46 protein-coding genes and 1 tRNA gene are annotated in these 51,618 nt (G+C 40.2%); 4 read left to right on the top strand and 43 right to left on the bottom strand.

The genetic code is table 11. From position 1 onward, the window contains the following. Positions 1-104: 104 nt before the first annotated feature. Both R8925_RS10860 and R8925_RS10855 read right to left on the bottom strand, forming a co-directional pair. Positions 105-434 carry a nucleotide pyrophosphohydrolase gene (locus R8925_RS10860; RefSeq protein WP_430535886.1) on the bottom strand — a complete coding sequence of 110 codons (330 nt, stop codon included), beginning with the start codon at positions 432-434 and terminating at the stop codon, positions 105-107. 20 nt (positions 435-454) lie between these two features. After that, on the bottom strand, positions 455-2,101 hold the full coding sequence (locus R8925_RS10855) for a DUF2075 domain-containing protein (protein ID WP_430535885.1): 1,647 nt from the start codon (positions 2,099-2,101) through the stop codon (positions 455-457). A 166-nt stretch (positions 2,102-2,267) separates the two neighbouring features. Between R8925_RS10855 and R8925_RS10850 the strand changes: the two genes are divergently transcribed. Next, a complete protein-coding gene (locus R8925_RS10850; protein ID WP_430535884.1) occupies positions 2,268-3,797 on the top strand; it encodes an AMP-binding protein in 1,530 nt (509 codons plus the stop codon). A 50-nt stretch (positions 3,798-3,847) separates the two neighbouring features. Here R8925_RS10850 and R8925_RS10845 read toward each other — a convergent pair whose 3' ends face one another. The 18 genes from R8925_RS10845 to R8925_RS10760 form a co-directional block, all read right to left on the bottom strand. Continuing rightward, a complete protein-coding gene (locus tag R8925_RS10845) occupies positions 3,848-4,603 on the bottom strand; it encodes an ABC transporter permease (RefSeq protein WP_430535883.1) in 756 nt (251 codons plus the stop codon). After that, the gene (locus R8925_RS10840) at positions 4,603-5,538 is read right to left on the bottom strand and encodes an ABC transporter ATP-binding protein (RefSeq protein ID WP_430535887.1); all 936 of its coding nucleotides are present in this window, start codon (positions 5,536-5,538) and stop codon (positions 4,603-4,605) included. The genes R8925_RS10845 and R8925_RS10840 overlap by 1 nt, the downstream gene beginning before the upstream one ends. Positions 5,539-5,552: 14 nt before the next feature. Next, positions 5,553-6,545 (bottom strand): pentapeptide repeat-containing protein, encoded by a 993-nt coding sequence (locus R8925_RS10835; RefSeq protein WP_430535882.1) that lies wholly within the window; start codon positions 6,543-6,545, stop codon positions 5,553-5,555. Between the two features lie 18 nt (positions 6,546-6,563). Further along, the gene (locus R8925_RS10830) at positions 6,564-6,896 is read right to left on the bottom strand and encodes a PadR family transcriptional regulator (protein WP_036073405.1); all 333 of its coding nucleotides are present in this window, start codon (positions 6,894-6,896) and stop codon (positions 6,564-6,566) included. 128 nt (positions 6,897-7,024) lie between these two features. Further along, positions 7,025-7,531 carry a hypothetical protein gene (locus R8925_RS10825; RefSeq protein WP_430535881.1) on the bottom strand — a complete coding sequence of 169 codons (507 nt, stop codon included), beginning with the start codon at positions 7,529-7,531 and terminating at the stop codon, positions 7,025-7,027. Positions 7,532-7,629: 98 nt separating this feature from the next. Beyond that, on the bottom strand, positions 7,630-8,706 hold the full coding sequence (locus R8925_RS10820; RefSeq protein ID WP_430535880.1) for a threonine aldolase family protein: 1,077 nt from the start codon (positions 8,704-8,706) through the stop codon (positions 7,630-7,632). Further along, complete coding sequence (locus R8925_RS10815) at positions 8,703-9,359, bottom strand: DUF998 domain-containing protein (RefSeq protein ID WP_430535879.1); 657 nt, start codon at positions 9,357-9,359, stop codon at positions 8,703-8,705. The genes R8925_RS10820 and R8925_RS10815 overlap by 4 nt, the downstream gene beginning before the upstream one ends. A 195-nt stretch (positions 9,360-9,554) precedes the next feature. Beyond that, complete coding sequence (locus R8925_RS10810; protein ID WP_430535878.1) at positions 9,555-9,758, bottom strand: hypothetical protein; 204 nt, start codon at positions 9,756-9,758, stop codon at positions 9,555-9,557. Between the two features lie 190 nt (positions 9,759-9,948). Next, complete coding sequence (locus tag R8925_RS10805) at positions 9,949-10,401, bottom strand: SMI1/KNR4 family protein (protein WP_430535877.1); 453 nt, start codon at positions 10,399-10,401, stop codon at positions 9,949-9,951. A gap of 28 nt (positions 10,402-10,429) precedes the next feature. Then, positions 10,430-10,969: a T6SS immunity protein Tdi1 domain-containing protein gene (locus tag R8925_RS10800; RefSeq protein WP_430535876.1), complete on the bottom strand. Its 540-nt coding sequence runs from the start codon at positions 10,967-10,969 to the stop codon at positions 10,430-10,432. Between the two features lie 10 nt (positions 10,970-10,979). Further along, complete coding sequence (locus tag R8925_RS10795) at positions 10,980-12,557, bottom strand: polymorphic toxin type 15 domain-containing protein (protein WP_430535875.1); 1,578 nt, start codon at positions 12,555-12,557, stop codon at positions 10,980-10,982. Further along, positions 12,554-12,916 (bottom strand): DUF3958 family protein, encoded by a 363-nt coding sequence (locus R8925_RS10790; RefSeq protein ID WP_430535874.1) that lies wholly within the window; start codon positions 12,914-12,916, stop codon positions 12,554-12,556. Before R8925_RS10790 ends, R8925_RS10795 begins: the two co-directional genes overlap by 4 nt. Before the next feature lie 10 nt (positions 12,917-12,926). After that, positions 12,927-13,232, bottom strand: coding sequence for a TIGR04197 family type VII secretion effector (locus R8925_RS10785; RefSeq protein ID WP_430535873.1), 306 nt, complete (start codon positions 13,230-13,232; stop codon positions 12,927-12,929). 183 nt (positions 13,233-13,415) lie between these two features. After that, on the bottom strand, positions 13,416-13,895 hold the full coding sequence (gene rlmH / locus R8925_RS10780) for a 23S rRNA (pseudouridine(1915)-N(3))-methyltransferase RlmH (protein WP_430535872.1): 480 nt from the start codon (positions 13,893-13,895) through the stop codon (positions 13,416-13,418). Between the two features lie 68 nt (positions 13,896-13,963). Then, complete coding sequence (locus R8925_RS10775) at positions 13,964-14,146, bottom strand: CxxH/CxxC protein (RefSeq protein ID WP_430535871.1); 183 nt, start codon at positions 14,144-14,146, stop codon at positions 13,964-13,966. Positions 14,147-14,809: 663 nt separating this feature from the next. Next, a complete protein-coding gene (locus R8925_RS10770) occupies positions 14,810-20,200 on the bottom strand; it encodes a VaFE repeat-containing surface-anchored protein (RefSeq protein ID WP_430535870.1) in 5,391 nt (1,796 codons plus the stop codon). A 552-nt stretch (positions 20,201-20,752) separates the two neighbouring features. Next, positions 20,753-22,096, bottom strand: a complete 1,344-nt coding sequence (locus R8925_RS10765; protein ID WP_430535869.1) for a hypothetical protein — start codon at positions 22,094-22,096, stop codon at positions 20,753-20,755. 149 nt (positions 22,097-22,245) lie between these two features. Continuing rightward, a complete protein-coding gene (locus R8925_RS10760) occupies positions 22,246-22,875 on the bottom strand; it encodes a 50S ribosomal protein L25/general stress protein Ctc (protein WP_430535868.1) in 630 nt (209 codons plus the stop codon). Positions 22,876-23,137: 262 nt separating this feature from the next. Here R8925_RS10760 and R8925_RS10755 point away from each other — a divergent pair, with 262 nt between their 5' ends. Continuing rightward, positions 23,138-24,076: an L-lactate dehydrogenase gene (locus R8925_RS10755; RefSeq protein WP_430535867.1), complete on the top strand. Its 939-nt coding sequence runs from the start codon at positions 23,138-23,140 to the stop codon at positions 24,074-24,076. Between the two features lie 107 nt (positions 24,077-24,183). Here the strand turns inward: R8925_RS10755 and R8925_RS10750 are convergent, their stop codons facing one another. From R8925_RS10750 to R8925_RS10740, 3 genes are all read right to left on the bottom strand, one after another. Continuing rightward, a complete protein-coding gene (locus tag R8925_RS10750) occupies positions 24,184-26,724 on the bottom strand; it encodes a toxin Cry1Ac domain D-VI-related protein (RefSeq protein ID WP_430535866.1) in 2,541 nt (846 codons plus the stop codon). A gap of 151 nt (positions 26,725-26,875) precedes the next feature. Continuing rightward, the gene (locus tag R8925_RS10745) at positions 26,876-27,592 is read right to left on the bottom strand and encodes a Crp/Fnr family transcriptional regulator (RefSeq protein WP_430535865.1); all 717 of its coding nucleotides are present in this window, start codon (positions 27,590-27,592) and stop codon (positions 26,876-26,878) included. A gap of 144 nt (positions 27,593-27,736) precedes the next feature. Continuing rightward, a complete protein-coding gene (locus R8925_RS10740) occupies positions 27,737-28,450 on the bottom strand; it encodes a Crp/Fnr family transcriptional regulator (RefSeq protein WP_430535864.1) in 714 nt (237 codons plus the stop codon). 208 nt (positions 28,451-28,658) lie between these two features. On the opposite strand from R8925_RS10740, the gene R8925_RS10735 reads away from it, so the two are divergent. Further along, positions 28,659-30,116, top strand: a complete 1,458-nt coding sequence (locus R8925_RS10735; protein ID WP_430535863.1) for an AcpB/EbpR/MafR family transcriptional regulator — start codon at positions 28,659-28,661, stop codon at positions 30,114-30,116. Positions 30,117-30,177: 61 nt separating this feature from the next. Further along, on the top strand, positions 30,178-30,498 hold the full coding sequence (locus R8925_RS10730) for a putative heavy metal-binding protein (RefSeq protein ID WP_430535862.1): 321 nt from the start codon (positions 30,178-30,180) through the stop codon (positions 30,496-30,498). Positions 30,499-30,572: 74 nt separating this feature from the next. Here the strand turns inward: R8925_RS10730 and R8925_RS10725 are convergent. The 20 genes from R8925_RS10725 to R8925_RS10630 all read right to left on the bottom strand — a co-directional run bounded on the left by R8925_RS10725 (position 30,573) and on the right by R8925_RS10630 (position 51,196). After that, a tRNA-Asp gene (locus R8925_RS10725) sits at positions 30,573-30,645 on the bottom strand. Positions 30,646-30,771: 126 nt separating this feature from the next. Further along, a complete protein-coding gene (locus R8925_RS10720; RefSeq protein WP_430535861.1) occupies positions 30,772-31,935 on the bottom strand; it encodes a hypothetical protein in 1,164 nt (387 codons plus the stop codon). Positions 31,936-31,959: 24 nt separating this feature from the next. Continuing rightward, positions 31,960-32,799, bottom strand: coding sequence for a YitT family protein (locus R8925_RS10715; protein ID WP_430535860.1), 840 nt, complete (start codon positions 32,797-32,799; stop codon positions 31,960-31,962). Positions 32,800-32,889: 90 nt separating this feature from the next. Continuing rightward, complete coding sequence (locus R8925_RS10710; protein ID WP_430535859.1) at positions 32,890-34,008, bottom strand: M20/M25/M40 family metallo-hydrolase; 1,119 nt, start codon at positions 34,006-34,008, stop codon at positions 32,890-32,892. 181 nt (positions 34,009-34,189) lie between these two features. After that, on the bottom strand, positions 34,190-36,601 hold the full coding sequence (locus R8925_RS10705) for a metallophosphoesterase (protein WP_430535858.1): 2,412 nt from the start codon (positions 36,599-36,601) through the stop codon (positions 34,190-34,192). Positions 36,602-36,989: 388 nt separating this feature from the next. Beyond that, a complete protein-coding gene (gene nrdG, locus R8925_RS10700; RefSeq protein WP_430535857.1) occupies positions 36,990-37,535 on the bottom strand; it encodes an anaerobic ribonucleoside-triphosphate reductase activating protein in 546 nt (181 codons plus the stop codon). Continuing rightward, entirely contained in the window at positions 37,528-39,678 is a 2,151-nt protein-coding gene (gene nrdD / locus R8925_RS10695; RefSeq protein WP_430535856.1) for an anaerobic ribonucleoside-triphosphate reductase, read from the bottom strand. Before nrdD ends, nrdG begins: the two co-directional genes overlap by 8 nt. 266 nt (positions 39,679-39,944) lie before the next feature. Further along, positions 39,945-40,172, bottom strand: coding sequence for a helix-turn-helix domain-containing protein (locus R8925_RS10690; RefSeq protein WP_036071051.1), 228 nt, complete (start codon positions 40,170-40,172; stop codon positions 39,945-39,947). Between the two features lie 9 nt (positions 40,173-40,181). Then, positions 40,182-41,141 (bottom strand): SDR family NAD(P)-dependent oxidoreductase, encoded by a 960-nt coding sequence (locus R8925_RS10685; protein ID WP_430535855.1) that lies wholly within the window; start codon positions 41,139-41,141, stop codon positions 40,182-40,184. Next, on the bottom strand, positions 41,138-42,379 hold the full coding sequence (locus tag R8925_RS10680; RefSeq protein ID WP_430535854.1) for a hypothetical protein: 1,242 nt from the start codon (positions 42,377-42,379) through the stop codon (positions 41,138-41,140). The genes R8925_RS10685 and R8925_RS10680 overlap by 4 nt, the downstream gene beginning before the upstream one ends. Positions 42,380-42,403: 24 nt before the next feature. Continuing rightward, positions 42,404-43,444 carry a glycosyltransferase family 4 protein gene (locus tag R8925_RS10675; protein WP_430535853.1) on the bottom strand — a complete coding sequence of 347 codons (1,041 nt, stop codon included), beginning with the start codon at positions 43,442-43,444 and terminating at the stop codon, positions 42,404-42,406. 22 nt (positions 43,445-43,466) lie between these two features. Further along, the gene (locus R8925_RS10670) at positions 43,467-45,014 is read right to left on the bottom strand and encodes a lipopolysaccharide biosynthesis protein (RefSeq protein WP_430535852.1); all 1,548 of its coding nucleotides are present in this window, start codon (positions 45,012-45,014) and stop codon (positions 43,467-43,469) included. A 108-nt stretch (positions 45,015-45,122) separates the two neighbouring features. Continuing rightward, complete coding sequence (locus R8925_RS10665; protein WP_430535851.1) at positions 45,123-45,560, bottom strand: FAD synthase family protein; 438 nt, start codon at positions 45,558-45,560, stop codon at positions 45,123-45,125. Beyond that, positions 45,557-46,414 (bottom strand): LicD family protein, encoded by an 858-nt coding sequence (locus tag R8925_RS10660; protein ID WP_430535850.1) that lies wholly within the window; start codon positions 46,412-46,414, stop codon positions 45,557-45,559. The genes R8925_RS10665 and R8925_RS10660 overlap by 4 nt, the downstream gene beginning before the upstream one ends. Beyond that, positions 46,404-47,132: a CpsD/CapB family tyrosine-protein kinase gene (locus R8925_RS10655; RefSeq protein WP_430535849.1), complete on the bottom strand. Its 729-nt coding sequence runs from the start codon at positions 47,130-47,132 to the stop codon at positions 46,404-46,406. Before R8925_RS10655 ends, R8925_RS10660 begins: the two co-directional genes overlap by 11 nt. Continuing rightward, positions 47,133-47,837, bottom strand: a complete 705-nt coding sequence (locus R8925_RS10650; protein WP_185342793.1) for a YveK family protein — start codon at positions 47,835-47,837, stop codon at positions 47,133-47,135. It lies immediately after the preceding gene. Continuing rightward, positions 47,821-48,600 (bottom strand): WecB/TagA/CpsF family glycosyltransferase, encoded by a 780-nt coding sequence (locus tag R8925_RS10645; protein WP_430535848.1) that lies wholly within the window; start codon positions 48,598-48,600, stop codon positions 47,821-47,823. The genes R8925_RS10650 and R8925_RS10645 overlap by 17 nt, the downstream gene beginning before the upstream one ends. Before the next feature lie 123 nt (positions 48,601-48,723). After that, complete coding sequence (locus tag R8925_RS10640; protein WP_430535847.1) at positions 48,724-49,410, bottom strand: sugar transferase; 687 nt, start codon at positions 49,408-49,410, stop codon at positions 48,724-48,726. Between the two features lie 14 nt (positions 49,411-49,424). Beyond that, positions 49,425-50,687 carry a nucleotide sugar dehydrogenase gene (locus R8925_RS10635; protein WP_430535846.1) on the bottom strand — a complete coding sequence of 421 codons (1,263 nt, stop codon included), beginning with the start codon at positions 50,685-50,687 and terminating at the stop codon, positions 49,425-49,427. A 44-nt stretch (positions 50,688-50,731) separates the two neighbouring features. Continuing rightward, a complete protein-coding gene (locus R8925_RS10630) occupies positions 50,732-51,196 on the bottom strand; it encodes a DUF4352 domain-containing protein (protein ID WP_430535845.1) in 465 nt (154 codons plus the stop codon). Positions 51,197-51,618: the final 422 nt, after the last annotated feature.

Below are 51,618 nucleotides of genomic sequence, written 5' to 3'. Positions count from 1 at the left end.
ACAATACAGAAACCATCTTTTAGCGAGTGCTTAATTCTTTCTTTTTACAAGTGTCCTTGACATGGGTACCACTTTAATTCGCACGATTGAATGGGCCACTTTTTTTATAAATCTGTGTATTTTTTATTGCTTCCTTTACTTCTTGACACAGGGTACTTTACACTGTTTTTGCGCAACTTCTCCTCAATGATTTCCCTAACGTCCAAATCCAAATCCGATGCTAACATCAACGAATATATAAGAACATCAGCAATCTCCTCTTTTACATTTTCCATGTCCCCACTCAAAGCTTCTTCACTTGTTTTCCACTGAAAATTCTCTAGTAATTCTGCAGCTTCTAATGAAATTGAAATAGACAAGTCTTTTGGGTTATGAAATTGTCGCCAATCACGCTCTTCTCTAAAGGCGTTTATTTTTTTTAGTATATCTTCCACTCCTAAGCGCCTCCTTAAAATTAATTACATAGCGACTGTAACTTTTGTTGTAGCTTTGGATCAGCAGCATATATATACAAGCCATGAATCCCCCGCTTCATCAATACGTTAATTGAATTTAAAATAATTTGCTCTCTCACTTCTTCTTTTCGCTCATCAGGAATATCTTTTCTAGTCTTGAATGCTTCTGAATCCTTATAATTAGCTGTGATAATCTCTAACTCATCTTTTTCAAAATTATAGGACACAGAAGGACCTAGGATTAAGCCTACATAATTCAAATCAAAACCTTGAATCGTGTAGATAGAACCCACCTCGTTAATCGTTCCCTTAGCCTCCGCCCATGTTGTTTTATAGTTACGATTCCATGGAAGCTTAAAATTAGGCTCCTCAATAAAGTAATCTTGTTTATCTTTTTTGTGCACATAATCAAATGTCGAAACCAACCTAGATAAGCCATATTTTTTATTTTTTTGTTGAATCTTCTTATACATTTCACCAGCATCTGAAAAAATTTTAAGATCAAAGTAATCTTTTCCTACACTTCTGAGCGATTTTGGTAGCGCTAGAACTTTTTTATTCGTAAACGCGTCCATCCAATTCAAAATATCTTCCTCTGCTCGAATCCTAAATTGATTGGTTAACATAAATACTTCACTGTGTATACCGCGCTTAACATGCTCAATCAAGCTTTCATCCCAATAACTTTTAAATTTCAGCACTTGCTTTCGATCGTAGACAACAATTGTAATCTTACTTCGCTTAATGATTTCTTCTAAATGATTATCTTGATAGAAATTATTATATTTATCCTTTTGGGAAAGCAGTAAATGCGCCTCATCAACAAAAACAATATCCGCAACTGGATTCTGTGAACTTACTTTTCGATTGACAAAACTAGTTGGCTTCATGAAATTCTTTTTCTTTAGATTTGGTAATGCTTCAGAGATTTCCTTATATGTTTTCAGCATTTCTTCATGGTTTACTAACAAATAGTTTTCTGTACCATATAACTTCGACCCTTTGTCTTGTGAAAGGTCTTGAATAGTATTGAAGGTCGAGCTTAAGGCCACGCTTTTTCCGGTACCAGCATCACCTTCAATAAAGAAAATACTAGGTTTATCATCATTGATATGCCTTTTGCAATAATCAATGATATGATGTTTCAAATCCATTTGCTCCGAGGATAGTTCCTTATATGGAGATAATTTAAAAATATCCTTATTCCTCAAATCGTCTAAAGATTCCCGAACGATTTCGTGTGCACGTAGCTCATCCCATATAGAGCTAAAAAAAGTCTGATCATAATACTCTTTATTATAATAATCATGCATTTTATTATCCAGTGTTTGGCTGACATTTTGAAGTTTATATTTTTTCTCTGCAATGAAAAAATTAATCAGATTTGTTTCTATGTTATAAGTTGCAGACTGGTTGAACTTCTCGTTACCAATAAAAAGAGCAGTCTCTAGCATTTTGCGCTTTTTATCAGCTAGGTGTTGTTTCATTCTTCGCTGCATGTTAATTGTTTGTCCAATGTATGCGGATGGCTTTTTTGAATCATTATAAAGAATATAAACAATTGGATAATTATTGAAATATGCCGCATCTATTTCTTGAATCGGCTCTTTTTTGAATTTTTTTATTTGGATTAGTTTTGAAGTCATATCTATTCTCCTATTATTATAAATGTATTCTTATTATACCAAACAAAGAAATATTATCCTCCAATTACCATCTATTTCTGAAAATTTTCTTCTCACACTTTGTAAATTCTCTCACAATAATGCTATAATAACCCCATCACACCAAAAAGGAGTTGACCACTCATCCATGTTTAACAAATACACACCACTAAATCTCTATACCAATTTCGCAGAGGCGGCGGAGCGTTTTCCCAATCAAGTTATCTATTTCGACGAGCCGCTAACTGCCTTTCCTGAACTTCAATTGCGAACTACATACGTGGATTCAAAAAAGGCACTTATCAAAAAAGCTACACAACTTCAAAAAATCGGCGTCAAAAAGGGCGAAAAAGTCATCATTTACAAATCGGCGAAATTCGACACGTATCTTCTAGCTGTTGCTGTATCTTATCTCGGTGCGGTTCCAATCATGATTTCGGCGCATCTCCCAGCTGAGACAATGGACGTCCTCGTTGCACGGCTTGATGATCCTTGGATGATTTTCGATGAGGACACGGTGGCGAAAGCACAAATCCTGAAAAACTTATCTGCTACGAAACTTATTGCGGTTGAGGATATTCTCGCAATGGCTTTCAACCAACTTTGCGAGCAGGATTATCTCACTCCTGATACGATTTCCTATATGACGCATACTTCTGGTACGACAGGAGTTCCAAAACTGATCGCTCATTCCGCTAACTCAATGGGATGGCGCACGAAATGGCAAAAAAATATTTTGAGTCTAATCCGCAAGCGTGGTTTGGTCGCGTTTCATATTTCTCCGGTTCATTCGCGCTTCAATATCGGCATTTCGTCGCTTATGGCTAAAGGTTTTCCTTTGCTTCCTATCGCGAATCCAAGTCGTGCCAACATTACTAGAATGCTCACGGATTATGCGCCGATGGTTTTGGAAACGCATCCGAATCATTTTGTGCAGTGGGCGTCGCTTGCTCGCGAGGAACCTAGCGTTTTTGAAAGTGTGAAGTACTATCATTCCACGTTTGATGCGATTAACAAGGAGACGATGGCGACTTTTTTGCGGTGCTCGACGCATCGCTTGCCGGTGTTTTTGCAGGTTTATGGGCAGAGTGAATGCGGTCCGATGATTATGCGTTTCCATACAAAATCCAGCCTAAAGCGGACGAATGCTCGCGCGATGGGGATTGGTATGCCCCGTTTAACGAAAGCTCGTATTGTGGATCAAGATGGCAAAGTCGTACCAGCCGGCGTTAGTGGAAATATTCAAATGTTCTCTAAGGGGCGCGCGCTAACTTATTATAAAGAAACACCGCGTTTTGAGGAAAATGTATATGGCGCTTGGTGGGACAGTGGTGACTATGGTGTTAAAAGTCGACTCGGAGGCCTTTCCTTGCTGGATCGTCAAGTCGACCTCGTTGATAAAATCGATAGCACGCTTGCGATTGAGGACGCCTTGCTTGATGAGCTAACTTTTCTGGATGAAGTTGTGATTATTCGCGGCAAAAATGGCAGTCCACAACCAATTGTAGCGGTAAACGAGAGTTCAGAAATGAATTGGGATTTGTGGTGGAAAAAAGTCTCTGATTTACCACATCTGAACGAGCCAATTTTGATGAAATACGACGAAATGCCGCGTACAGCAACGATGAAAATTCAGCGTTTAGAGCTAGAACGTTCCCTTCAACATAGCGAAAACTAAATAAAAACTGTAGTCATTGCCCTATTTTTAGAGCGTGACTACAGTCCTTCTTATGATCTGCGTTTATAAATTTGTATTGCTGCAACCCATGCAATAATGAAAATTCCTGCGCACCAAGCGATTGCCGTCCAAACATCGGTCATGTTCACATCACCAACTAAGAGCGAGCGTACACTTTCAATAATCGGTGTCATCGGTTGGTTTTCTGCGAAGGCTCGTACTACATTATTCATCGAAGCAGTCGGTGTGAAGGCCGAACTTACGAATAGCAACATCAACACGAAGTAGCTGAACGTTCCCGCGCCTTCTATTGATTTTGCGAGCAGCCCCGAAATCACCGAAATCCAAGTCATCGCTAATGTGAAAAGTAGCAAAATCAAGATAACTCCGAGCCAGCCAACGAATCCTGCTTCTGGTCGGAATCCAATGAGAAACGCTACTAACACAATAAATAGCGTCGAAATGAGATTGAACACAACAGAAGTCACAACATGGCCCGTTAGAATAGATGATTTTGCAATTGGCATCGAGTGAAAACGATCAATAATCCCTTTTGTCACATCGTTATTCAACCTAACCGCTGTATATGTTGTCCCCAGTGCAATACATAGAAACATGATTCCTGGCACAACATAATTAATGTAATCTTCTGAACCCGTATCAATCGAGCCACCAAAAACATATACGAACATTAACATAATCATTAAAGGCATTGCGATTGTCGTTATAATTGTATCAACACTTCTAAAAGCATGGCGCATATTCCTGCCAACCATCACTTTCATATCACTCCAATTGTTTCCCATCATAACCCTTCCTTTCTATAGTTAATAATGGTCAAGAAGACATCCTCAAGTGTCGGCGATTTCTGAGAAAATTCCAAAACCGGAATATTCGCATTTTCAAGCTCGCCCAAAATAGCCACCATCTGCTTCACCGTACCGTCTATTTTCACAAGAACTGCCTGTATATCCGCTTCATCACTAGGTTCATAAGCTTTCAAAACTTCACTAGCGCGCTCCATATCCGCGACATCCGCAAACCGTAATTCCAAATGACCACTCGGCAACATTTTCTTAAGTTCCGCAACCGTGCCATCCGCAACAATTTTTCCTTCATTCAAAATCGCAATCTGATCGGCTAATTGCTCGGCTTCTTCCAAATATTGCGTCGTCAAAAATACCGTTGTTCCGCCATCTGCAAGCTCTCGAATAATTTTCCACATCGCCATTCTACTTTGTGGATCAAGTCCCGTCGTTGGCTCATCTAGAAAAATAACCGCCGGATTCCCAATTAAGCTCATCGCCAAATCCAACCGGCGTCTCATCCCACCCGAATAAGTAGACAGCGCCCGATCCGTCGCATCCATCAAGCCAAATCGTTCCAGCAACTCATCCGCAATCCCATTTGCATCCGAAAGATGTCGCAATTTCGCAATTAATCGCAAGTTCTCACGCCCGGTCAAAATATCATCCACCGCCGCAGATTGACCAGTTAGACTGATCGCCGCACGCACGTCATTTCCCTGCGTTGCCACATCCGCACCACAAATCTGCGCATCACCACCATCAGGCTTCAAAAGTGTCGCTAAAATCCGAATTGTGGTCGTTTTCCCCGCACCATTGGAACCCAACAATGCGAAAATGGAACCTTTTTGTACAGAAAAACTGATTTTCTTCAACACATCAACATTTTTATAAGATTTCTCTAAATTAGAGACAGAAATCACGTTTTCAACCATCATGATACACTCCTTTATACTAGAATAATTCCGCTAAGATCTGCTTTCCTATTCTTTTTCAAGCTTTCATACGTTGCCAAGTCCATCTGCGCACCCGTAAAATCTGCACGCTTCACATAACTACCTTTAAAAGATACATTTTCAAAAATCGCATCGCGGAAAGTTGCATCCACCAACCCCGTACTTCTGAAAATCGTACCTCTAAACACTTCGCCATCAAAGTTTGATTTTGACAGATCCGAATAACTAAAATCCGTTTGATCAAATATTGCATTGGCAAAATTCGTCTTGCTTAACGCTGACTGTTTCAATTCAGCAAACGTCAAATCTGCACCTTCAAATGATGCATTCGTAAGCTCTGAGGCATTGAACTTCGAATTCGCCAAGTTAGCATAACTAAAATCTGCGCCTTTTAATGTTGCGGTTGAAACATTCACACCTTGCATAGAAGCACCTTTAAAGCTCGGTAGTCCATCACCTTTTTTAGCGTATGTTCCTTTTAGAGAGCCATTATGAAATTCCGCACTTTCAAAAGATGCTCCCGTTAAATTCACATAATCAAACTTCGTATCGATAAACACCCGGTGATCAAAATTAACACCCGCTAAATTAGAATGCTTAAAATTCATACTTCGGAATTCGCCATCATCAAAATAACTATTTCGTAAATCCGAATTACTGAAATTAAAGCCTTCCAGCACTTTTCGTCTAATTGTTCCATCATTATTAGCAGCACGTTGCTTCGCTTCTTCAATTTCTTGCCAAGCTGGGTTATCCTCCAATGACATTTTCCGCTTCACACCAATGCTTTCAATAACTTCTGAAATATCACCAAGCGAATGAATCGTCAACTCGTAAGCTTCTTCTTCTTCATATCCTTGCTCTTCCAACTCGCCATACTTCTCCTGCAAATCATGCACGAGTTCTTCTTTTAACTCGCTAATCTCAGTCGTATCTTCATATGCGCTGAACTGCCCATCGATATATCCTATTAACTTCTCATTCATTTTTGCTAACCTCTTTCCTCATAATAATTGCTCGAGAATTCGTTTTGCTGATTCCCATTGCCGTTTATTTTCTGCGTATAGTTCCTCGCCTTTTTCAGTTAGTGTATAATATTTTCGCCTTCCGCCCTTGGTAGCATCATCACCCCAATAAGAAGAAATGTACTCATCCTTCTCCAAACGCTTCAAACTAGAATACATCGTAGCTTCCTTCAGTTCATATTCCCCATCCGAATTAAGATGAATCAATTTCAAAATGTCATATCCATATTTATCTCCGCTCATCAATAACTTCAAAATAATCGTATCAGTATGCCCTCTTAGTAGGTCCGAGGAAAGTTTCTTATCAGCCATGTGATCGCCTCCTTGAGTATAATATACACCATATTACTATGACAGTCAAGGTAATAGACTCGACACATTACCTTTAAACATCAAAAAACGTACATCAATCAAGATATACGCTCAAAAATGATATGCTATTAATTTGTAACTTCTAAACCAAAATAGTAGGTGACATAGTACCCTATCTCAAGTCCTACGCCATAAAACTCCTTCAGGATATACATATATTTTCCTGGTTTAGACGGTACTTGAAATTGCCACACACCCGATTCCAACTCTTTCAACGAAATTTCTGTGACATCTTCACCAGATTCAGGAATCATTGTCAGCACCATATCGCTCAAATACGCCGATTCCATGATTCCTAATTTCACTTTCTTTTGCACCGCGATTTGGATTTTTTCGGGGTGCTTTACTTGAACAATTGTTTGATAGTTCAAAAAGTCTTGCGGCGCGGGGTGTTCCGCAGAGGCCACCAAACCATTCCATTTAAAGTCTGTTCGCGACGGTTTTCTTTTCGTACTTGGCGAGGATTTCAATGTGATTTTTGGTGTTGTTTGTTCTATTTGTCCCTCGATATCTGTATAAAGGCCACACCCAGAAAGGATTAACAAGCCTAAAATCAGGAATGCAATTTTTTTCATTTACTATATCCTCATCTTCTTTTTGTAATACGTCTCTGCTCGCTTGCTTCTCTCAGCATTTATGAAATGCAGCTTATCGACACCGGCTCTCCACAAAATCATTTTCCTAGCTTCTCAAAAACCTGTTCTAACAGCTCAGCAGGAATTTCCGCGATTGCATCTCCTACCGACAGCTCAAATCCACACGCATTTCCAGGTTTCGGATGTAAGTAGCTAGTACACCCAATATTCGTCTCCGCATGAATTTTTGCCAAAATCGGTTCGACTGCTTCTGCTGGTTTCTCGAAATGTACATGAAACATATTGGAAACAGGTACTTCTGGAACCGTCTTTACGCCATCACACGCATTAAATCGACATGCTAAATCCTTCGCCGCTTCATGATACTGCTCCATTTTACCGATACGTTTGTCAAAATAAAAATCTGCCGACACAATATACGGATACAGACTAATCAAATCCCCGCCATAGCGCCGTTTCCAAATCTTTGCCACTTCCGTAAAATCAGCATCTCCAGCCAGAATAGCCCCCGCGATACCGCCAAGCCCTTTATAAAAAGAAACATATACACTATCAAAAAGCGCACAAATCTCTTTTTCCGACTTCTGATAGTACGGCGTGATTTCCCACAACCGCGCGCCATCAAGGTGTAGCCTAATCCCATTACTGCGGCAATAAATCGAAATCTCCTCTAGCTCAGCAAAAGACGGCAACTGTCCACCAATTTCGCGTTGTGGCAATTCAAGCAAAATACAAGAAACAGTCTCGCTAAGATTACGAATATCATCCAGCGTCGGCAATCGATCCGCCGTTCCAAGTAATAACGGCTCCATCGATTGTAATTCCTTCAAAGCATCCTGTTCATGAATTTCGAGATGTGACAGCGGATGATACGCAATCTTATTGTTGCCTTTTTCGTCCGCCCAGATCCGCAATGCAGCTTGCTGCGCCATCGTTCCACTCGGAAAAAACACAGCCGTCTCCTTACCTAAAAATGCGGCAATTTTTTCTTGAAACTTCTCGATAACCGGGCCAGTTCCATAAATATCACTTTCCAAATCAGCATCAACCGATTCAAAAGCCGCTTGCAAAACACCAGCATTACGCGGGCCATGTTGCGAAAGTTTATACGCTGTTTTTTGGAACGAATCCTTCAATATATTGCTTTTCGTCATCTTAATCTCCCCTTATTTCTATGTTTTATTTGATCTATAGCAAAAACCACTATTGGCAAGTAGTTAAAAAAGAAACTAATCCGCTGGCAAAAACCAATTTTGTCTAAAATCGGCAAATCATTAACCGCCGGAACTCGCGCTAGGCCGTAAATACCGGCAGATATAAGACTAATGATGAAAAGCACCATATATGTCTTTATATGCGTACCCCGTTCTTGTTTCCGGTAAAGTAAAATCAAGAATAGCGGAAACAGTAAAAAGCCCATATAACCAAGCCCCGATCCAATATTATGAACCCAAGTTGAAAACGTCCAAGTCGCCTGCTCCGTATCAATACTGAATAATCCTGTGAAAATACAATCCCCAATTCCGTATAAACCAATCGCGGAAGTTAGCAAAATCGCCAACGTACGCGAAGTTTTAGCAAAAGTTTGGTATATCGCCGGTACCGCTAAAACAAAAAACACACCAGACACCACAGACCACACTAAAAACGCACCACGAACAGGGCTCTCTACATCCCCAAACACACTCATCACCATCGTCATTTGGTTCAAATCCGGATAGAAGATGCCAAGAATGTAAGATGTCAAAAAATCACTTAACACGCCTAATAACAGAAAATAAAATCCATATCTTTTAAAAAAATCCATTTTTGAGCCTCCTGCGGTAAATATCGAAGCTTTGCTAAGTTTACCATATGTGATTTGGCCGTAGTATTATTTTATCCGTGCTATTTTGGCTAACTAGTAACCTACTCATTATACAACAAAAGCTGTTTAAACAGATAGCATCATGTAGTATAGGTATTGCCTCTTTTCTATGTTCCTTTGGATTTGGTGATACATTTAGTTTTCTTCCAAATCTGTGAAGCGATGCAATTTTTGATGTTGAAATAGCAAAGAATAGAGCGAGCTTTCCGTGTCTCCATCTGAAATGACGACCATTTTCCACGCTTCATACCGACACGTTCGGACAAAGAGCAGGTCTGGTAGCTTTTTCTCAGGAATATGTTGGCTATATTTTTTGTCCAATGCTTGACGATGTAACAACTGCATCCGTTCTTGTATCTATTCTTCTGGAATAGTGCCTACTCCCTCCGACCACAATGTTTCTTGAGAGCGTTCTTTCGTAAAAATCCACATAGTTTTCTCCTTTCTGCATAAAAATAGAGCCAATGCCTGTGTGAGACATTGACTCTTGAATATAATATTTATTTATAATACTATTTGTTTCACTTTATTATCTTCTATTTATATTGAGAAACTCTTCGAATGTATTTGTTACAAAATAGGTCTCTGGATCTAATTCCCCAGATTCTTCGTGGTTCCACACACACACTACAGGCTTCTCTCTATTCTCTCTGAAATCCAAACACAGAAAATCTCCAGCAAACAAAACAGCAATGGGAAGAATATCCGCACCAATTAGCTCCTCATTACCGGTCAACCTATCTTCCAACTGTGTCAGTGTCACATCTATATCATATATTCCAAATTCATTGTCCCTAGGCATATCTAGTAAACATAAAAATCTGTCAATAATGTATGCATGATTATTGCAAACAAACGCTCCATCTACTGGAATGCCACCGTTATTCTCTTTTAAAAATTCAACAAAATCAATCGGTAAACTTACTCTCCAAAATCCTTCTTTTGGTAATGGAGAAACTAGTGTATCTTTTTGAATCAACATTTTATTAGTTTCTCCCTGCATATTTCATTTATTCAATTGCCCCAGCTAATGCTGAAATTAATAGGATATGCTCTTTTAGCTTCACCATTTGCAAGTTTTCAACTTTTTCTGAACCACCTAGGGCTAAAATTGGAACATAGCCAAAGCACTCATCATAGCTGGGAGTTCCTAGTTTTTTTACAGCTTCTTGATACGGATTCCACATAAGATCTGCTATCCGAAATTCCTCGTCCGCAGTATCTTCAAAAAAGAATTCAAATGAGAAGAAAATAGTTTTCACTATACCATATCGATAATTAAGCAATCGTACATAGCCATCCGACCATATTATTAAGTCACCCATGCCAGTTGTGAACAGGACGATACCATCTGTATACCGTTCGCTTGTGCTCTCTAAGATATCTTTATATTCTGCTGGATTTACTGATTTAAAATAGCCTCCCATAAAAATACCAAATCCATACTTCGTCCAAAAGTTAATCATTTCTTCTGGTAGCTTAGCACGATACTCTTCCAAAATATCATCAGAAACTCTTTCAACCAATTTAAAATCTTCTAACACGCTCATGCCCTACCTCCTAATGTTTTAAGCTAACATTTAAATAAATGTCCTTCCACTGTTCTTTTGGTACTTGACTTATCATCTGGTTTATTTGCTCATCAACAATATCTATTCGATACCTCCACTGGCCTCCAATTGATGAATTAATACGTCTATCTCCAAGCCCTCCTATATTCAAAGGATTTCCACCGGCAATTTGGTCTGGATTATGCAATGCGGCTTGTGTATCCATCCATGACTTAGCTTGTTTCCTAGCCTCTGTAAGCGATATGCCACTTTTTCTTAATTCATTAACTTTTTGAGTAAAGTTTTCTTCTCGGGCAGCCTTCTGGGCCACATTACCTTCCAAAGCTCTACCTTTCGCCAAATACATCTCCCGATTCGCTAAATACTCACTAACCGTCAACTCGTTCATTCCTTTTTCTTGGTCTGCTAGTTGTCTCGCAAATTCTGCGGGGTCATGATTTGGGTTACGGCTGAATGTCACTTCAATTTTATCTAATTTCATGAACTTGGCTATTTTCGTGGCTTTACTCGCATTCTCCGCTTGTTTTATCTCGCCAACGCCTTCAAACAAGAACTTAAATTCATCCGTTCTCGTCGACGCTTTGATAGCTTTCTCCGCTTTTCCTAACTTCCCAAACGGAATGAAATTCAATGCTGTGAATGCTGCTGCCTCATTTTGCTCAAAGGGACTCAACTTCTCTTGGGTTATTGGTTCAAGTCCAGTTTTCCAACGGTAGATATCGAAAATAGGGGCGACCATATCGATTAAGAAAATCGCATTTTTCATCCCTGCCAACACATGCGCTTGTTGCCATTTCGCATTGTCATAAGTCGCTTGCCCATCTAGCTTCCCGTCTTTCGTGACAAACCCCGCCACATTGCCTTCTGGTATCACGGGTAGTGGACCATTTTCTGCCGCTTTGATAAGTCTTGCAGTCTCATTATCTTTTGCTAATTTCGCTATCGCTTCTTCTCGCGCCGTCCATTGTTTCTGCAACGCCGAACGCCACGCCATATTCAAGCCCATCATATTAAAAGTTCCAGTTTTGGGTTGGAAAGCTTTATCAGTCTCAGTTTCCGCCAGCCCTCGAACAATATTCGCCGTCAAATCCATCGCACGATCAAACGAAGTCGCCGTCTCCGCATCAAATCGATACAAAGCCTCTAACTTCTCCTGCAATTTCCGCTTCAAATCCACAAAGATTGGCGTGATTAGCGCCATGCCAACCACATTATTGCTCAACTTTTCGATATCTTGAATCTGCCCATCCAATTGTCGAATCTGATTCCGAATTTCATCCTCAATCACATCCGTCGTCGCCACATCCGCTTGGAACTTTTGTGGAAACACTTGATTTTTCCGTATCAATTCCTCACACAAACAAATCATGCCCTGCGCCAATGGTCGATACGTTGCCGCAAAATACTGTTTCGCGCTGTCATACGTTTTCCCCTGCAATTCTCTGTCAAAAGCGAATTCATTCACCGCACGCATCAAGCCTTCCATTGCCTCTATCATATCATGATACGACGCCACCATGCTCTCCGATTGCGCTTCGATTTCACCTAGAAAAACATTCAAACTCATGCCTGCTCACCGCCTAATTCTACTTTTCGACGAGCCGCATAATAATCCGATTCCTTGTCAATCAGCGTACGTTTTTCACGTTCCATTCTCATTTGTTCTTCCTCCATGCCATCCACCACATGAAAATGTTGCCGCTGGTATTCATGTCGTTGCGTATCCAAAAATACTGCCATTTCTCTGTCACGATGCCACGTGCTACCAAGCTCATGAAACAACCGATTGTTCCGATTATGTACAAAATCCACTTCATCCAACAACTGCTTCTGCCTGCGAATCTCCCGTTCCTTCGCATACTGGTCATCTGCGACATTCCGCAACCGCTGATTCCAACGATCTATTTCTCTATCTTTATCATGCATCTGCCATCCCTCATTTCCCAATACGTGGAGCCGTCCCCGAAAAATCAAGTCCATTCCCAACTTCGCGATCCACTCGTTCAAACTCCTGCGCGACCGAACGAATATGCGCCACGTCCCGTCCAAAACTCTTACCCAATTGCATCATCAACTGCTTAGCTTTATCCGAGCTCTGTTTCGCGTCATGGCTCACCTTCACACTCGTCCGATTCGCCAATTGTACCTGCTTCGAACCTGATTGCCGCATCGCATCTGTTGCATGTCCCATCGAAGTCGCCACCTGATTCGCCCGTCCAAGATTACTTTTTATCTCGCTCATGTAACCCCTCCCATATCTGTATTCTTCTATTATATGCAATATTTACCCAAGTGTACAGCCTCTCTTAATCCGAAACACAAAAAACGAGGCGTACCAGTCACTCTCGATACAGCCTCACTTAACCCCGAAAAAATGAATCTAAATCCCCACTTCCACAAAGCCATTCCCGTCAAAAAAATAGCATCATTTATGATACGGTTCCCCGCGATTAATCCGGAACGCTCGATACACCTGTTCCACTAAAACTAATCGCATTAATTGGTGTGGAAGTGTCAATTTCCCAAACGACAATTTCTCATCACTCCGTTTCAAAACTGCTTCCCCCAGCCCCAATGACCCACCAATAACAAATGCAACCTTACTTTTCCCATAGGTTGCTAAACGATCCAAGCCGTCTGCAAATTCTTCGCTGCTCTTTTGCTTGCCTTCAATCGCAAGGGCAATCACATGGACATCGTTGTCTATCTTTGCTAAAATTCTTTCTCCCTCTTTATTTTTTACCTGCACCATTTCTGCATCACTCAATATTTCCGGTGCTTTCTCATCCGCTACTTCTATCATCGTTACTTTAGCATATGGACCCAAGCGTTTTGTATATTCCGCAATACCTTGGATTAAATACTTTTCTTTTAATTTACCAACCGTCAAAATTTGTATATTCACAACTTATTCACCCTTTACTAACATTTTATCCACAGAAATTATCCACATATCCACAACGTCTTTCTACATCATGTGCCTGAACATCCGTTCCCCACTATATATATCGCTCTATTTTCACAGTATCCACAGTTTATCCACAGATTTTTAGAGTTATCCACCAAATCCAATTCTGGAAACGTCTCTGCTCCATAAACCCAGTCATCTAGCGCTTCGTTGATATGCTCTTCGCAACTATAAATTGGTTTTTTCATTACTAATCCTTCTTTCTTATAACACAGATTGTGGATAACCACACCAAGCGTATGTATTATCCTCTAACTTACTTATTATGATAGGTGCAACACGGGCAGTCGTCAACAAGTATTCACCTCTAATTATAATTTTTCTAAGCTATTTTATAGAATTTTAGCTTAATATTTATTTTTTTGATTCTTTTCTCTCGTTATTTAGTATTTATCAATCATATTTTTTATATTATAGCTTATCCCCAATTTTACAGGTTATTATACACATGTTATCCCCACTTTTATACTACATATCCACAAGCAACTCTATATTTCGTATACGAATATATGTTCCATACGATATATTGATATTAGATACTATAGTTATGCACAGGTTATACACATATTTTAACTTGTTTATATTGCTAAAAATATAGTCCATACTTATTCTCCTGCAATGAACTACAAAATATTCAACTATTAATATCTCTTAATTTGTCCACAGTTATATTATTTTTTTGTGGATAACTTTTAGAAATTATGTATTGGATGAACTAAGCAATAGTATGGTACTATTTGTGTTTCACATTAAAAACCCCCAAAATTAGATTTTGACTCCAATTTCAGGGGATGCATTATTATCTAGCTTTTTTTACCAATGCTGTTTATTTTATATCTTTGCGCTTACAATTAACGATGTTGTTTTCTTTTATAGAGGGAATACCCGATTATAAAAAGAAGACTTCCAAATAAAATAGTCAGTATTGAAGACTCATCTCCTGTTTTCGGCATTTTGCTTATTAAAGCCTTGTTTACTTTTTTTACCTCGCTTTCACTCGCTTTTCCTTTGATCTCCAATTGTATAGATTTGGCTTCTTGTTTAAACGGCCGTTCATATTGAGCCAATTTTTCCGGTTGATCGAGGCTTTCCAGATTTAGCTTTTCAATAAAGCGAACGGTTTGATCTAAGTCATTGATATCTTCGTGTGCCACTACTTCTTTGCCATTGCGGAATAATTTCTCGAAGACAACCACTTCACGTCCACCTAATTCACGTGCATCTAAGTCAAAGGCTACTTCCACAACACCATTTGATTCTTCTGGTGTGAAGGTTGTTTCGCCTAGCACTTCTTTACCGTTTGATACGACTGGCTTCCCTGTTGCTTTGTCCATTAGTTTTCCAGTTACCGTGTATTCTTTTCCAACGATTAAATCTTCATAATATACCTTATCAATAATACTTACTTTTTCTTCTGGCATGATTTCTTTCTCACCATTTTGATCTGTTGCGATTGTTTTTAGGTCTGGTTTCGTGAATGTCACAGTTTGGTTTTCGTCATTGATGTCTGTATGCACGGCTACTTCTTTGTTGTCGGTGTACAGGCGCTCAAATGCTACGATCGCTTGGCCTGCTAAACCTTTGGCGTTAAATGTGAACGTTACTTCTACTTCACCATTCGCTGTTTCCGGTGTGAAAGTTGTTTCTGCTTCTACTTGCTCACCGTCAATCACAAGTGGTGCTTCGGTCGCTTTGTCCATTAAGATACCTTGGACCGTGTACTCATGACCTGGCGTAAGATTTTCATAACGAACCGTATCAACAAGGCTGATTTCTTCTTCTGGGCTTGGGCTTTGCGTGCCTGTTTCTACGTCACGTAATGTTGTTCCGATTTCTGGTGTTTTAATCGTAACCGTTTGGCCTTCGTCGTTAATATCTTCGTGGTTCACTACTTCTTTACCATTACGCATTAATTTCTCGAATACAACAATGTCTTTACCGTATAAATCACTTGCGTCAAATGTGAAGGCTACTTCTACAGAACCATCTGTATCTTCTGGTGTGAAGGTGGTTTCACCGCGTACTTCTTCCCCTTTTACAAGCACTGGCGCGTTGGTTGCTTTATCCATTAACATGCCTTGGACCGTGTATTCTTTACCTGCGATTAAATCTTTGTACGCTACTACGTCAATGATGGTTACTTCGCTGTCTGCATTCAGTTCTTTTTCACCGTTTTGGTCGGTTGCTGTTGTTCCGATTTCTGGTGTGTTGAACGTAACCGTTTGGTTTGCATCATTGATATCCGTGTGTGCCGCTACTTCTCTACCATTTTGGTACATGGTCTCGAAAGCTACGATGTCTTGTCCGGCTAAACCTTTGGCGTTAAATGTGAACGTTACTTCTACTTCGCCATTTGCTGTTTCTGCTGTGAAAGTCGTTTCTGCTTCTACTTGCTCGCCGTCAATCACGAGTGGTGCTTCTGTTGCTTTGTCCATCAAGATTCCTTTGACCGTATACTCACGACCTGGAATGACGTTTTCATATTTTACAACGTCTACTAATGTGACTTCCTCTTCTGGACTTGGTGTTTGTGTTGCTGTTTCTTCGTCGCGCAATGTGGTACCAATCGCTGGATCTACCACTTTAATCGTTTGTTTCACATCATTGATATCTTGGTGAACTGCCATGATCGCGCCATTTAACTTCAATGTTTCAAACACAACGATGTCTTTGCCTTTTAGTTGCGATGCGTCTAATGTGAATTCGATTTCTTCGCTACCGTTTGTATTCGCTGGGCTAAACGATTTGGTTGCTGTAATTGTTTGACCGTTTACTAATAATGGTTGATTCGTTGCTTTATCCATCAAAATGCCTTCGATGTCATACGTTTGCGTCGTGTCTAGGTTTTGGTATTGCACTTCATCGACAATCGTGATGGGTCCAGCGTGTACATTGCTTTCGCCCGTTTCTTTATCACGTGCGACTGTCCCAATACTTGGCTCGATGAAGGATACCGTTTGTGTCATGCTATCTTTATCCGTATGTGTTGCCATCACTTGTCCTGACTCATCTTTCAACACTTCAAAGACAACATACGAGTTACCTTTTAAAGCTGTAGCATCTAAACTGTTGAGTGGTACCGTCACTTCTCCAGATGCCGTTGTCGGAATAAATTCGTGTGAACCTTGCGTTAGAACGATGTTTCCAGTTAACTTGTCTACTAATGTTGCTTCTAATGTGTAACGCTCGCCTGGATTTAGGTTCGTGTACACAACGCGGTCGCTAAGTTCCACATTTTGGTGCGGGTGAATGTCATGTTGTAAGCCTGTGCTCGTTTCAAAAGCAAATGTTTGTAAACTTGGTGCAAAGAAAGATACGGTTTGATCGGCATCATTTACGTCTTCATGGGTTGCCACGACTTCATTCGTTGCGGTATCAATCAGGCGTTCAAATACGACGACTTGTTGCCCTTTCAACGCACGAGCGTCAAATCCGTCTAATGCTACAACTTCTTCGCCATTCTCTGTTGTTGCTGTAAATGTTTTCGACCCTTGCGTCAATACTGTTTGACCATCTTTCGTCATGAGTTTTGCATCTAAACGATAGTTCTTGCCTGGTGTTAATTGCTCATATGTCACACGGTCGCTAATTAGGGTCGCCATGCCTGGGTATAATTCTTTGTTGTTCGTTCCTGTTTCAAAAGCAAGTGTTTCGATTTGCGGTTGGTAGTCACGCTTATTCGTAACGTTATCTAATTCTAAAACCGTTGTATCACTTACGATTTCAAAATTGATTGGCTTACCGTCTAGGATATAACCGCCATTCGGTGCTTTTGTTTCTACAAAGTGATAGTTGCCATATGGTAAATCGTTCACTGTTACTTTACCAGTGATCGCAGCACTTGTATACACGCCTACTTGGTTACCTGGTACACTTGATGTACCCTCATATAGGGTGAACTCCGCTCCTGCCAATGGGTTTTGTGTATCGGCGTCTACTTTGGTAAGGGTAACACCACCGCGCGGATCAGCGAATGTCACTGTTTGGTCGGCATCATTTAAATCTTCATGCGTTGCGACGATAAGACCTGTTTCTACATCTATCAGTTGCTCAAATACCACGACTTGTTGGCCACGTAATGCCGTTGCGTCAAATGCCGCTAAATCTACGACTTCTTGACCTGTGGCACTTGTTGCGATAAATTGTTTTTGCCCAGTCGTTACTTGTAAGGCCCCATTTTTAGTTACTAGCGTCGCATCTAAGCGGTAGGTTTTCCCTGGAATGACGTGGTTATAAGAAACGCGGTCACTAATCTTCGCTGCTTCGCCTGGGAAAAGGAGCTTACTTTCTGTCCCCGTCTCAAAAGCGAGGGTTTGGATATTTGAGTCAATAATGGCTTTATTGGCAACACCCAACTCGAATGGCACCGTTACTTGCCCATCACCGATAGTGAATGTTCTTGGTGTCGCGTCTAGCTCATAGCCAACTGGTGCTTTTGTTTCCACAAAATAGTAGTTTCCGAACTCTAAGTTATTCACTAAGACTGCTCCTGATGCTGGTGTTACGTGGCTGCTTACTAGCGTGCCTGAACCTGGCGATCCACGGAATAAATCAAACTCTGCGCCTGCTAATCCTTTACTTTCATCTGCTTCATCGTATTTGATGAGTTCCACTGAGCCTAACGGAGTTGGAATGGCTTTGTTCGCAACACTTAGCTCGAATGGTACCGTTACTTGCCCTTCGCCAATGGTAAATATTCTTGGTGTCGCGTCTAGCTCGTAACCTGCTGGTGCTTCTGTCTCGACAAAATAGTAATCACCAAATTCTAAATTGTCTACTTGCACAATGCCACTTGCTGGCGTTGTATAAGATCCTATTGGTGTATTTCCAGGTACTGGTGTTCCTTTATATAGATCGAACTTTGCTCCTGCTAATTCTTTACTTTTATCAACGTCATCATGTTTCGTTAATTTTACTGCACCTACTGGCACTGCTTCGGCTTCATTGACAATTGGAATCGTTAAAACCGTTATGCCACTTGAGTCTAAAGTAAATCGATATGGCGTATCTAAAAGTTTATATCCTTCCGGTGCAATCGTTTCACGAAGTTCATATGTTCCAAAACGTAGCTTATCATGACTTATAGTTCCATCTTTATCTGATGTCAGCCCCGCGACAATCATCGTTTCCCCACCATCCGCTGATATGCGGTATAGGTCAAAGCTTGCACCTTCTAAAGGTTTTCCTTCCGTATTTTGTTTTAAAACTGTAAAGCCTGCTTGCTCGCCCTCAGCCCCGCCGGTTCCTCCTTCAATTCGTAAAGTGCCCTCTATTTGTCTTTCAAATTCTTTTCCTTTGATTGTTGCTTGATTATAAAATCTTTCTTGGTCGGGGTTGGTCACTTTCGTTCTGTAAACGATTTCTCTTCCATAACCATCATCTACATTCCCCAAATCCACCTCAAACGTCCTTGCGACAGGGTCTTGTTTGGTTATAGGTATATCTGGAAGATTGCTTTCTATATGAAACCCACCTCTTACTCCATATGCTTGTCTAACTTTAACAGAATTTGAAATAAGTGTGTGGCCTTCACCATAGCTATCCTCAATTATAACGTTACCTATCGATTCGTAATATCCCGGATCTGATGGATTAGATTTGAGTTTAGGTGGAATGACAAAAATATACCATTCGATTTCTCCATTTCCTTGGTACGAGCGCATCTTATAACTGGTGTCCGTCATTATCTCGACAGGTCCCGGTTCTCCTGGTGGGCCCACCTCTTCATTCTCTTTAATCACTGTTATTGTTACTGGTTCTTTACCTGATGACAATCCTACTTCTATTTTTTGGTTAGGTTGTACGCTTGAATCGAACTGTATAAAAAATTCTATATATCCCTTTACATTAGAATGTGTCTCCGGATAATCTGTAAATGTTATATTATAATTTTTACCTCCTGGAGAAGTTGCTTGTCCTGTGGCCACAAGCGCACCTGAGGCAGCTCTAAACTCCATCATATCATTTTGAGCAGTTTGAAGCCCTTCTGGTAATGCTATATTCATCGTATTTCCTGTTTTCACATCTACATTATTTGGTATAGTCCACTCATATCGAATTTTAAAGGTTGTATTTATAGGGGCTTCTGAGATAGTATTCCCGTTTCTATCAGTGATATTAATACCCGTAATAAACTGCGTTCCCCAAGACACCGATGCAGACACCATCATCTGTATTGGCAACAGGCTAATTATCAGTATGCAAATTAATAGCATAGAAATTATTTTCTTTATCGTTTTCATTATATCTTCCCCCTCTTTCTTAAATTCAAATCGCGATAGCGCTATCAACGTAAATTTAACTTTAAAGCTAAAAATTGTCAATGTTATTATTTTTCTGATTAGATTATCAATTCCGATTTTAGAAAAATATATTATTTGATATAAAAATATATACATTACGTATTTCTCCTATCGAAAGTACTGTATGCAAATAAGCATTTTAACGCTTATTTAGTATACAAAAAAGAATATCGATTAGGGTACTATTGGATACTATTCCCTTTTTATTTTCCATAATTTAAATGTTATCATTTTAACCTTTAGTAAAAAATAACTATTTTTAACATTATCTCATTAAGATTGCATATGGATCTCTAATAAAAGGTACTTTCTATCAAATTTACGAGTATCACAATAGGCCAAAAAATACGTTAGCCTATTGTGAGCAACATAAGGCTAACGTATTTTTTCTATCAAACTTAAAATGTATCTACATATGACTCGCTAATAATAAGTTTTTGCATGGCTTTCATCACTTTTTGCATCTTATAATTTTCAAGTTTGCTTTTTGAATTAAAATAGAAAGTTCCCCACTTCAAATAAATATATAACACCATCTTCATCTGTAACTAGCATCTTGCCAGCAAACGCGTACGAATGGCGCACATTTATTCCTTCACCATACTCATCTGTTATCGCAAATCGATTCACCGTTTTTTGTATGAGATTATGACATACCACATTCTTTTCATCTACTCCCCATATGATACTATCCACTACCATCGCTGAATGGGGACTATATCCACAGTTTATAATCTCCTGTATACCACCGTATTTATCCAGAGCAATGCACTGATCCCTCATTTCCCATGAATATTGAAACAACCAAACTAGTTCGTTATCAACATCATAAGCTATCGTTGTGCCATCAAAAATGAGTTCACAAGCTGGTTGATGCAGTGGAAAGCGTAATGCGCCATTTTTTTCAATAACCGCTAAGCCTTTGCTACTAATCCCATCTTCCGTTGTCCCCTCTTCATCGAAAAGCAACCAAAATTCACCATCAATTGATGCGATTCCCGCTATACCAACACCCCAAAATTCATATTCCGCAATGCTGTTTTTAATTTTAATGATATTCTTCTCTTCATTCCCTATAAAAAAGGAACGCGTCCACAGAAGTATCGTCCCGTCGTCAGATTGGATACATTGCCAAACTTCTGGGATAAAGTTTAAATTCTTAATTAGCTCCTTCGTGCCACTTTCAATAACACAATAATCCTCTTCTAAATACATGTTTGCAATCACGATATCATTGCGACTTGTCATGAGAAAGCCATTCTTACCTAGCTCACCTATCTTTCGAAAATTTATCGTCCTCGTTTTATACATATCAGAAATTAGAATATGCATCCCAGCCTCAAAGCCAGCATCCATATATTGAAATTGAATGGGGAATTGTCCGTTAATCAACGCTGGATTTGCTTGGTGTTGCTTGAATATACTGGGAATATCTAAATCCTTAAGCGACCTATCATCACCAAATAGCAACTTACTGAAATCACTGCTAATCGTCTCAAAAATATGATTTGGTATATTCGCTCGGAACTCAATAACGCCATAAAAAGTTGTGAAACCTGATTGGTCCACGTATTCCTTCGATAAAATACTGGCCTCCAGCGGTAGTTCATCTGCATAGCCTTTCCATAGCTTCCTATAATAATCAATGCGGGTTGGAAACTTGATTTCGCTTGTCACCAACGCATAATAATGAAGATTTGCTGGTAAAATACTGGCCAATTCACCGATGCAATAATTCGGATATTCTGTATTCCCTACTTCTAGGTGTGTTCCGTATATCCCTATTCGCTTATAATTCCCATTTGTCTCATTAATCTCTGTCCAGTTTTTCTTCATTAAAATTCTCTCCCCAATGTGTAAATAATTCAATAATAGCCTCTTTAAATTATACCTTCTCATTTTATCACTTGAATTGTGAATGCGACAAAAAACCGAGCAACGAAGGCAAACAGCTTGCCCTCATCACTCGGTTTCGTTATCCTATATTATTTTTCTTCGGCTTCATCTGAACCATGTAACGCTTCTGGTTCTGCTACTTCACCGCTTGTCGTTTCTGGTTCATCAGAGGTACGTGGTGCTGAAACGGTCGCCACGACTTCTTCGCCATCGGTAATCACTTCGTAGTCAGGATTGTTTGGAATGTCTGCTACTGTGATTGTGTCGCCGATATCAAGATCTGTAATGTCAACGTCGACTACTTCTGGTAATTTGTCTGGTGTTGCGGAAACTGTGATTTCATAAAGAACTTGTTGTAAAACACCACTAAGCTTAACGCCTTTGGACTCGCCAACAAGGTTTATTGTCACTGTTGCTTCTACTTCCTCAGACATGTTTACCGCCAACAAATCGATGTGCTCGATATCCCCTTTTAATGGGTCTATTTGGTATTCATGTAATAGTACGTTTAATTTTGCTCCGTCAATCGCTACAGAGAATACGGCGTTTCTTCCGTTATCTCGAACCGCTTTAATAAAAGTTAAAGAGTCTACGGAAACTGGCACGTTGTCTGCCTTGTAACCATAAATAACACCTGGAATTCTACCTGCATTACGGATAGACGTTATGTTCGAATGCGGTTTTGTTTCTCTTTTCTGGACCTCTAATGTTGTTGCCATAAAAAATCACTCCACTCATTCAATTTTGTATCGTACACCTCCATCATATACCCTTTCGGAAAAAAAATGAAACAATAAGGGTTTACAACGCTACTTTTACGGCTAAAGATAGAGGGAATCCTATTTAGCAAAAACTGTATCATAACGCTTACATCATTTTAGTATAACACTTTTTTAATTTTAGGTAGTTCAGGGTTTCACAAATGAATATTACGTGTTATACTGTACTAGTAGATCGTATTTTTGAAGGAGGAATTTGAAAATGAAAGATCATCAAAAAATCATTTTAGTTGGGGACGGAGCAGTTGGTTCTAGTTATGCGTTTGCTTGTGTAAACTTGAATATCGGGCAAGAATTTGGAATCATTGATATAGATAAAGATAGAACAATTGGGGACGCGATGGATTTAAGTCACGCAGTACCTTTTTCAGCACCTAAGAAAATTTACTCGGCGAATTATAGTGATTGCCACGATGCAGATATCGTTGTTGTTACAGCTGGTACGGCGCAAAAACCTGGTGAAACTAGACTTGATCTTGTGAGCCGTAATATACGTATTATGAAATCGATTGTGGACGAAGTGATGGCGAGCGGTTTTGATGGTATTTTCTTAGTGGCCTCAAACCCCGTGGATATTCTTACTTATGCGACTTGGAAATTCTCTGGGTTGCCAAAAGAGCGCGTGATTGGTTCTGGTACGAGTCTCGATACGGCGCGTTTCCGGATGTCGATTGCCGATTATTTGAAAGTCGATGCGCGTAATGTGCATGGCTACATTCTTGGTGAGCATGGTGATACAGAATTCCCAGCTTGGAGTCACACAACGGTTGGTGGATTGCCAATTATGGAATGGATTGAAGAAGATGAGCAAGGCGCTATGGATACGATTTTCGTGAGTGTTCGTGATGCTGCTTATGAAATCATCAATAAAAAAGGCGCTACATTCTACGGTATTGCAGCAGCACTTGCCCGGATTACAAAAGCGATTTTGAATAACGAGAACGCAATTTTGCCATTGTCTGTGTACATGGATGGACATTATGGCTTGAATGATGTGTATATTGGTGCACCAGCTGTTGTAAATCGTAAAGGGGTTCGTCATGTTGTTGAGATGAAGCTAAACGCGCAAGAGAAAGATCAAATGGCAAATTCCGCAGATACTTTGAAAAAAGTGTTGGATGATGCGATGAAGGATTATTAATATCTTATGTAAAAATATTGATGCCTCTTTATTCAGGCACTATAGTGTTTACTAAACTTCATACGTCAAAAAGATGGCTCACATCACGCGAGCCATCTTTTTGCTATTTATTTTGGTAAGACAGTAATAGCTTTGCTGTCTAATAATTTTCCTGTTTTATCGTACGCTGCAATGCTTACTGTGTCTGTTACGGACTTTATTTTATCTAAGACGTAGAATTTGAATGTGCCATCACTGTTTATTGTTCCGCCGCTATAAACTGTTGTGCCTACTGTTACTTTTACTGATTTTACGTCTCCTGTATAACTACCTGTGATATTGCTTGTACCTAACGTATAATCTGTAGTAGTGACTGTTCCTGTCGTTGGAATTGTCGTTTTGATCTTAACTGTTTTCGTGTCGAGCAGCTTGCCTGCACTATCGTAAGCTTTCACAACTACTTTATCTGTTGCTTTCGTCACCAAACCATAAGAATAGAACTTGAAGGATCCATTGGCTACTGTCCCACCTTTTTTGAACTCGCCATCGTTAACGCTTACCTCGATGCGGGCTACATCCCCTGTGTACGTTCCTGTAATGTTGTTATCGCCTGGGATTGTCATTTCAATCGGCGTGATTGTTCCTTCTGTCACAACAACGAATTTCACTAGTTCGCGCGATAATTCTTTGCCATTTTTGTCATATGCTACTACATAGATTTTATCGGTCTTTTTAATTGCCTTACCTACTGTGTAAAAACTAAATTCGCCATTTTTGACTGTTGCTCCCGTGTATTCATCAAAACCTCTTACTAGAGATACTTTGGCAACGTCTCCTGTGTAGCTACCTGTTATAAATTTGTCTGTACCGATAGTATAATCGTTTGGTCTGATTGTTCCTTTGGTAGCGTTTTTATCGTCTAGTAAGCTTTGGGCTTCATCTACATCGGCTTGTAATGCTTCTTTGACTGTGGAATCCGTTACTTTGTCTACCAGTGCTTGCGCTGCATCTATTGCTGCTTGGTCTGTTGCTGGTTTGATTGCGTTGCTTGTTGGCGTGTTGTTATTGAATAGGTCGTTCACCGCTGTTCTCGCTTCGTCTTGCTTCGCTTTTTCTGCTACTGCTGCATTTTTAGCATCTAGTAAGCCTTGGGCTTTATCTACATCACTTTGCAAACCGGCTTTGACTGTCGCGTCCGTTACTTTGTTCACTAACGCTTGGGCTGCATCAATCGCTGCTTGGTCTGTTACTGGTTTGATCGCGTTACTTGTTGGCGTGTTGTTGTTGAATAGGTCGTTCACCGCTGTTCTTGCTGCGTCTTGTTTCGCTTTTTCTGCTGCTATTGCCGCATTTTTAGCATCTAGTAAGCCTTGGGCTTTATTTACATCGTTTTGCAAGCCGGCTTTGACTGTCGCGTCCGTTACTTTGTTCACTAGCACTTGCGCTGCATCAATCGCTGCTTGATTTGTTGTCGATTTAATCGCATTGCTTGTTGGCATGTTGTTGTTGAATAGCTCGTTCACTGCTGTTCTCGCTGCGTCTTGTTTCGCTTTTTCTGCTGCTATTGCTGCCGTTTTAGCATCTAGTAAGTCTTGGGCTTTATCTACATCACCTTGCAAGCCGGCTTTGACTGTTGCATCCGTCACTTTGTTCACTAACGCTTGTGCTGCATCTATTGCTGCTTGATCTGTTGTCGATTTAATTGCATTGCTTGTTGGCGTATTATTGTTGAATAATCCGTTTATCGCTGTTCTTGCTGCGTCTTGCTTCGCTTTTTCTGCTGCTATTGCCGCATTTTTAGCATCTAATAAGCCTTGGGCTTTATTTACATCGCTTTGTAAGCTTGCTTTAACCGTCGCATCCGTCACTTTGTTCACTAACGCTTGTGCTGCATCTATTGCTGCTTGGTCTGTTGTCGATTTAATTGCATTGCTTGTTGGTGTATTATTGTTGAATAATCCGTTTACCGCTGTTCTTGCTGCGTCTTGTTTCGCTTTTTCTGCTGCTATTGCGTTATTTGTAAACTGTGTTTGGGCTTGGTTTGTTAAATTAACTAATCTGTCTTTTTCTGGAGATGCTGGCGCATTTGTAGCCGCTGCTTTGGCTGCATCGATTTCTGCTTGTGTAACGCCTGAGCCAATCGTTGTTAAGTTACCATCTTGAAATAGGTCGTACACTTTTTGACCGAAACTTTGATCGTATTGGTATCCCATATATTGTGCTGTGTAGAATGTATGATAACTGTTAGGATATACTAATCCAGTTGGATACAAACCTTGCGTTGAAAAGAACGAAGATGAGCTTCTTAAATTTTGATTGCTTACATCAACACTAACTAATTGACTTACTCCAGCCGCATATTGGTGATAGAAAGTTCGAGACGTTCCATCTGGAAGTACTATCCTTACACCATAGCCTTTTAGACAATTCTTTAAATCAACTGTAATCGTTTTTCCATCAAATCGAACCATGCTCAAGAAGGGACCAGGTGAAGTTTCTAAAACTTTATTTTGTGTTGGTGGCGCCACATAAATTGCTGCTGTTGCTGATTTTGCTGCTTTTACTACTGGTGTTTCTGCCAATACATTAAACGGTGTTACGATACTTGTTCCTAAGATAGATGCTACTGTTAAAGTACTGACTAATTTTTTCATTTGCTTCTTCTTCATAAAAATAAAAACCTCTTCCTTATTTTAATATTTTTGATAGTACATTACACTTTTTCATTTGCCTCTATATCTTTATTTACAAACAGCATTCACCTCCTTGATAAGTTATCACAATAAATAAACGAAAATTCCGATATTAAAATTATTATTATTATAAAGCCCGTCCAAGCTTTATTTGCAATTTGAATATATCAATATAGAATCCTCCTCTAGCAGGATAAAGACTGTCTTCATTTTGCAGTTTGTGTAGAACATTTGTTATTGTATTCGGATTTAAATTCGTGTACTGCGCAATCATTCCTTTGTTGATTGATTTTGGAAAGCGGATAAGGTCTTGATCATCTGTTTCCTCGCCAAAATTAGTACCTAAGATTAGTAATGCGAGGCTGATTCTCTGTTCTGATGGTAATCTAAGAAGTTCCTCCTTCTCCATCATTTGACTAAATTGATTCTGCATATGGACATAATGATAGAAATATCCTTCTTGTGTGTTAATCACTTTTTCAACGATGCTTACTTTATCATATTTCGTAACTACTAGTTCGTTAGATATCGCTTGAAAGGAGCATTCTGAACGGCTCCCCAATAGTAGATTTGTTACACCAATGATTTCATTTTCCGAGTAAAAACTAATAATCTGCTCTTCGTCTTTTCTTACCGCAACGTTACCTGATTCAATCACATAGACATGGCTTATTACTTCACCTTCTGTTAGGATGCTATCATTTTTATAATATTTCTTTGTAACTCCTCTTAATGGAAAAATCACTTTTTCTTGTAAAAACTGCCGAAACTTATCTTTGCTAAATTTAGCGGAAATGTTCTCTTTGTTGTATAAGAATTCCATCTCTGCAATATTATTTCTCATTCGCTGGCCTCCTAAAAATTTCTTTTTCCTCTTTCCTTACTTATACTTTACCAGCTATTTCAGCAAGAAAAGCCGTATTCTAAATAACTGCATTAAAGAATATATTTTATAGAATCAAGGAGAATATACACATTTCAGATTGGCCTATTCTAATTTGGCTTTTAGCTTCCATACATCAATATGCATGGTTTGCTGGATTACTCGGATGATGGATTCGTCTCGAAATGCTTGCAATACGGTAGTGACTGTATTTGGATTAAGGTTAGTGTACATTGCCAAAATGCCTTTATTGATGTCCTTTGGCAATGGTATAAGTCCGACATACACCGTTCTATCACGATATCTGTTAATAATTTGAAGGAGTGCGAAACCAATTCTTTCTTCGGAAGGGAGTCGTAGTAACTTTTCTTTAGCTAGTAATCGCCTTACTTGACTTTTCATGTGTACATAATGATATAAATAGCCTTCTTGTGTGTTTAATACTTTTTCAACGACTTCTGTTTTTTTGTATTTTATGGTTATGACCTCATCGGATATAACTTTAAATGAATAATCTGCAAAATTTTGTAATAGGAGTCCATTGAAGCCTATAATATCTGTCTCTTTATAAAAGTCAGACACCCACGACGAGCTTCTCATTGCCATCACGTGACCGCTTTGAATAATATATATATCGTCTATTACGTCCTTCTCCTTTATCAGAAATTCATGTTTTTCGAATTTTTTAACCGTGCCTTCTATTGGAAAAAGCATATCTTTTTGTAGAAAATAATGAAGTTGTTGCTTATTGAATTCTTTCGTAACTGTCTCTGTATTGTATAAAAAATGCATCTCTTCCATCTGCTGTCCTGTTATCATTTGCCTCACTCCCATCGGTTTGCTAATTACAATATTGATACTAACACGGATAGCTACTATTTCTGTTCTATATTAATGGATTATATTTTAGAAAATATAGCGATTTATTGAAAATTTGGGTTACATATGCCACATTTACGCTTACGACTTGACCTTTTCTGGTAATAGTTTTAGGATTGTGAGTAACTAATGTAAGGGGGGATTAATTATGAAATATGTTATTCCTGCAACGGCTTATCGTCGCTTAACATTATTGAATAAATTATTTTTTGCTACTTCACCGTTATCAAAGAAAGATTTGCTTGTTTCTATTATGACTTCTATGAATACGCTAAATAGTGATATTGCACATCTTAATGAAATTTTCCCAGAAGACATGTCGCATATTGTAGAAAAAGATCGGCTCGTATCGCTACAAGTTGCGGAGGATATCAATTTTGATTATTTGACGGCTTACATGATTTGTACTAGCGATTTATTTCAGCTTTCTTTATCTACTTTTCAAAATACTTCACTGAATGTTCCTGAGTGGGCTGAAGAGCACTTTATTAGCTTAGCTTCTCTTTATTTGAAGCTAAAAGAGGTGGATACTTTTCTGGCGCAGAGCCGATTAATCTTGAATACAGAGCCTTTGCAAATTCAAGGAAATGAGATTAGTGTTCGTTTTTTTTATTTTCATCTTTTTAGTAAGGCCTATCCTTACTCGGGTTGGGTGATAGATGGAATTGACGTTACGCATATTCATACATTTATTAGCAAACTGGAAAAAAACTCGCGAATTTATTTTTCTGTAAGTTCACGATTGGAATATGCTATCGCTATTGGGGTTTCTTTGTCGCGTGCTAAACAAGGATTTTCTATCAAATTTGATGAAGAGGATCAGGCTCACTGGGAGGAAATGAATAATTTTTATAGCATTGATACTGTTGATTTTAGTGATTTAGATATATGTCTTGGTAAAACGTTAACTATCGGTGAGCAATATATTGTTCTGAAAATATTCTTTTTGACTTCGTTCACGTATATCCAGCATAAAGAGATTGAAACTAGGATTCGTTTTGAAAAGGAGCTGCGACCGCAACGCTTTAAGCTAGCGATGGAGCTTATCGCTATTTTAGACGGTAGCAACATAGATAGGGACGTCGCTCTGGTTGGCATTATCGATTATTTGGCTCGCTACGCTTTTGTTGATAAGATACATTTGATTCTTGATGTTGATTATTTTTCTACCAAGTACTCGCCTAATAAAGTGGCTGTTGCGGATATCGAAGCTGTGTTGTCGAAATACGAGGTAAAACCAGGATATAAATATATACGGGATAACAAGTCCATCATTTTAAAATATCTGCATGATTTATTTAATATCACTTTATTGAACGCTGTATATACAAAACGGCTTCATGTGAAAATCATCTCGAAAAACGGTTTTTTATGGGAAGAATATATGAAAATGGAGATTCGGAAGTATTATTCGGAGGAGTTGGTCGTTTTTTGTGAGGAATTGCAACCGGCAGAGCATTGGCGCCAGTATGATTTGATTATTAGTGACTTCCCAATAGAGTCGCCTAATGATAGCCCGATCCTTGTCTGGCATATGCCGCCTGCTAAGCGTGATTTGGAGCAGTTGCAGAAAATTATTGTCAGAAAATCGCATTATACTTTGTGATTTGTGGTGAGATGTGATATTTTAATGTCATAACATCATAATAATCAGGAGGTAATAGAGAATGATTTCAACAACAACGCCAAGTGTTGATGGTAAGCAAATTGTAGAGTATAAACAGATTGTTTTTGGAGAAGTAATTACTGGGGTTAATTTCATGAAGGATATTGGCGCGGGATTGCGTAACTTCTTTGGTGGACGCTCGGAAGGCTATGAGCAGGAGTTGGTTGCAGCTCGCGAAGAAGCAATTCGCGAAATGGAGGAGCGTGCAGCGAAATTGGGCGCGAATGCAGTGGTTGGCGTAGACATCGATTATGAGGTACTTGGTGCAGATAATGGGATGTTAATGGTAACTGCTTCTGGGACAGCGGTCGTTGTTTCCTAAAATTAAATTCATAACAAAAAAATCGCGTTTTGTCTGGGATATGAAATCCTAAACAAAACGCGATTCTTATTTGACGGTCCCGACGGGATTTGAACCCGCGATCTCCTGCGTGACAGGCAGGCATGTTAACCCCTACACCACGGAACCTTTTTTGCTTCGCCATTTTTGGCACTCCCTTATTAAAACATGTTTCAGCCCCTGCGTCAAGCGATTTTCGAGTTTTTTTGAAAAAAACAGAGAAGTCCATCACTGTTCTCCCCTGTTTTTTCTTTATTAATGAATAAATTCGGCTAAAATACTTGTTAGCACGACGGAAGTTATCGTCACTGCGGAAAAACCGGCGATAATCATTTTCGGTAGAATTTGTCCTTCGATTGCCGCGATTTCTTGCTCGTTTTCACCAACACTTCTCGCGGCTTCTTGACTCAGAATCATCGTTCCTGGAAAACCGTACAGCGTTGTGAGGCCGATTGCTATCGACATGGAAATACTGTAGCCGAGGATTTTACCCATGATGGTGGACAATACAACACTGCCGCTAACTCCAATAGCAAACGCGATGCACAGCGGACCAATTAGGGCTACAAGATCATCTACGGAGGATGTGGCTAGTGGTCCAAAAATAATGATGAGAATAGCTAGCATCATTAAACCGTATGCATCGATACCGCTTAAAATGTTCGGCTTAATAACTCCAAATGCACGTAGCGCGATACCAAATAATAAGGCTACTACAAATGTATTTAGAACACCATCTGTGATTGTATCAATGTATATGGATAACATCACGACAACGCCAACAACAAATAGGGTGCCGGCTGTTGTTTGTAGGGCTTTTGGTAGCATTGTTTTTGCTTCATCGTGATGCGCTTCTGCTTTTTCGACTTTGAGATGCCCTGCGCGGTACTCTCCTTTGAGACGATTCGCTTCTTTGCGCAAAATTAAAGATGTCAGCGGGAAGCCAATAAGCCCTTGGAATGCGGCAATTAAAACTGGGAATACAGCTACGAGTACTAAGCCGGAAGCCATAGCGGATTCTTGAACGATGATAACGGAGATTGTTCCACCGCTAATCGCGCCAATTGCTGCAATGACAAAATTTTCGTCTAGGAAAAAGGAACCGATGAGAAATAGGAAAGCGGCTATACCGAATACCGCAACTACGCCAATCAAAACAGTTTTCCATTGTTTTTTTAGCTCGTCTAGGCTAATCATAGTTCCGATGTGAACGATGATAAAACCGACAACCGTTTGGCCCAATGCGAGCAAGGAAGAACTGCTAAGTAAATCTTCTGGGAATATGTTTGTTTTAAATCCCACCAAGAAAATGATGGAGGCTACGAGTAATGATGAGATAAGCGACTTTGTTTTCTTAGAAACGAAATCACTAATCACCCAAATGAGCATAATAATCGTAAACGCTGTAACTGGATTCATGCTTAATCCCCCCCGTCTTCATTGTTATTCAATTGTGTGATAACTGAAGCCTAGCCCATGCACTTCTGATACTGTATAAGCAATAACGAAGGCTTTTTTGTCTAGCGAATTGATGACTTTTAGGATAGTTTGATATTCACGTGTTTCCAAAACGACCATCAGCATTGTTTTTTCGCTACCTGTATATCCGCCCGATACGTTGAAAACCGTAACACCACGACCCATCTCATCCAGCAAGCCGGCTTTGATTTCTTCTATTTTTTGATCGCTCATAATCATCACGGCTTTGCGTTTTTTGAGACCTGTCTCTAAATAATTCATAATAATGGCAACTAAAATAAGTGAGAGTATAGCGAATAGAAACTCTTCGACGCCAAAGATGACAATATTGAAAATAACAATAATTGTATCAACTAGAAAAAGGCCCAGTGACGTGTTTAAGTTGAAATATTTTTTAAGAATAAGCGGTGGAATTGTTGTTCCGCCACTAGAAGCCTCGATTCGGTATAGAATCGCGACACCAATTGCAAAAATCATACTACCAAAAATAACGGATAGCAGGCGATCTTGCGCTAGCATCGTCTCTGGAATAACAGCTAATGAGAGTGGAAGTAACAAACTTCCTAAGAATGATCGCACAAAGACAGCCCTGCCTAGGAATATAAAAGCTAAAATAAGCATGATAACGTTTAGAACGAGTACCGTCATCGCTATTGGAATCCCAAGCGCTTGTTCAGCTAAAATCCCGATACCAGTCACACCACCTGCGGCAATATGATGCGGCGCTAGAAAGAGATTAATACTGGCACCGATAAGCGCAATGGAAACTGCTACAAGTAAAAATTGTTTTATTAAATGCTTCATTTAAACACCTTCAATCTAATTAGTCTTATCTTGTTTCTAGTCTATGAAGGTTCGTTCTGTATCGCGACTTCTGGCATCAGAGTCTTGCTGTTATTTAGGTACCACGTGTTTCACAATTTGATATGCTAATGCCGTCGCTTTTTCTAGTTCACGAATAGGAATATATTCATGAACGGTGTGGATTTTTTCATAGCCAATCGATAAGTTTGTTGTTTCTTTCCCTTGTTCATTAAAAATATTGGCGTCACTACCTCCGCCGCTTATTTCATGATTTGCTGTTATACCTAATTCCGCCATTGCTTTAGTTGCAATTTGGACTACGTTAGTCTCGGCATTGAAGTGATAACCACCGTATTTCATCTCTATTTTTATTGTAATAGCGCCACCCATTTCTGCTGTTGTTTTTTCGAATAAGTCTTTCATGTGTTGTATTTGTGCCTCGCATGACTTGCTGTTGATTGACCTAACCTCTGCAACCATCCGTACGTGCTCCATTACAATGTTTGTTGCAGCTCCTCCTTCAATTATACCAATATTTGCGGTCGTTTCTGAATCAATACGACCTAGTTTCATAGTAGAAATTGCTTTGGCCGCGATTTCCAGGGCCGAAATTCCCTTCTCCGGCTCAATTCCAGAATGTGCTGCTTTTCCGTGAATTTCAATATTAAGCCCCGCATGCGTTGGACTGCCAACTGTAATGCTTCCAACCGGCCCACCTGTATCTAAAACAAAGCCGTATTCTGCGGTGAGGGTACTCATATCAAAAGCTTTAATACCAATTAAACCACTCTCTTCCCCCACCGAGAGAACAAATTCCAAGGTACCATGAGGAGTGTTATTCTCCTTGATTAACTGAATTGTTTCCAACATAATGGCGATTCCTGCCTTATCATCAGCTGCTAAAATGGTTGTACCATCAGAATAAATGATATCATCCTTAATCTCCGGCTTAATACCCACTCCTGGTGTAACCGTATCCATATGACAAGAAAAGAAAATCGCATCGGCATCGGTGGTAGCAGGCAATCGACATACTAAATTATTAGCACCAAAACCCGTTTTTATCATCGTTTCATCTTCTTTTACCTCAAGGCCTAGCGACTGAAATCGTGCTTTTAAAAATGCTTGAAAATTCCCTTCATGTTTCGTTTCTGAATCGATTTGGACAAGCTCAATGAATGTATCAACTAATCGCTTACTGTTAACCATTGATAATTCCTCCCTTTTTCTCATTTGCTGATTTTTTTGATAATGAAACGTAGGCAATTTGATATATACCATAGATTTTCCCCTTATATTTTGCCTTAAACCTAGTTTTAAGTGTATTCACTGATTAGTAGTCATTAAAAAGAGTTAGCACTCCCGAATCGTTGCTAACTCTTGCTTCTTCTTATTTTAATTTACGTCGCCACAATATAGCTGAGCCTAAAACTAGGAAGCTTCCACCAAGTAATACAAGAGCCCATAACGTGTCTGTATCTCCCGTAGTTGGCAATTTGGTCACATTAGTATCCGCAGCTACTGCATTGTGCTTAACTTCTATTTTTTCTTGGTTTAGCAATGGTTCTGTCACAATCGCTTGTTCAGGATTACTTGATGTATCTGTTTCTATTGGGGTTTCTGTGGTTACAGGTTGCTCCGGACTCACCGGCTTTTCAGTTGTCGGACGTTCTGAATTCGGGTCTGTCACTTCCGGCTTCGGCTTATCTGCTTCCAAAGTTTCTAAATCGGCCAATTTTGAAGTTAAGGAAGCATAATTTATGACGTATTTCTGTAATGTAGCATCTAGCTTATCATAAGCAGCTTTTGCGGCTAAAAGTGCTACCTTGTCCTTTAGCGTAATCTTTGCTGGTAATGCCCCAATTTCCGCCGTAACTGCCTTTGCTCTGTCCGTTTTTAAAATACCATACGTGTCAAAAAGTGTCGCTTCCGTTGCATTACGAGCAGCTTGAGCCGATTTAGCATCATACGTATAGGCTTTGTACGTAAAGCGATCTTCTGTAAAGCTTATCCCAGCAAACATTTGTAACATTGGCTGGGCGTACTTTGTTGGGTAAACACCCGCATCACGCATCTTGCTTTCTGATTGCGGCTGATAGAACTTGTATCCACTCGTATTTATGACGTGATAACTTTGCCCGCCCGGATCTACATCTCGCGAAATCCCGTCTTCCTCCACTGTGCCGATTGTATCTGTCGCGATTGGTGTTTTACCATCCATTTGTTGAGAACGGAAATAACTATGATCGTGCCCCTGTAATACAATATCAATACCAAGCTCATCAAAAACCGGCGCTAATTGATTGCGTAGCGTCACGATTTCCGTATCCGTCATATGACTCGCAACTGTATAAATCCCTTTATGAAAAGCTACAACAAGCCATTTGGCACCATCAGCACGCGCCTGCTTAGCATCCTCTCTCAGCCAAGCAAGTTGCACCGGATCAAGCGCCCGCGAATCTTGATCGTTTGTGTTTAACATCATGAAATGTGCTGGCCCATAGTCAAATGAGTAGTACACGCCTTTATTGAGATTGTTCGCATTCGCCGGATAATTGTAGTAAAAATGTTGACGAAACGAGTTATTGAACGCATCATGATTCCCCGTAGCAGCTGCTATTGTCGTATTACTGAGCAGATTTTGCGATGTTCCAAATAACCAGCCCCATTCAGCTGGACTCGATGAAGTATTCACCAAATCTCCCGTTTGCAAAATGAATTCCGCATTCGGATACATCGCAAAACCTTTATTCAGCGTTGCATCCGTCCAGCTGTATTCCTCCTCACTACTCCCTTGAGAATCCGTCACATATAAAAAATCAAAAGCTTTCGTATCCCGTTTTTGTGTCATAAACTTAGCCGGCTCACTCCATTTATCCCGCTTCTTATCACCAACACGGTACCAATAAGTTGTCCCTGGCTCCAAGTATTTCGCAGCGACTTGATGTGAAAAACCACCAATTGCAGCGTCGTTCGCTTCACTTTTCCCTATTACAGTCTGCGCTCCTGCAAAATTCGGAACAACAGAGTCCACTGCTTTCACATATTGTAAAACAGATTCCGTATCCGATTTCGTATGCCACGTAAAACCTTTTTGCGTCTGGGTATTACCGAAGAACGTCACGGCAACCTTGCTCGGCGTGTAATCCTCTTCTCCAACAGTCTCATCTGGCGTAACGAATCCTGTCAGCTCAGCATCAAACGTTACATCCGAGCTTGATCCCTGCTGTTGAAAAACCGCGACAGCCATCGTGTTTGTTCCTTCTTGTAACGGAATCGCGCCAAGCTTAATCCCTTCATATTCCGCCGCATCCGAGCTCTGCTGACCCGAATAATCACCAAAATTAATCACACCATCTGCGAGCCGCACCCGCTTCACTTCTTTCCCATTCACATAAATGACCGCACTATCATCAGCTTTCAGCGCCAAGTTTGCACGCAAGTACTTATCCGCACCCTTCACCTCAAAATTCTTTCTAAAAAAAGAAACCGGATACTTCTTGTCCTCATCTGCACCGTATGAAATCGTCGTATTTATCTTAATATCCGCATTTTTTGGATTGTAGCCCAAAGCTCCTTTACCAGATTTCCAAGCCGTGTCATCATATGCCCCATCGCGCCATGTATCACCTGGATATGTACCTTGATCCCAATATTTCCAAGTAGATTCCTTTGCGATGAATGTTTCTCCTGCAATACTTTCCGCCTTCACTACATTTTGAAACGGCGCGTGACCCATGCCAATTTGAACTAGTATAAGCCCCACCAACAAATATACAAACTTCGATTTCCATTTTTCCACTTCTCTCAATCCCCCTTAACCTCACTTACCATATTAGTTTAGCGCAGCGATATTAAGCAAAGTTTGAGAATATGTATCAATCGTGTTTTTTGAATGTAAATTTTCCAACCTTACAATATTTATGATAAAACTGTAAGATAATCTTAGCAAACTGTTATTTAAAAAGCAGGAAACTCCAACGTTCACAGGCTATAATGGTATTAAGAACAAGAAAGGAGCTGTTCATTATGAAAAAAGTATGGCAAATCATCACTGCACTCGGCGAAACACTTGTAGACCCAGTAAAAATGGCAAAGGAAGTTAATCGTGAGAGCTAATAAAACGCGACATAAACCCCGACTATAACGCCCACTGCACTGACAAGGGCCTATAATCGGGGTTTATACATTTATATGAGTATTACTCGCATCGTTTGTAAGGAAGCCTTCACATCAATAATCCGCTGATTACTCGAGCCTCGAAAAGCCAAGTTCGAATCAAATAAACCTTGCTCAAATCGCCCATCGACAAGCACATCGACATAAGAAAGCAACTCCAATTTATCAGACGTCTCCTGCATCAATTCTTCCCACGTATAACCTGTCCACGACCAAATATCTTTCGTAGCGCCAAACAATCTTCTAATTCGCTTCACGAGCGACAAACAGACTCCTGTATTCAAAAATGGTTCCCCACCGAGTAGCGTCAGGCCTTGCACACTTTCATGCCATAGATCCGCAATAATTCGATCTTCCAGAGCTTCCGAATATGGCACGCCATAACGAAACGATTGTGCAGCCTTATTGTAGCAACCTTCACAATGAAAAGGGCATCCTGATACATATAGACTACAGCGCACGCCTTCTCCATCCACAAAATTAAACGGTTTATAATCAGCAATATAATTCGCAGACATGTCCTCCGCGCGCCACGCTTGCGGTTTTGGGCTATTCATTGGAAGACTCCAAATGTTTCACCCGCTGTGTTATCTCCTCATGCCTGCCGTGCACCATTGGCCGTTTCATCGGGTTCCCAAGATATCCACACGTTCTTTTTACCACATCGGCCGTTTCCGGGTTCGTATTTCCGCATTCTGGGCATTTAAATCCTTCTGCGGTCGGTGCAAACTCACCTTCAAAACTGCATTCATAGCACCGATCAATTGGTGTGTTCGTCCCTAAATAAGCTACCCGATCGTATGCATAATCCCAAACTGCCTCCAACGCCTTCAAATTATGCACAAGCTTTGGGTATTCACAATAATGAATAAAACCGCCAGAACAGTATTCTGGATATTCCATCTCAAAATCAATTTTCTCAAACGGCGTCACTTTTTTACGAACGTCATAATGGAACGAGTTTTGATAGTATTCTTTATCTGTAATATCTTTAATGGCTCCGTATTTTTCTCGGTCCAAGCGGTTAAATCGATCCGTCAAACTCTCGCTCGGCGTTGAATACACACTGAACCAGTAACCGTATTCCGCCTTCCAAGTATCTGCATATTTTTTTAGTTCCTTCACAATCTCAATCGTGAACGCCTTTGCTTCTGGATTCGTCTCCCATGCGCCACCATAAAACATTGTAGCCGCCTCATATAAACCAATATAGCCAATCGAAATTGTCGACCGCTCCTTATCAAAAAGTTGATTCACGTCCTGCCCATCAGCAAGGCGCTTGCCAAACGCCCCATACTTATACAAAATCGGCGCATTCTCCGGTTTCGCCTCACGAACCCGCTCCAGCCTGAAAAGTAACGCATCTTTCACCGTCTGCATCCGCTCCGTGAAAATTTCCCAGAATCGCTTTTTATCGCCATCACTTTGGATTGCTATTCTCGGCACATTGAGCGTCACAACTCCCAAGTTATTACGCCCGGCATTCACAAACTCCCCATCCGCATTTTGCCACGCTGGTAAGAAAGAACGGCAACCCATCGGCACCTTAAAATCCCCAACCAAGCGCACGAGCGAATCATAATTCAGCACATCTGGGTACATCCTTTTCGCCGAGCATTCAAGTGCCAACTGCTTAATATCATAGTTCGCGTCTGCGATATCCAAATTCGTCCCCCGCTTTATCGAGAAAACCAGCTTCGGAAAAATCGCCGTCTGCTTATCTTTACCAATCCCACCAAGTCGAACCTTCAAAATTGCTATTTGTATCTCACGCGCAAACCAGTCCTGCCCAAGACCAAAGCCAAGCGTCACAAACGGAGTCTGGCCGTTACTCGTGTACAGCGTATTGATCTCATACTCTAAACTCTGCATTGCGTCATAAATATCTTTTCGCGTCCGTTCTTGCGCAAATTCCTCCCTGCGCTCCGCCAAAACCCATTTTTCCGCCTCGCGCATGTGCTTCGCATAATTTTGTTTCGCATACGTTGCCAAAACTTCATCAATCCGGTCCACCGAGCAACCACCGTACTGTGAACTCGCCACATTCGCGATAATTTGCGCAATCTGTGCGGTCGCCGTCTGAATCGATTTCGGACTTTCCACATTCGCATTCCCAATCGTAAAACCATTTGCGAGCATCCCTGCAATATCAATCAAACAACAATTTGTCATCGCGTGATACGGGCTGTAATCCAAATCATGAAAATGAATATCTCCCTTCAAATGAGCGTTCGCCACATGCTTAGGCAACATATATTTCAACGCATAACTCTTCGCAACCGCACCAGCCGTCAAGTCCCGCTGCGTATTAAAAACCGTTGCATCCTTATTCGCATTCTCGTTTACAACTGTTTTATCCCGATCCAGCAACTTCTGCACGCTCGCCGTCAAATCCGTCATACTCGCCCGCTTGGAATCCCGATCATGACGATATTCAATATAAGCTCGCGCCACATCTGGGTATGTAGATTTCATCAGCTGATTCTCGACCACATGCTGAATCTCATCAATTGTCATCTCCATATCACTTGGTAAAATTTTCACAATATCAACCAAAATAGATTCCAAATAAGCCGGATCATCCACGCCACAACTCATCATAGAAGCCTGCACTGCATTGCGAATCTTAATTAGGTCAAAACCAACCTTTCGTCCATCCCTTTTAATAACCAACTGCTCTGCTTCCTTTTCCACGTACATTATCTTCGCTTCCCTTCAACCACTATATATTGTATCTACATTTACATTATGGCACAATATAATGTTTTTTTCTAACAGAAATCGATGCAAATCAGAAAATAGGCTATTCGAACGAACTTTCAAAAAAGGCTTGCCAAGAGAGAATGTGATTAAATCAACAATCGTATTTCACCAGATAATAATGATTACATAGTGAAGAGGCTAATGGCTTATTTATTCAAAAAAACCTCCAAATCCAACAGACAGATTCCGAGGTTCCATCTTCTCTATTCAGCTATATAATTATACTTCTTCCGTAACCATTCTGCGTCTATCTTTCGGTTCTCAATCTCGTGCCGGTAATAAAGCACAACGGAACCTTTTTTTATTTTGCTTATTTTTCCCCGGGACACTAGGGAAAAGAAGCATTGTCGGGATATATCAAGGTATTCAATCGCTTCTTTGGTTGACAAGAAATATTCATCTAGCATCTCTATTAATTCCTTATTTTCCATGATGCCCTCCTATTTCCTCACTTCTAAATGCGCTCGAAGTTTCGTCAAGCCTTCATGCAACGCGACTTCACTCTTCCAACCAAGCAAATCTTCGGCGCGCTGTGCATCCAAAACAGAACGTCTCACATCACCAGCTCGCGGTGCTTCAATAAAAATCGCCACATCTTTTTCAAAAACGGTAAGAATTTCTTTATAAATATCTAAAATCGCGATTTCTTCTCCGGTGCCGACATTTACAACCGTATTCGCTGGTTTTTGGCTGGCTAGTTTATTAATTTCAACAACATCGCCTACATAAACGTAATCACGTGTACAGCCATTTGGCATGTCCGGGTAAGTCATCAATACAGATGGTTTTTCTGCTAGAATGTTGTTTAGAAAAATCGGAATAACACCACATTCGCCGTCTGGAACTTGTCTTGGACCGTAGATATTAGCGTAACGCACAACGGTGAAGTCATAGCCATATTGTGCGGCGTACATTTCGATATATTTTTCACCTGTAAACTTTGTTAATGCATACGGGGAAATTAGTTGAGGCGTATCTGTTTCAGAAGATTTCTCGTCGCCTTCGATTTTCTTACTAAGCGCGCCACCTGATGATACGTAAATAAAATTCTCGATCGGATGGGCTTTCACACAGTCTAGAATTGTCATCAGGCCAACAAGGTTGATGTCTAAATCGTAGCTTGGGTTTTCAACAGAATATGCAACGGATTTTTGGGCTGCGTGGTGATTGATTTCGTTTGGCTTATATGCTTGGAAAATTTGCATCATCAGCTCGCGATCGCGAATATCACCTTGAACAAATGTGAATGCTGGGTGCTTGATAATCTCAGATAAGTTGTTTAAATTACCTGATACTAAGTTATCGACACAGACAACGTTATAACCTTCTGCAATATACATTTCACAAAGATGTGATCCGATAAAACCTGCGCCACCTGTAACTAAAATTGTTTTTTTCATTGTTTTGCCTCCTGATTTTTATTTTGACTGCGGTATTCGTTGTTTAATGCGACCATGTAGATTGTTGCGAGTACAAGGAAGATACTTGTATTAGATACTAAAACAGTATCGATTGGGCTTGTCATTAGTGCGTAGACGATTGGTAGGAAAATGAGGAATTTGATTTGGTACGTGCTACCGACAATTTCTTTATACAATAACCAGAGTATATAACCGATGATAACGATGATGAAAAACATGCCTAGATAGCCGAGTTCGCCAATAATCATCGCCCAGTAGGAGTCGGTAACAAAGTTTGGATTTTCTTGTGTAAGTCCCCATACGCGGGAAATGCCATATTGTTCGTAAAGCGGTGAATAGTTTAGGCGGGATGCGTTGGAACCGAACATACCAAGCCCTGCGCCAAATGGAGCGTGCTCGCTGGCAATCGTTAAACTTGTATCTAGCAAAACACCACGCGCTTCCCCGTCTGTTCCTAGGAATTGATTGCTGATTCGGTCACTTCCCAACCAGTAGAAGACAGCCCCAACAATTGCATAGATGTAGATTGGAATTCGCTTGATGTAAGGGAAAATGAGAATGAGTAAAATCAAACAAAGGTAGAACCCAATGGATGTCGTTCTTCCTGCTAGAAAAACGAGGATGAAATTGGCAAAGATGATGTAGTATGGCATTTTTCCTTTTTCAGACCATGTAATGAAAATATGAACGATTGTGATGACGATAATCGTTGCTGCGAATTGAGCCGGATGTCTAAAACCAAAAGATACGGTTTCGATACCAAAGCGGACGTCGAATGGTTCTAGAAAGTGAAGCGGAATGTTGAGAACACCAATGATTAGGAAAATAGTTGTTAATGTAGTGGACATTCTGCGGAAAAATAGCGTGCTTGTTTTGAATTTTGTATTCCTGAATAAGAACAGGCCGCTCCAAAAAACGATGACGAATTTTAGAATGGAGAACATCGAGTAAATCTGGAGAAACATCGTGTTGCTTGGCTGGTGGAACGTATTTGGAATGAAGCAGTAGATGATGAAGATGATGCTAATTGCCAGCAAACCGATGTCACTTGGACGGAGTGTGAAACGTTGCTTCGTCTCTAAATAGGCTAGTTTAGCAATCGCACTGACCGCGAAAACAACAGCGATAATCTTATCTATAGCATCAACTTGTGGGATGAGCTGTTGAATAAGGCTAGCGAATAAAGATAGTAAGAAGGCTATTAAAAAAGCTATCATGCGTCACACTCCAATTCGTTTATTTTAAATCGTGGCGTACAGCTCTTCCCATTTCCTGTTACAAGCATTCATGGAAAATTTCGCTTGTACGGCTTGGTGAGCTTTGCCACTCATTTCTTGGCGGGTTGCTTCATTATCAAGTAAGTCTGCGATGGCTTGCTTTAAGTCGCTTACCTCTCCTGGTTCAATAAGAAGTCCGTTTCGTTGGTTTTCAATAATTTGTGGGATACCACCGACATTTGTGCTGATATTCGGGATACCGTGAGCCATTGTTTCAAGAACAGCCATTGGGAGCGCTTCGTGGTAGGACGGTAAAATGTGAAGTAGCGCGTTTTCCAAGATGTTTTGTTTTTGATTACTTTCAACCCAGCCGCCTAGTGTGACATTCGTTAAGTTATTTTGCTTAATTTCGGCTTCTGCTGTTGGGATGTCTCCGATGCCGTAAAAAATGAATTCGTATTCTTTGTACGCCGCGCCTAGTGATTGAATCGCTCGAAGAAGATCGTAGCTGCCTTTTTCTTGGCTGACGTTTCCGAATGTAACAATCGTTTTGCTAGTATTCGTATATGGGTTGCTAAGTGGGACTTCCACCGCGTTCTCCATGACGGTAACCGGCGTGTCACACAAATTTTCATAATAAGCTTTCCATGCATCGCTAAGGACGATGATATGGTCTAAACGGTTTAGATGGTTTACGATGGTGTTTTGCAGAAATCTTGGTTGCTTGTCGTAGAAAATACCGAACCTTGAGCCGTGCATGTGTAGCATGACTTTACATCTAAAAAGTTTGGCGATGTTGATGAAAATCATTTTGCGATAGAGACTGCCTTTTTGAGAGGTGTGAATGTGCACGATGTCAATATTCTGGATAATCACCAAGTAGCAGAGTTGCATGATGGCTTTTACAAACATCCAAAGTTTGAATAATGGGTTGCCTTCTTTCCAGCTTGCGATGTAGTGAATTTTGACTTTGTTGCTGGAAAATGTCTTTTCGAAGTTGGCGATGACGGTTGCGATTCCGCCTTTGGATACGGATGCTGGGCCAATCATGATTACTTTTTTCATTTGGTGTTTCTTCCTCTCTTTTTTATTCTGGTGTGATACTTGTTTTTGGCCGTTTCATGATGCTTTTAATACGGCGGATAATTGCTTGGCACTCGGCTTTTCGGTAGAAAATCGCGAAATAGGTGATATTTAAGGTAATGAAAAGCGCTGCAGCACCTAGAATGAGTGTTAGCCATGTACCTTGGTAAATCCAGTTCATAACCGGTATGGAGGCTGCGAATGCGATGGCGGTAATAGTCGCATAACTGAGATACATTTTAAAGTAGCTACCAACTTTCTTTTTGAAACCGAAGCGGTAAACGAGATATGGGTCGATGATTGTTGTTGTAACAAGCCTCGAGATAATTGTGGCGACAATGACACCAGTTAGGCCAAAATAAATGGCGAAGATGATGGATAGAATGATGTTTAGAACTGCCATTGCGATTGGTACGTAGCGACCTTGGCGGAAAAGTCCCATCGTGGTGCGGTACGTATAACCTGGGAATTGCATGCCGTTGATATAGAAGCTTGCGACGATGGCGAGTACTGTGCCTGTTCCAAGTACGAAACTCTCGCCAATCCATAGTGTGATAAACGGGTTGATGACGTTGAACAGGATAATCGAAAGTAGGAAGTAAATCCAAGCGACAATGAAGAATAATTGCTTGAAAACTTGCTCTTTTTTCTTGTCGTCATCTGCGTTGTTGAGATGTCCGATGCTTCCTGCAATTGAGTTTAACGCTCTAGATAGAACAGTGACGACGGCAGCAATAATGAGTAGATAGTTGGAGTAAATACCGACGACGCCCAGTCCTAGAAAAGCTGCAATAATGATGCTATCTGTTCCATTCATGATGATGGAGCCGAACTTGTACATCGCGAGTGCTTTGACATTTTGAAAAATCGTTTTGACTTCTGTTTTTTCGAGTTTTTCGGTCATTTTTCCTTTTAAATAGGTGTATTTCTTGTTGGCATAGATTGCGAGGAAAACATTGAGGCCGAATGTGCCGATGACTTGGATAAGGACGAAGCCAATATAGTCTCGTGTAATGTATAGGTATGTGAGTTGCACGGCCGACTGGATGAAGAAAAAGATTTGTTGGCTCACGTTGATGATATATTCTTTTTGGTCAGCGGAGAAAATTGCTTTTTTGTAGGAAAACATGTAGGAAATCGCTGTGTTGAGTAAAAATAGGAGGTAGATGATATAAATGTTTTCTGGAATATTCGGCGGATTTTTAATGAATAGGTTTAGGAAGGGCATGATCAGTAATCCGACGATGAAAACGGTTAGTCCAATGATGCGGTAAGCTTTGGCATAAAGCGCCATGATAGCTTTGATTCGTGCTTTGTTTTTGTCTACCATACTTTTGTAGAGACTAAAAATGATGGCGTTCCCGATGCCTAGTTCTGCGAAAGATAGGACCATCAAGATGTTGGTGAACAAGGCGTCGAGGCCAAGATATTCTTTTCCTAGAAAATAGATGAAGATGGTTCTGTTGATGAAACTTAGAATTAAGAAAATGACTTGTGTCCCGCTGCCAATCAGGAGGTTTTTAGCGACAAATGCTGTTTTTGTTTTTGCCAATCGGGTCACACTTCCTTTCTTTTATTTGTTACCTTAATTTTATCAGGAAAACCCGCTAAAACAGGGATTTTCCAGATGTTTGATGGCTTTTGTCAAATGTTCGGAAAATTAGACAACTAGTCTGGGCTCTTGTTGGATTGTTTCGACAAGTTTTGTAGACGATACGCCTGCTGTGTAGTCGAAGTAAACGATATCAACGTTACGACGCTTGAATTCAGCCTCTAATTTGTTGAATGTGGGGCTACCTTTCCAATCGCTGCCATGGAACATAACGCCAATATTGTGATTGTCGATCATTTTTAGCTTACTTTCGTGGCTCGTTTGCGGGACAACCAGGTCAACGTATTGTAAGGCTTCGACAATCGCTTTTCGATCGGCGAATGGGATGACTGGTGTTTTGTGTTTGTATGCTTGCACGAACTCGTCTGTGCTAACGCCAACGATTAGGATATCGCATTGGGCTTTGGCGTTTTTTAAGATGTTTAAATGGCCGACATGGAATAGGTCAAATACGCCTGTAGTTAGGCCTACGCTATATTTTTTCATAAGATAATCTCCTCTTTCAATTGAATTCGTTTCGGTTTGTGGGTGATGCGCTTTTCGACTGGCGGGAGGTCCATGTAATTTTTTCCGTAGATTCGTTCTAAGAGTCGCTCTGTTTGGCCTGGAACCTTGAAAGAATGTCCTTCAAATGATGTTGTTGTCGCGTCATCATACATCGATTTGGGCATCGTTTGTTTTTTGTAACCGTATTGGCTACCGTAATTGACGTAATATGGTGAGCTATCATCGTTGTTACTTTGCATATAACTTGTCAGTAATCGAAAAAAGACGCTTGTTGGAATTGGTTTCGTGAGTTTGAGTAAAGCTTTTTTCCAAGATGCAATGCCATGAAGTGTCGTTTCTTCGTTAACTTTTAAGAACAAAAGACTTCTTATTTGCTTCAAAATACGCCCTTTCGTGTGAAACAAGAATCCTGAATTCTTTTTGGCATTATCAAGCGGAAAAATGTCGATGAAAATGCCTTTGTGTGAAATGCTAGGCGATGCGCTTTCTTCCTCAAATATTGTGCCGTTCTTCTTGATTTTGATGATTGGAAGGTAGTACTCAGAATCAGTTGTTCCATAATGTAGGAATAGGCTTTCTGGTAGCTCGGTTTTTGCAATTTCTTGAAATGCTTCAAAGTCGTTACGTGGCATCGCGATGTCAATATCGTCGTCCCAGGGAATGAAACCATCATGTCTGATTGCGCCTAGCAACGTTCCACCGATAAGATAATAGGTAAGATCGTGCTTCTCACATAACATTGCCACGTCTAACAAAATGCTTAATTCGACTTGTTTTAATTGCTCGAATACATCTGTTGTTAAATAGTCTCCATTTTTTACCTTAGTCGGCATAATAGTATCCTTCCATTTTCATTTTTTGGTTGTTGAAAATACTTCCGATGACATGTGCACTTCCTGTTTTCAGTTTTTCGAGTGCCTTCTTGCTGTTATCTTTAGATGAATGATCGCTACGCACGAGTAAAATGGAGCCGTCAACAAGCGAGCAAAGCAATTGGGCATCTACAACGAGTTGGATTGGCGGTGTATCAAAGATAATTTGGTCGAAAATTTCGTAGAGTTCAGCGTATACTTGCTTCATCTTTTCAGATCCTAGTAGTTCGGATGGATTCGGCGGAACAATTCCTGCTGGCAATACGTATAAATTCTCTATATCAGTGTTACAAATAGCTTCGGTAATCGTGATTTTATTCGTTAAGATTCCTGTTAAACCATGTGATACTGCTTCTGGAAAGATTTTTTTCACGGTTGGTTTACGAAGATCGCCATCGATGAGTAGTGTTTTTTTGCCTTGTTGTGCGAATACCACGGCTAAATTGGCACAGATTAGTGATTTGCCTGAATCGGGTTCTGAGGATGTGATTAAAATGGATTTCATGACTTTATCGACGCTTGAAAACTCAATGTTTGTACGAATCGAGCGAAATAGCTCAGAATGTGGTGACTTAGGGCTTAATTTAGCAACCAACTTCTGTGGTTCTGTCGATTTCTGGCGTCTGTGACGGGATTCTTTCACTTTTTTATTTTTTGGTTTCTGCTTCGATTTTCTCATTTATTTCCATCCTTCCTCATGATTTTCTGGAATTTTCGCGATGTTTCCTAGTAACGGGATTCCTAACTCATCGATAACATCTGTTTCATCTTTGAATTTCGTGTTGAAAACGACACGGATAACCATAATTACGAATCCGATCATCATCCCTCCAACTGCCCCTCCACCAATTAATATGACTGGACTTGGGCTAACCGGTTTAGGGTTGGTTGCAACAGTTGCTTTTGCTAAAATGTCGATGTTATTTACATTCATTACGTCCGGTGTAATTTTTGCGAAAGATTCGGCTACTGTGTTAGCAATCAAAGCTGCTTGAGCTTGATCTTCATCTTGTACGCTGACGTTGATAACTTGGGAATTATGCTGGCTTCCGACTGTAATTTTCCCCATGAGCTTGCCTGCTGTGTAATCTCCACCTAGTTTGTATGCTACATCATCGAGAATTCTCGGGCTTGTGAGTAGCGCTGTATATGTGTTTACTAGCTGAATGTTAGCTTGAACTTCGGATGTTTGAATGTTATTTATACCTGCGTCTTGCACCGTTTGCGTGACTAGAATTTGTGTTCTTGCTTCGTACATTGGCGTGATGAGGAATGTCAATGCAGCACCTGCAATTAAGGCTCCAACAACGGCTGTACTTATTAAAAGCAACAAATGTCGCTTGATAATCTGGAAAATGGATTTGATACTAATAGTTTCTTTCATTTGATCTCCTTTCATGATAACGAGTGGCTTTCCATGACTTTATTTTTTCATTTTTAATATGATTTAAAAATCGTAAGTTGCCTATGAAGTAACGGCGGAACATGCGACGTGGTTCCTGGATAAAGCGGTAAAACCATTCTAATCCGGCTTTTTGCATCCAGCCCGGGGCACGCGTTGTTTTACCCGCGATAACGTCAAAACTACCACCTACACCCATTACGAATGGAACGTCTAGCCGTTCTAAGTGTTCGCTTGCCCAGTATTCTTTTTGAGGGCTTGAGAAAGCTAGGAATAGAACGTCTGCTTTACTTTCGCGGATTGTGTCGGCGATGTCTGCTGATTCTTCGGCTTGGAAATAACCATTTCGGAATCCTGCAAAGGACATATTAGGATATTTTTGTTTGTAATGTGATTCGATTTTTTCGATAACTTCTTGGGTGGCTCCGAGGAAGTATGGACGATATCCCTTGTCATCACAAATCTCTAATAATTCTTCAAACAGGTCGATACCGGTAACACGTTCTGGAATATCGTGCCCTAGAAGCTTTCCTGCTAAAACAATCGAGGAGCCGTCTGCGTTGATGAGAGGTGATGCGTTGACAATGTCTCTTAGTTTAGCGTCTTCATGCATGAGGTTAATCTTATTGGCGTTGATAACAACATGTTGTGTCGGAATTCCTTTTTTGATTATTCCTTCTATTACTTTTAAAGTTTCTGACAGAGTCAAACAATCTAAGTTACTGCCAAGCAACTGGGTTCTCATTTGCGTTCGTCCTTTCTTGTCCTTTCTTGTTCTTTCTTGTACTACAAGTGTAACAGGAAAACTGTTTACATTTGGTATATTCCAGATAATTGATACTTTTTGTCAATAGTTCGGACGGATTGGTTACATTCCGCTTCCTTTTCCGGTAAATTCCTTGAAAGTTAAGAGTAAAATCTTGATATTGAGTAGAATCGTTCTTTTTTTAATGTATTTTAAGTCTAATTCAACCATTTCTTGAAATGTTACGTTATTTCGACCGCTGACTTGCCATAAACCAGTACAGCCTGGTGTGACAAGCAGACGCCCCTTATCATAAGTTGTGTATTTCTCGTACTCTGTCGTTAACGGTGGGCGCGGTCCAACGAAGGACATATCGCCTTTTAAAATATTGATAAACTGTGGAAATTCGTCAAGACTTGTTTTCCGAATCCACTTTCCGACCTTTGTGATTCGCGGATCGTCTTTCATTTTAAACATGTGGCCTTCCATTTCATTTTGAGATTGGAGCTTGGCAAGTTGTGCTTCCGCATCCACATACATCGATCGGAACTTGTACATATAAAATGTTTTTCCATTCTTACCGACACGTTTTTGCTTGAAAAATATGGGGGCTTTCCGATTTTCGAGTTTGATGCTTGCGGAAATAATTAGGAGAATTGGGGCTGAAATGATAAGCGCTAGGATTGCCGCGATGAAGTCGAACAGGCGCCACACTTTGTCATGTATCGGTTTTTCATGTGCTGTACGATAATTTTCTGAAAATTGCGACTTGGTCTGTGCTATTTTGAAATCTGCTTTCTCCACTTTCATTCACGTCCTTCATTTTAGATTGATATTGCTTGCTTTTGTGTGTGCAAATTGCCGTAATTCAAATAAGTGACATCATCGCTAACCGTTTGAACCATATTTTTCGTATCAAATAGAATTTGATGGCGCATTTTGTCCGTGTAGCTCGCTGGGATATCGCGGAACTCACTATGATCACTCAAAACAAGAATCAATGAACTATCTTCACAAGCTTCTTCGCCTGTTAAAATCTCAGATGCAACATGAGGATCGAATGCCCTCACATCAAATCCTGATTCAATGAGCATTTCTTTTATTTCCATAGCAGGACTTTCGCGTGTGTCATCAATGTTTCCTTTATATGTTAGGCCAAAAATTGTCACGCGATTACCAGTATGTTCTGCCATCAATGACTTTACTTGTGATACAACATGCGTAGGCATACTGTTGTTAACTTCGCGCGCTACTTGCATCAATGGAGACTGTTCAGGTGCAGCCGCGATAACGAAGTATGGATCAACTGCTAAACAATGTCCACCAACGCCTGGCCCTGGTTGATGTAAATTTACACGTGGATGCTTATTTGCCATTTCGATAACGCGCAAAGCATCGATTTCGAGATAGTTACTGATTTTTGCAAGTTCGTTGGCAAGTGCGATATTGACGTCGCGGTACGTGTTTTCCATCAGTTTGCTGAGTTCTGCTTCGCCAGCTTCGGCTTTAATAATCTCGCCTTCTACAAAAGCGCCGTATACCGCCGCAGCTTTCTCGGTACATTTTGTCGTGATACCGCCAATGATTCGAGGGTTGTGGACAAGCTCGTGCATTATATTTCCTGGCAAAACGCGCTCGGGACAATGTGCTAGATAAATATCTTCCCCGACTGTGAAGCCTTCGTTTTCAATCATTGGTTGTACGATATCTGTCATGGTACGCGGGGCAATGGTGGATTCGACAATAATTGTATCGTTTTTCTTCAAATGAGGTATGATGCTCATTAACGCTGACTCAACGTAAGCCGTATTACATGATTTATACAGATCCTGTTTGTTTGGTGTTGGAACAGCGATAATGTAAGCATCTGCACTGACAGGTGTTGTACTAGCGTGGAAATTTCCAAGAGCAAGTGCTTGTTGCAAATCCTCAGCTAGACCAGGTTCTTCAATGTGGAGATGGCCTGCGTTCAGATTTTCTGTCATAATTGGAGACAAGTCCACGCCCGCTACTGTATTTCCATACTTTGCAAAAAGAATCGCTGTTGGTAATCCAATATATCCAAGACCTACTACTGTAATTTTCATTGATAAAATTCCGTCCTTCCTATTATTAATTAATTCGTGATTCCTTATTTAATTGGAATAGTTATTTCCCAAGCAACCTTATCCATTGCTACTTCTGTGAATGGTTCGTATAAAACGGTGAATACTTTTTGATTTGTAGGAATTTCATAGTATCCAGAGCCTTTTAGCGTCTTTCCTGCTGGGATAACATCTCCAAAGTTATTGGCATTTAGTCCATAAACCTGATATTTTTTTCCATCTTTCGTCTTGATTATGAAATCGCCAGCACCTGCTCCTGATTCTTCTTTACCTGTATTTTTTACAGAAAAATCTATTTTTACCATTTGCTTATTATCGTCATTGCTATCTTTCATTTCTACATTCACAAGCGTGATTTCTAGGTCATTTGCCGTTCTTGTTTTTCCGATGTCATCATTTGCTGCTTTTGTATTTCCAGCACATCCAGCTAAAATCATTACAAGTGTTAGGCTGAGGGCTAATAATGTCAGGAGGCTTTTTCTTTTCTTCATATTGAGGGTCTTCCTTTCTCGTTTTGGGATTTGTTGTTCTTTATCTACTACTAGCTTATCATCCAAAAATGCTACGTAGGCCATTTTATTGATATTTGATTTTTTTTATCATTTTTGTGAAACATCGTATTTTTTATCTCTACTGCTAATCTTATCAGCTATTATGCTATCTGTTTTCCACCCGATTAGATTTCAAACTGCTGTTTGTTACTATTTTTCGAACTTTTGAATAGAACAGGGAGAGGCGTTGTTTGTTACTAAATAGTTTCAAAGCTTAACCTCCTCTAGCTTTGAAGAAGTATGGTGTATTTTCTAATTTCTTGTTCAAGATTCTTGCAAAAAATATAATCGAGTAGGAGGAGCCGTTAGGCTCCGACCTCTCACACCACCGTACGTACCGTTCGGTATACGGCGGTTCAATA

Origin of the sequence: Listeria rocourtiae subsp. hofi (assembly GCF_963575615.1) — a bacterium.
Classification (GTDB): Bacteria; Bacillota; Bacilli; order Lactobacillales; family Listeriaceae; genus Listeria_A; species Listeria_A hofi.
This window is presented reverse-complemented; position numbering and strand designations above follow the sequence as displayed.

Excerpts from the sequence above, each read along its gene's own strand:
- R8925_RS10840 (WP_430535887.1), bottom strand. The coding sequence starts at position 5,538 with ATGGTTGAAAACGTGATTTCTGTCTCTAATTTAGAGAAATCTTATAAA.
- R8925_RS10765 (WP_430535869.1), bottom strand. The coding sequence starts at position 22,096 with ATGAAGAAAAACTGGACAGAGATTAATGAGACAAATGGGAATTATAAG.
- R8925_RS10775 (WP_430535871.1), bottom strand. The coding sequence starts at position 14,146 with ATGAAAAAACCAATTTATAGTTGCGAAGAGCATATCAACGAAGCGCTA.
- R8925_RS10850 (WP_430535884.1), top strand. The coding sequence starts at position 2,268 with ATGTTTAACAAATACACACCACTAAATCTCTATACCAATTTCGCAGAG.
- R8925_RS10665 (WP_430535851.1), bottom strand. The coding sequence starts at position 45,560 with ATGAAAAAATATAGCGTAGGCCTAACTACAGGCGTATTTGACCTATTC.
- R8925_RS10660 (WP_430535850.1), bottom strand. The coding sequence starts at position 46,414 with ATGCCGACTAAGGTAAAAAATGGAGACTATTTAACAACAGATGTATTC.
- R8925_RS10805 (WP_430535877.1), bottom strand. The coding sequence starts at position 10,401 with ATGTTGATTCAAAAAGATACACTAGTTTCTCCATTACCAAAAGAAGGA.
- R8925_RS10690 (WP_036071051.1), bottom strand. The coding sequence starts at position 40,172 with ATGGAAAATAAGGAATTAATAGAGATGCTAGATGAATATTTCTTGTCA.
- R8925_RS10755 (WP_430535867.1), top strand. The coding sequence starts at position 23,138 with ATGAAAGATCATCAAAAAATCATTTTAGTTGGGGACGGAGCAGTTGGT.
- R8925_RS10645 (WP_430535848.1), bottom strand. The coding sequence starts at position 48,600 with ATGAGAACCCAGTTGCTTGGCAGTAACTTAGATTGTTTGACTCTGTCA.
- R8925_RS10835 (WP_430535882.1), bottom strand. The coding sequence starts at position 6,545 with ATGAATGAGAAGTTAATAGGATATATCGATGGGCAGTTCAGCGCATAT.
- R8925_RS10730 (WP_430535862.1), top strand. The coding sequence starts at position 30,178 with ATGATTTCAACAACAACGCCAAGTGTTGATGGTAAGCAAATTGTAGAG.
- R8925_RS10825 (WP_430535881.1), bottom strand. The coding sequence starts at position 7,531 with ATGAAAAAAATTGCATTCCTGATTTTAGGCTTGTTAATCCTTTCTGGG.
- R8925_RS10745 (WP_430535865.1), bottom strand. The coding sequence starts at position 27,592 with ATGAGAAATAATATTGCAGAGATGGAATTCTTATACAACAAAGAGAAC.
- R8925_RS10740 (WP_430535864.1), bottom strand. The coding sequence starts at position 28,450 with ATGATAACAGGACAGCAGATGGAAGAGATGCATTTTTTATACAATACA.
- R8925_RS10710 (WP_430535859.1), bottom strand. The coding sequence starts at position 34,008 with ATGGTTAACAGTAAGCGATTAGTTGATACATTCATTGAGCTTGTCCAA.
- R8925_RS10640 (WP_430535847.1), bottom strand. The coding sequence starts at position 49,410 with ATGAAAGTGGAGAAAGCAGATTTCAAAATAGCACAGACCAAGTCGCAA.
- R8925_RS10795 (WP_430535875.1), bottom strand. The coding sequence starts at position 12,557 with ATGAGTTTGAATGTTTTTCTAGGTGAAATCGAAGCGCAATCGGAGAGC.
- R8925_RS10750 (WP_430535866.1), bottom strand. The coding sequence starts at position 26,724 with ATGAAGAAGAAGCAAATGAAAAAATTAGTCAGTACTTTAACAGTAGCA.
- R8925_RS10760 (WP_430535868.1), bottom strand. The coding sequence starts at position 22,875 with ATGGCAACAACATTAGAGGTCCAGAAAAGAGAAACAAAACCGCATTCG.
- R8925_RS10800 (WP_430535876.1), bottom strand. The coding sequence starts at position 10,969 with ATGAGCGTGTTAGAAGATTTTAAATTGGTTGAAAGAGTTTCTGATGAT.
- R8925_RS10830 (WP_036073405.1), bottom strand. The coding sequence starts at position 6,896 with ATGGCTGATAAGAAACTTTCCTCGGACCTACTAAGAGGGCATACTGAT.
- R8925_RS10770 (WP_430535870.1), bottom strand. The coding sequence starts at position 20,200 with ATGAAAACGATAAAGAAAATAATTTCTATGCTATTAATTTGCATACTG.
- R8925_RS10820 (WP_430535880.1), bottom strand. The coding sequence starts at position 8,706 with ATGACGAAAAGCAATATATTGAAGGATTCGTTCCAAAAAACAGCGTAT.
- R8925_RS10790 (WP_430535874.1), bottom strand. The coding sequence starts at position 12,916 with ATGCATGATAAAGATAGAGAAATAGATCGTTGGAATCAGCGGTTGCGG.
- R8925_RS10630 (WP_430535845.1), bottom strand. The coding sequence starts at position 51,196 with ATGAAGAAAAGAAAAAGCCTCCTGACATTATTAGCCCTCAGCCTAACA.
- R8925_RS10855 (WP_430535885.1), bottom strand. The coding sequence starts at position 2,101 with ATGACTTCAAAACTAATCCAAATAAAAAAATTCAAAAAAGAGCCGATT.
- R8925_RS10815 (WP_430535879.1), bottom strand. The coding sequence starts at position 9,359 with ATGGATTTTTTTAAAAGATATGGATTTTATTTTCTGTTATTAGGCGTG.
- R8925_RS10675 (WP_430535853.1), bottom strand. The coding sequence starts at position 43,444 with ATGAAAAAAGTAATCATGATTGGCCCAGCATCCGTATCCAAAGGCGGA.
- R8925_RS10635 (WP_430535846.1), bottom strand. The coding sequence starts at position 50,687 with ATGAAAATTACAGTAGTAGGTCTTGGATATATTGGATTACCAACAGCG.
- R8925_RS10735 (WP_430535863.1), top strand. The coding sequence starts at position 28,659 with ATGAAATATGTTATTCCTGCAACGGCTTATCGTCGCTTAACATTATTG.
- R8925_RS10720 (WP_430535861.1), bottom strand. The coding sequence starts at position 31,935 with ATGAATCCAGTTACAGCGTTTACGATTATTATGCTCATTTGGGTGATT.
- R8925_RS10655 (WP_430535849.1), bottom strand. The coding sequence starts at position 47,132 with ATGAGAAAATCGAAGCAGAAACCAAAAAATAAAAAAGTGAAAGAATCC.
- R8925_RS10685 (WP_430535855.1), bottom strand. The coding sequence starts at position 41,141 with ATGAAAAAAACAATTTTAGTTACAGGTGGCGCAGGTTTTATCGGATCA.
- nrdD (WP_430535856.1), bottom strand. The coding sequence starts at position 39,678 with ATGTACGTGGAAAAGGAAGCAGAGCAGTTGGTTATTAAAAGGGATGGA.
- R8925_RS10680 (WP_430535854.1), bottom strand. The coding sequence starts at position 42,379 with ATGATAGCTTTTTTAATAGCCTTCTTACTATCTTTATTCGCTAGCCTT.
- nrdG (WP_430535857.1), bottom strand. The coding sequence starts at position 37,535 with ATGAATAGCCCAAAACCGCAAGCGTGGCGCGCGGAGGACATGTCTGCG.
- R8925_RS10785 (WP_430535873.1), bottom strand. The coding sequence starts at position 13,232 with ATGAGCGAGATAAAAAGTAATCTTGGACGGGCGAATCAGGTGGCGACT.
- R8925_RS10845 (WP_430535883.1), bottom strand. The coding sequence starts at position 4,603 with ATGGGAAACAATTGGAGTGATATGAAAGTGATGGTTGGCAGGAATATG.
- R8925_RS10650 (WP_185342793.1), bottom strand. The coding sequence starts at position 47,837 with ATGAAAGAAACTATTAGTATCAAATCCATTTTCCAGATTATCAAGCGA.
- R8925_RS10715 (WP_430535860.1), bottom strand. The coding sequence starts at position 32,799 with ATGAAGCATTTAATAAAACAATTTTTACTTGTAGCAGTTTCCATTGCG.